General features: G+C 62.5%; 46 protein-coding genes and 9 tRNA genes (1 of these 55 running past the window's edge). 12 read left to right on the top strand and 43 right to left on the bottom strand.

Features of this window, described 5'->3' with window-relative positions; translation table 11 throughout:
• Window positions 1-809, top strand: partial view of an AAA family ATPase gene (locus tag CRP40_RS19325; RefSeq protein WP_027916519.1) — the end only. Its footprint begins 2,836 nt before the window's first position; only the last 809 of its 3,645 coding nucleotides appear in the window; its start codon lies off the left edge, out of view; the stop codon is at window positions 807-809.
• On the top strand, window positions 806-1,399 hold the full coding sequence (locus CRP40_RS19320) for a glutathione S-transferase (protein ID WP_027916518.1): 594 nt from the start codon (window positions 806-808) through the stop codon (window positions 1,397-1,399). The genes CRP40_RS19325 and CRP40_RS19320 overlap by 4 nt, the downstream gene beginning before the upstream one ends.
• 24 nt (window positions 1,400-1,423) lie before the next feature.
• Here the strand turns inward: CRP40_RS19320 and CRP40_RS19315 are convergent, their stop codons facing one another.
• The 10 genes from CRP40_RS19315 to CRP40_RS19270 all read right to left on the bottom strand — a co-directional run bounded on the left by CRP40_RS19315 (window position 1,424) and on the right by CRP40_RS19270 (window position 13,106).
• Window positions 1,424-2,554 (bottom strand): lactonase family protein, encoded by a 1,131-nt coding sequence (locus tag CRP40_RS19315; protein ID WP_027916517.1) that lies wholly within the window; start codon window positions 2,552-2,554, stop codon window positions 1,424-1,426.
• Complete coding sequence (locus CRP40_RS19310; protein ID WP_027916516.1) at window positions 2,520-2,810, bottom strand: DUF5629 family protein; 291 nt, start codon at window positions 2,808-2,810, stop codon at window positions 2,520-2,522. Before CRP40_RS19310 ends, CRP40_RS19315 begins: the two co-directional genes overlap by 35 nt.
• A gap of 76 nt (window positions 2,811-2,886) precedes the next feature.
• Complete coding sequence (locus tag CRP40_RS19305; protein ID WP_027916515.1) at window positions 2,887-5,262, bottom strand: RND family transporter; 2,376 nt, start codon at window positions 5,260-5,262, stop codon at window positions 2,887-2,889.
• A gap of 20 nt (window positions 5,263-5,282) precedes the next feature.
• Window positions 5,283-6,308, bottom strand: a complete 1,026-nt coding sequence (locus CRP40_RS19300; protein WP_027916514.1) for a YCF48-related protein — start codon at window positions 6,306-6,308, stop codon at window positions 5,283-5,285.
• 280 nt (window positions 6,309-6,588) lie between these two features.
• Window positions 6,589-9,246, bottom strand: a complete 2,658-nt coding sequence (pepN, locus tag CRP40_RS19295) for an aminopeptidase N (RefSeq protein ID WP_027916513.1) — start codon at window positions 9,244-9,246, stop codon at window positions 6,589-6,591.
• Between the two features lie 13 nt (window positions 9,247-9,259).
• Window positions 9,260-10,090 (bottom strand): DUF2797 domain-containing protein, encoded by an 831-nt coding sequence (locus CRP40_RS19290; RefSeq protein WP_027916512.1) that lies wholly within the window; start codon window positions 10,088-10,090, stop codon window positions 9,260-9,262.
• Window positions 10,087-10,347, bottom strand: a complete 261-nt coding sequence (locus tag CRP40_RS19285) for a DUF1315 family protein (protein WP_023533690.1) — start codon at window positions 10,345-10,347, stop codon at window positions 10,087-10,089. Before CRP40_RS19285 ends, CRP40_RS19290 begins: the two co-directional genes overlap by 4 nt.
• Before the next feature lie 13 nt (window positions 10,348-10,360).
• Window positions 10,361-11,248: a rhomboid family intramembrane serine protease gene (locus tag CRP40_RS19280; RefSeq protein ID WP_027916511.1), complete on the bottom strand. Its 888-nt coding sequence runs from the start codon at window positions 11,246-11,248 to the stop codon at window positions 10,361-10,363.
• Window positions 11,245-12,216 (bottom strand): metallophosphoesterase, encoded by a 972-nt coding sequence (locus tag CRP40_RS19275; protein ID WP_027916510.1) that lies wholly within the window; start codon window positions 12,214-12,216, stop codon window positions 11,245-11,247. Before CRP40_RS19275 ends, CRP40_RS19280 begins: the two co-directional genes overlap by 4 nt.
• Complete coding sequence (locus CRP40_RS19270) at window positions 12,216-13,106, bottom strand: NAD(+) kinase (protein ID WP_027916509.1); 891 nt, start codon at window positions 13,104-13,106, stop codon at window positions 12,216-12,218. The genes CRP40_RS19275 and CRP40_RS19270 overlap by 1 nt, the downstream gene beginning before the upstream one ends.
• Window positions 13,107-13,193: 87 nt before the next feature.
• On the opposite strand from CRP40_RS19270, the gene CRP40_RS19265 reads away from it, so the two are divergent.
• The gene (locus tag CRP40_RS19265; RefSeq protein ID WP_027916508.1) at window positions 13,194-14,126 is read left to right on the top strand and encodes a DUF1853 family protein; all 933 of its coding nucleotides are present in this window, start codon (window positions 13,194-13,196) and stop codon (window positions 14,124-14,126) included.
• 128 nt (window positions 14,127-14,254) lie between these two features.
• On the top strand, window positions 14,255-14,800 hold the full coding sequence (locus CRP40_RS19260; protein ID WP_027916507.1) for a cytochrome b: 546 nt from the start codon (window positions 14,255-14,257) through the stop codon (window positions 14,798-14,800).
• On the opposite strand, the gene CRP40_RS19255 is transcribed toward CRP40_RS19260, so the two are convergent.
• Window positions 14,791-15,681, bottom strand: a complete 891-nt coding sequence (locus tag CRP40_RS19255) for a pyridoxal-phosphate dependent enzyme (RefSeq protein WP_027916506.1) — start codon at window positions 15,679-15,681, stop codon at window positions 14,791-14,793. The genes CRP40_RS19260 and CRP40_RS19255 overlap by 10 nt on opposite strands.
• A 42-nt stretch (window positions 15,682-15,723) precedes the next feature.
• The gene (locus tag CRP40_RS19250) at window positions 15,724-17,760 is read right to left on the bottom strand and encodes an NADPH-dependent 2,4-dienoyl-CoA reductase (protein WP_027916505.1); all 2,037 of its coding nucleotides are present in this window, start codon (window positions 17,758-17,760) and stop codon (window positions 15,724-15,726) included.
• 186 nt (window positions 17,761-17,946) lie between these two features.
• Between CRP40_RS19250 and CRP40_RS19245 the strand changes: the two genes are divergently transcribed.
• The 4 genes from CRP40_RS19245 to CRP40_RS19230 all read left to right on the top strand — a co-directional run bounded on the left by CRP40_RS19245 (window position 17,947) and on the right by CRP40_RS19230 (window position 21,911).
• Entirely contained in the window at window positions 17,947-19,065 is a 1,119-nt protein-coding gene (locus tag CRP40_RS19245; protein ID WP_027916504.1) for a nitrilase-related carbon-nitrogen hydrolase, read from the top strand.
• A 4-nt stretch (window positions 19,066-19,069) separates the two neighbouring features.
• On the top strand, window positions 19,070-20,110 hold the full coding sequence (locus CRP40_RS19240) for an AraC family transcriptional regulator (RefSeq protein WP_027916503.1): 1,041 nt from the start codon (window positions 19,070-19,072) through the stop codon (window positions 20,108-20,110).
• Window positions 20,111-20,549: 439 nt separating this feature from the next.
• On the top strand, window positions 20,550-21,242 hold the full coding sequence (locus CRP40_RS19235) for a 3-oxoacid CoA-transferase subunit A (RefSeq protein WP_027916502.1): 693 nt from the start codon (window positions 20,550-20,552) through the stop codon (window positions 21,240-21,242).
• A 9-nt stretch (window positions 21,243-21,251) separates the two neighbouring features.
• Window positions 21,252-21,911: a 3-oxoacid CoA-transferase subunit B gene (locus tag CRP40_RS19230; RefSeq protein WP_027916501.1), complete on the top strand. Its 660-nt coding sequence runs from the start codon at window positions 21,252-21,254 to the stop codon at window positions 21,909-21,911.
• 49 nt (window positions 21,912-21,960) lie between these two features.
• Here the strand turns inward: CRP40_RS19230 and CRP40_RS19225 are convergent, their stop codons facing one another.
• The 21 genes from CRP40_RS19225 to leuC form a co-directional block, all read right to left on the bottom strand.
• On the bottom strand, window positions 21,961-22,845 hold the full coding sequence (locus CRP40_RS19225) for a DUF2242 domain-containing protein (RefSeq protein WP_050587375.1): 885 nt from the start codon (window positions 22,843-22,845) through the stop codon (window positions 21,961-21,963).
• Window positions 22,846-23,041: 196 nt separating this feature from the next.
• Window positions 23,042-23,118 (bottom strand) — tRNA-Asp (locus CRP40_RS19220).
• A gap of 132 nt (window positions 23,119-23,250) precedes the next feature.
• A tRNA-Asp gene (locus CRP40_RS19215) sits at window positions 23,251-23,327 on the bottom strand.
• 98 nt (window positions 23,328-23,425) lie between these two features.
• Window positions 23,426-23,502, bottom strand: a tRNA-Asp gene (locus tag CRP40_RS19210).
• Between the two features lie 66 nt (window positions 23,503-23,568).
• A tRNA-Val gene (locus CRP40_RS19205) sits at window positions 23,569-23,644 on the bottom strand.
• Between the two features lie 208 nt (window positions 23,645-23,852).
• Window positions 23,853-24,626, bottom strand: coding sequence for an SDR family oxidoreductase (locus CRP40_RS19200; protein WP_027916500.1), 774 nt, complete (start codon window positions 24,624-24,626; stop codon window positions 23,853-23,855).
• The gene (locus CRP40_RS19195; RefSeq protein WP_027916499.1) at window positions 24,623-25,834 is read right to left on the bottom strand and encodes an O-succinylhomoserine sulfhydrylase; all 1,212 of its coding nucleotides are present in this window, start codon (window positions 25,832-25,834) and stop codon (window positions 24,623-24,625) included. Before CRP40_RS19195 ends, CRP40_RS19200 begins: the two co-directional genes overlap by 4 nt.
• A gap of 17 nt (window positions 25,835-25,851) precedes the next feature.
• Window positions 25,852-27,357, bottom strand: a complete 1,506-nt coding sequence (gene purF / locus CRP40_RS19190) for an amidophosphoribosyltransferase (RefSeq protein WP_023535974.1) — start codon at window positions 27,355-27,357, stop codon at window positions 25,852-25,854.
• Window positions 27,358-27,399: 42 nt separating this feature from the next.
• Window positions 27,400-27,957 (bottom strand): CvpA family protein, encoded by a 558-nt coding sequence (locus CRP40_RS19185; RefSeq protein ID WP_027916498.1) that lies wholly within the window; start codon window positions 27,955-27,957, stop codon window positions 27,400-27,402.
• A gap of 159 nt (window positions 27,958-28,116) precedes the next feature.
• On the bottom strand, window positions 28,117-28,773 hold the full coding sequence (locus CRP40_RS19180; protein WP_027916497.1) for an SPOR domain-containing protein: 657 nt from the start codon (window positions 28,771-28,773) through the stop codon (window positions 28,117-28,119).
• Complete coding sequence (gene folC / locus CRP40_RS19175) at window positions 28,757-30,064, bottom strand: bifunctional tetrahydrofolate synthase/dihydrofolate synthase (RefSeq protein WP_027916496.1); 1,308 nt, start codon at window positions 30,062-30,064, stop codon at window positions 28,757-28,759. The genes CRP40_RS19180 and folC overlap by 17 nt, the downstream gene beginning before the upstream one ends.
• Window positions 30,064-30,957, bottom strand: coding sequence for an acetyl-CoA carboxylase, carboxyltransferase subunit beta (gene accD / locus CRP40_RS19170; protein WP_023535975.1), 894 nt, complete (start codon window positions 30,955-30,957; stop codon window positions 30,064-30,066). The genes folC and accD overlap by 1 nt, the downstream gene beginning before the upstream one ends.
• 221 nt (window positions 30,958-31,178) lie before the next feature.
• Entirely contained in the window at window positions 31,179-31,799 is a 621-nt protein-coding gene (locus CRP40_RS19165; RefSeq protein WP_027916495.1) for a phosphoribosylanthranilate isomerase, read from the bottom strand.
• Between the two features lie 58 nt (window positions 31,800-31,857).
• On the bottom strand, window positions 31,858-32,712 hold the full coding sequence (gene truA / locus CRP40_RS19160; protein WP_027916494.1) for a tRNA pseudouridine(38-40) synthase TruA: 855 nt from the start codon (window positions 32,710-32,712) through the stop codon (window positions 31,858-31,860).
• 111 nt (window positions 32,713-32,823) lie between these two features.
• Window positions 32,824-35,442, bottom strand: a complete 2,619-nt coding sequence (locus CRP40_RS19155) for a FimV/HubP family polar landmark protein (RefSeq protein WP_027916493.1) — start codon at window positions 35,440-35,442, stop codon at window positions 32,824-32,826.
• Between the two features lie 71 nt (window positions 35,443-35,513).
• On the bottom strand, window positions 35,514-36,518 hold the full coding sequence (locus tag CRP40_RS19150; protein ID WP_033695214.1) for an aspartate-semialdehyde dehydrogenase: 1,005 nt from the start codon (window positions 36,516-36,518) through the stop codon (window positions 35,514-35,516).
• Between the two features lie 193 nt (window positions 36,519-36,711).
• Window positions 36,712-37,824: an aspartate-semialdehyde dehydrogenase gene (asd, locus tag CRP40_RS19145; protein WP_027916490.1), complete on the bottom strand. Its 1,113-nt coding sequence runs from the start codon at window positions 37,822-37,824 to the stop codon at window positions 36,712-36,714.
• 62 nt (window positions 37,825-37,886) lie between these two features.
• The gene (gene leuB / locus CRP40_RS19140) at window positions 37,887-38,969 is read right to left on the bottom strand and encodes a 3-isopropylmalate dehydrogenase (protein WP_027916489.1); all 1,083 of its coding nucleotides are present in this window, start codon (window positions 38,967-38,969) and stop codon (window positions 37,887-37,889) included.
• Window positions 38,970-39,023: 54 nt separating this feature from the next.
• The gene (locus tag CRP40_RS19135) at window positions 39,024-39,788 is read right to left on the bottom strand and encodes a class I SAM-dependent methyltransferase (RefSeq protein WP_027916488.1); all 765 of its coding nucleotides are present in this window, start codon (window positions 39,786-39,788) and stop codon (window positions 39,024-39,026) included.
• A gap of 139 nt (window positions 39,789-39,927) precedes the next feature.
• A complete protein-coding gene (gene leuD / locus CRP40_RS19130; protein ID WP_027916487.1) occupies window positions 39,928-40,572 on the bottom strand; it encodes a 3-isopropylmalate dehydratase small subunit in 645 nt (214 codons plus the stop codon).
• The gene (gene leuC / locus CRP40_RS19125) at window positions 40,569-42,002 is read right to left on the bottom strand and encodes a 3-isopropylmalate dehydratase large subunit (protein WP_027916486.1); all 1,434 of its coding nucleotides are present in this window, start codon (window positions 42,000-42,002) and stop codon (window positions 40,569-40,571) included. The genes leuD and leuC overlap by 4 nt, the downstream gene beginning before the upstream one ends.
• 130 nt (window positions 42,003-42,132) lie before the next feature.
• Between leuC and CRP40_RS19120 the strand changes: the two genes are divergently transcribed.
• Complete coding sequence (locus CRP40_RS19120) at window positions 42,133-43,011, top strand: LysR family transcriptional regulator (RefSeq protein ID WP_027916485.1); 879 nt, start codon at window positions 42,133-42,135, stop codon at window positions 43,009-43,011.
• A 56-nt stretch (window positions 43,012-43,067) separates the two neighbouring features.
• Window positions 43,068-46,352 carry a bifunctional diguanylate cyclase/phosphodiesterase gene (locus tag CRP40_RS19115; RefSeq protein WP_027916484.1) on the top strand — a complete coding sequence of 1,095 codons (3,285 nt, stop codon included), beginning with the start codon at window positions 43,068-43,070 and terminating at the stop codon, window positions 46,350-46,352.
• 66 nt (window positions 46,353-46,418) lie between these two features.
• Here the strand turns inward: CRP40_RS19115 and CRP40_RS19110 are convergent, their stop codons facing one another.
• The 9 genes from CRP40_RS19110 to uvrB all read right to left on the bottom strand — a co-directional run bounded on the left by CRP40_RS19110 (window position 46,419) and on the right by uvrB (window position 53,039).
• Window positions 46,419-46,862 (bottom strand): Hsp20 family protein, encoded by a 444-nt coding sequence (locus CRP40_RS19110; RefSeq protein ID WP_027916483.1) that lies wholly within the window; start codon window positions 46,860-46,862, stop codon window positions 46,419-46,421.
• Between the two features lie 132 nt (window positions 46,863-46,994).
• On the bottom strand, window positions 46,995-47,966 hold the full coding sequence (locus CRP40_RS19105) for a tRNA-dihydrouridine synthase (RefSeq protein ID WP_027916482.1): 972 nt from the start codon (window positions 47,964-47,966) through the stop codon (window positions 46,995-46,997).
• Window positions 47,967-48,016: 50 nt separating this feature from the next.
• Window positions 48,017-48,451 carry a thioesterase family protein gene (locus tag CRP40_RS19100; protein ID WP_027916481.1) on the bottom strand — a complete coding sequence of 145 codons (435 nt, stop codon included), beginning with the start codon at window positions 48,449-48,451 and terminating at the stop codon, window positions 48,017-48,019.
• A gap of 160 nt (window positions 48,452-48,611) precedes the next feature.
• Window positions 48,612-48,687: transfer RNA gene (locus CRP40_RS19095), tRNA-Glu, on the bottom strand.
• Between the two features lie 42 nt (window positions 48,688-48,729).
• Window positions 48,730-48,805 (bottom strand) — tRNA-Ala (locus CRP40_RS19090).
• 51 nt (window positions 48,806-48,856) lie between these two features.
• Window positions 48,857-48,932 (bottom strand) — tRNA-Glu (locus tag CRP40_RS19085).
• Between the two features lie 73 nt (window positions 48,933-49,005).
• Window positions 49,006-49,081 (bottom strand) — tRNA-Ala (locus tag CRP40_RS19080).
• A 273-nt stretch (window positions 49,082-49,354) separates the two neighbouring features.
• Entirely contained in the window at window positions 49,355-50,836 is a 1,482-nt protein-coding gene (gene gltX, locus CRP40_RS19075) for a glutamate--tRNA ligase (RefSeq protein WP_027916480.1), read from the bottom strand.
• A 187-nt stretch (window positions 50,837-51,023) separates the two neighbouring features.
• A complete protein-coding gene (uvrB, locus tag CRP40_RS19070; protein WP_023535858.1) occupies window positions 51,024-53,039 on the bottom strand; it encodes an excinuclease ABC subunit UvrB in 2,016 nt (671 codons plus the stop codon).
• Between the two features lie 283 nt (window positions 53,040-53,322).
• Here uvrB and CRP40_RS19065 point away from each other — a divergent pair, with 283 nt between their 5' ends.
• A complete protein-coding gene (locus CRP40_RS19065) occupies window positions 53,323-54,519 on the top strand; it encodes an amino acid aminotransferase (RefSeq protein WP_027916479.1) in 1,197 nt (398 codons plus the stop codon).
• Window positions 54,520-54,580: 61 nt separating this feature from the next.
• Window positions 54,581-54,656 (top strand) — tRNA-Asn (locus CRP40_RS19060).
• Between the two features lie 219 nt (window positions 54,657-54,875).
• Here the strand turns inward: CRP40_RS19060 and CRP40_RS19055 are convergent.
• The coding region (locus CRP40_RS19055; RefSeq protein WP_097223525.1) for a membrane-targeted effector domain-containing toxin at window positions 54,876-57,671 on the bottom strand (2,796 nt) is incomplete at its 5' end.

Here is a 57,671-nt window from a genome sequence, read left to right as displayed (position 1 = left end):
GCCTGCTGGCCATGGACGACACTCAGGTCGGTGAACTGCGCCAGCGCCTGCAGGGCGCTGAAAAAACCCTCGAGCAGAGCCGTGTGCTGCTTCAGGAACGCGAGCAGCGCCTGCACCAGCACGCGGCGCTGATCACGCTGGACACTTCGGTCCAGGCTGTGGACCAGGCGCTGCTCGAACTGCGTGAGCGTCTGGTCGTTCACGAGCAGACGTGCGCCGAGCTGCGGGCCCAACAGGCGGATGACCAGCGGCGACAGCACGCCTCGCAGGCCCTGGCCGAGCAGATGGAGCAAGCCCGACAGCAGTGGCAGCGCTGGGCGCGGCTCAGTGGTCTAATCGGCTCGGCTTCGGGGGACGTGTTCCGCAAGATCGCCCAGGGCTACAACCTCGATCTGCTGCTGCACCATGCCAACGCTCAGCTGCGTCAACTGGCGCGGCGCTATCGGCTCAAGCGCGGCGGCAGTGCGCTGGGGTTACTGGTACTGGACACCGAAATGGGCGATGAACTGCGCTCGGTGCACTCGCTGTCAGGCGGTGAGACCTTCCTGGTTTCCCTGGCCCTGGCCCTGGGGCTTGCCTCGATGGCATCGAGCACCTTGCGCATCGAGTCGCTGTTCATCGACGAAGGCTTCGGCAGCCTCGATCCCGAGTCCTTGCAACTGGCCATGGATGCGTTGGACGGCTTGCAGGCCCAAGGTCGCAAAGTGGCTGTGATTTCCCACGTGCAGGAAATGCATGAACGCATACCGGTGCAGATTCAAGTCCGGCGCCTGGGCAACGGCTTGAGTGACGTTGAGGTGTGCGGTTGATCCTCTATTCGTTTCGCCGCTGCCCTTGGGCCATGCGTGCCCGGCTTGCGTTGCGCTATGCCGGCTGCGAGGTGACCGTGCAGGAGGTGGCCATGAAGCACAAACCCGCCGCCCTGCTGGCACTGTCACCCAAGGGCACCGTCCCGGTGCTGGACACCGGAGATCAGGTAATCGATGAAAGCCTGGATATCATGCGCTGGGCACTGGCGCAGAACGACCCGCAAGACTGGCACCTGTCGAGCTCGCCCGAAGCGGCGCAGCAAGCCGATGCACTGATCGCCGTGAACGACACCACCTTCAAGGCCCAGGTGAACCTGTACAAGTATGCCGAGCGGTATCCCCAGCAGTCACAGCACGTCTACCGCGACGCTACGCACCCCTGGCTGGAGCATCTGGAGCACCTGCTGCAAAACCGCCCCTACCTGTTGGCCGATCACCCGAGCATCGCTGATGCCGCCCTGTTGCCGCTGATCCGGCAGTTTGCCGCGGTCCAGCCCGACTGGTTTGCCACAGCCCCCTATCCGAGGGTCCGTGGTTGGCTGCAAGGCTGGTTGGCCTCGGACGTGTTCAAGGCCATTATGGCCAAGTGATTCAAGCGCCGTACCGCTTGAACGTCATCGTATGAACTTCAGGTCCGACGGTGCCGGCTGATCGAAGGTCTGTACCGTTTCCCCCAGCTTGCCCGTGAGCAGATCGCGGCGCATGACCTTGATCTGGTTGCTCTTCTGATTGGCAACCAGCAGGAACTTGTCAGTGGGGTCCAGCGCGAATTCACGGGGGTGGTCACCTTCGACCGAGCGACGTTGCACCAACGCCAACCGTCCATCCTGCTTGCCCACGCTGAACACGACGATCTCATTGGCCGTGCCGCGGTTGCTGACGTACAGAAAGCGGCCGTCCGCCGACAGGTGCAGGCCCGCGCCTGCCTTGGCAGCCGCCTCCTGGCGTTCGGTCAATGGCAGACGCTGGCGTTCGATCAGGTTGCCCTCCTGGACATCGAACACCACCACTTCGGCATGCATTTCCAAGGTCAGGTAGGCATGTTTGCCGCTGGCGTCGAACAGCAAATGCCGTGGCCCACTGCCCGCAGGCAACGACACCGAGGCAGGCTGGGACGGGGTCAGTGGCTTTTTCGTGCTCGCCCCGTCGTAGCGGTAGACGAACACCTTGTCTGCACCCAGGTCGCTGGCATAGACATGCTGGCCGTCTGGAGACGGCACCACCGAATGGACATGGGCACTGGCCTGCCGCTCGGGGTTGACCCCACTGGCTTGATGACGCACCTGCTGGACCACCGACTGCAAGGCGCCTTGCCTGTCGACTGGCAACACCGAAAGGCCGCCGCCTGGGTCGGGGTCGACCGCGTAGTTGGCCACGAACAGATAACGCTGGTCCTGGCTGAGGCTGGCGTGGGTCGGCTCGTCGCCCTGGCTGGGCTTTTGATCGAGCAGGCGTACACTCCCATCGCTGGCAATGTTGAATGCGCTGACGTGACCGTCTGCGGTTTCATTGACGGCAAACAGCAGGCGCTTGTCTTCGGAAAGCACCAGCCACGAGGGGCTGACGCTCTCTACCACCTGCAGCGGTTCGGGGCGGATTGTGCCGGCTTCGCTGTCGAAGGCGTAGCGGTAGATGCCTTGGCTGGCACCGTCTGTGTAGGTGCCAACCAGCAGAGTGGCAGCCTGGGCAGTGTAGGTCAGGGTCATGCAGCTAGCGGTCAGCAGAGTCTTCCAGGTCCGGTTCATGGTCTTCTTCTTCCGGTGCGCGAAATGCATCCAGACAGATCAGTCGGTGCTCACCTTCGGCAGTGCAGATGCGCCAGTCGTTCACTTCTTTACTGGCCGCATCGACCTGCGCGGCGGTGAATACCCAACGCCGCAGTTGGCGGCCGTCCATGCATTCGATGGCAAGGCCCTGCTCGTCGCAGGTGAAATCGAACGCGTGAAGGCCGTCTATCAGAAGCATGTCGCAGTGTTGCAAGGCGCTGGCAAGTGGTGACATGGGGGTACCTGTACGGGACATTGCATGTGGAAAAGCCCTGCATTATACCCCCATGGCCGCGCAACGCCCGGTCGTTTCAATGGGCGAAAATCGAGCCCCCCGCCTTGCCTGCCATCTTCTCGGGCTTGATCAGGAACCGCGCCAGCGCCGGCAGTAGCCACAGCGCACCGAACATGTTCCACAACAGCATGAAGGTCAGCATCAGGCCCATGTCCGCCTGGAACTTGATCGCCGAGAAGATCCAGGTACATACCCCGATGGCCAGGCACAGGCCGGTGAACAGCACCGCCTTGCCGGTGGAGCGCAGCGTCTGGTAATAGGCTTCTTGCAGCGGCAACCCGGCGCGCAGGAAGCTCTCCAGACGGCTGTAGATGTAGATGCCGTAGTCCACGCCAATGCCTACCCCCAGCGCAACCACCGGCAGCGTCGCCACCTTGACGCCGATGCCCATGTACGCCATCAGCGCGTTGCCCAGCACGGAGGTCAACACCAAGGGCAGCACGATGCACAGGGTCGCGGCGAAGGAACGGAAGGTGATCAGGCACATGACCGCCACGCACAGGTACACCAGGATCAGGATGGTCAATTCGGCCGACTTGATCACCTCGTTGGTGGCCGCTTCGATACCGGCGTTGCCGGCAGCCAGCAGGAACTGCAAGCCTTCTCTGTCGTGGCTGTCGGCAAACGCCTTGGCAGCGGCCGTCACCCGCTCGAGGGTCTCGGCCTTGTGGTCATTGAGAAACACCAGCACCGGGGCCAGCGAGCAATCGCCGTTGTACAGGCCATCGGCCCGTGCGATGGAGTTGTTCAGGACATCGGGGTTGCGCGAGAGGGTTTCCCACTTGAGGCTACCCTCGTTCATGCCCTTGATCACCTGTTTGGACACGCTGACCAGGGAAATGGCCGACTGCACACCCGGCGTGTTTTCCATGGTCCACATCAGCTCGTCGATCGGCGCCAGGGTCGAATGCACCGAACACTGCTCGGCGGCCGTCTTGACCATGATCACCAGCACATCGGAACTGGTGGAATAGTTGCTGATGATGAAGTTGTTGTCCTGGTTGTAGCGCGAGTCGGGCCGCAGCTCCGGTGCGCCCTGGTCGAGGTCGCCGATCTTCAGGTTCTGGCTGTACCACAGCCCCCCGGCGAAGGCGACCAGGGCCAGGGCGATGGAAACCGGCGCCACCCTGGGGCTGGCAAAGCGCGACAGCATCCGCCAGAACGGGTGCTCGCGGGTGGCGTCGCGCTTGCTGCGCTCGATGGCCTTCTTGCTGATACCCACATAGGAAATGGCCACCGGCAGCAGAATCAGGTTGGTGAAGACGATCACCGCGACGCCGATGGATGCACCGATGGCCAGTTCGCGGATCACGCCGATGTCGATGATCAACAGGGTGATGAAGCCCACGGCATCGGCGAGAATGGCGATCATGCCTGGCAGGAACAGTTGCCGGAACGTGCGCCTGGCCGCCGTCAGGGCGTTGTCTGCATCGCTCGATTGCAGGGCAATGCCGTTGATTTTCTGCACACCGTGGGAAATGCCGATGGCAAAGATCAGGAACGGCACCAGCATCGAATACGGATCCAGGCCGAAGCCGACCGCATGCATCAGCCCCAGTTGCCACACCACCGCCACCAATGTGGTAATGAGCACCGCGATGGTGCTGCGGATGCACCAGGTGAACCAGTACAGCAGCACCCAGGTGATCAGCAGGGCGATGCCGAAGAACATCACCACCATGACCAGCCCGTCGATGAGGTCACCGACCTTCTTCGCGAACCCGACGATATGCACCTTCACATTGGGGTTCTGAGCCTGAAACTTGTCGCGAATCTTTTCTTCGAGCAAGTGGGAGAACTGCTGGTAGTCGAGCTTGACCACCCGCCCTGGGTCCTGTGGGTCGGGGTAACTTTCCAGCAGTGGCACGTCGATGATGCTGGATTTGAAGTTGTTGCCCACCAGCCGCCCTATCTGCCCGGACCGCAGCACGTTGTCGCGCAGGGTATCGAGGCTGGCCTGCGAGCCGTCGTAGGTGTTGGGAATCACCTCGCCACCGGAGAACCCCTCCTCGGTGACTTCGCTCCAGCGCACGCTCGGGCTCCACAGCGACTTGAGCCCGGCCCGATCGACGCCTGGGATGTAGAACACCTCGTCGTGGATCTGGCGCAGGGTCTCCATGTAGTTTTTGTCGAAGATGTCGCCATTGACCGCCTCGACCGAGATGCGCACGGTGTTGCCCAGGTTGGCCAAGTCGTTGCGGTGCTCCATCATCTGTTCGATGAACGGATGCTGCAACGGGATCATTTTCTCGAAGCTGGTGGAGGGGCGAATTTGCGTGGCCTGCCAGAACAGGAAGAGGCTGACCAACACACAGAGGATGATGACCGCCGGCCGATTGTTGAAGATCAGGCGTTCGAGCAGTGTGGCTTTGTCCTGATGATGCGGCTGCATGGGAATGTGCTCCTGGCTGCTCATGGCTGTGCCTCACTGCCGGCGGCATCGAGCCCCTTGGCATTGGCGATGTGGGCGCCGCCCTGCCCTACCAGCAGTAGCTCGCCGTTGGGCAGGCCGCTGACGCCGGACAGGGCGATGCGGTCCGGGCGGTTGTGGACGCTGAAGGTCTGGCCGGCATCGGTGCTGCGCAACACGCTGCCGCCGTTGCCGACCACCACGACGGTGCCGTCATCGAGCAAGGTGGCACCGGCCAGGCCGAATTCGAGCTCGCCTCGCGCAGCCTGCAAGGGGATCGATTGCCAGGTGTCGCCGAAGTCGGTGGAGCGCAGCAGGTTGCCGCGCAAGCCGAACGCCAGCAGGGTACGCGCCTGGGCAGTGCCGATCACGCCGAACAGCGACCCCTGGTAAGGCCCTTCCACTTTCTGCCAGTGCTGCCCGTTGTCCTCGGAGCGGTACATGCTGCCCTGCTCCCCGACGATGAACAAACCAGCGTCACGCACCTGGGTGATGGCATTGAGGTGCAACTGGTCGGGGTTGTCGAGGCGCTCGGCCACGTCCTGCCAATGCTGGCCCCCGTCCGTGGTTTCGAGCAAGGCGCCGTAGGCGCCGACGGCCAGGCCGTGCTGGGCATCGAGGAACACAATGTCGAGCAAGGGCGCTTCGCGCGACACGTCTTCGAACTGCTTGCTCCAGGTCGCCCCGCCGTCGCCGGTGGCGAGGATCTGCGCATCGTGGCCCACGGCCCAACCGCGCTTGTCATCAAGGAAAAAGACAGCCGTCAGCAACTGGCGGGTTGGCACGCGGGCCTGAGTCCAGGTGCTGCCCTGGTCATCGGAGAACAGGATATGGCCACGGTCGCCGACCACGACCACGCGCGTGCCCGCATGGGCAGCGTCGATCAACAGCCTTTGACTGGCTTTGGCCGATTCGGTGGAGTATTCATCGGCTGACGCAGCCTGCGCGCCTTGCCATCCACTCAGTGCAAGGGTGAGCACTGCTGCGGCCGCCATCGGCCATCCAGCGCGCCTGCTCCAATTCCTCATGACTGCCCCCGATTGTATTTTTGTTGGGTGGGTCAATACCTTGCAGAAACGCACAAATGCCTGCAATAGAGGCCTGCAAGGGCGTGCGGTGATCGTAACGGGAGGATTTGGAGGAGCACAACGGGCGGGGTGTTATGTTTTGTTATCAGCGCAAGGCGCGTGGTTCATGCGCAGAAGATGCAGCGCCTGCAGGCGAACAGGATTCCCCGGCAGGCGCTGCGTGTGCAGCGTAACAACGTTGGCAGTCGAAATCGGGGGGCCATCAGGCGCCCCCCGGGCGTCATGCCAGGCTTTTACTCACGACTTCGTAAACGTCACTGGAGAGTTCACCAGCGGCCAGAATCCGCTCCAGCTCACCCTTCATCAGGGCCTGCCGGGCGGCGTCATACTTGCGCCAGCGGGTCAGCGGCGCCAATTGCCGGGAGGCGATCTGCGGGTTGAGCGCATTGAGCTCGATCACCAGATCCGCCAGGAAGCGGTAGCCGGAGCCATCGGCAGCATGGAAGTTGACTAGGTTCTGGCCGGCAAAGGCGCCGACCACCGCGCGCACCTTGTTCGGGTTCTTCAGGGTGAAGGCCGGGTGTTGCATCAACGCCTTCACCCGTGCCAAGCCACCTGGCAAGGTACTGGCCGCCTGCACGCTGAACCACTGGTCCATGACCAGGGGGTTGTCCTTGAAGTGTTCAGCAAAGCTTTCCAGGGCCTTGGCGCGCTCGGCCTCGAAGGGCGAGTTGACCAGCACCGCCAGGGCCGTGAGGCGCTCGGTCATGTTGTCGCACTGCTCGAACTGCTCCAGAGTCGCTTCCAGCACCTGCGGTTTGACGCTGAGCATCAGGTACGACAGGGCGATGTTCTGCAGGCTGCGGCGAGCAAAGTGCTCGGCAGAGGCAACGTACGCGGTGTTACGCGAGACCGCGCGGTTGGCCTGGTAACGCGTCCAGAGCGGCTCGAACAAGTGCTCGGCAATTTGCCGGCGAGCGAACTCGCGGGCTGCGTGGATGGCGTCCACATCGGCCACCTGGCTGATCTCGGTCAGGTAGCCCTCCCCTGGCAGCGAGAGCATTTCGGCCACCATGGCAGCATCGAGCGAGGTGTCGCCCAGCACCGTATCCAACGCCTTGAGCAGACGCGGGTCCAGTTGCAGCGCCTGACCAAGCTGGTGCTGGCCGATCAGCTCCTGCAACACCTGAACGGCCAGTTGCTGACCGGCTTCCCAACGGTTGAAGCCGTCGCTGTCGTGCTGCATCAGGAACATCAACTGGTCGCGGTCGTATGGGAAGCTCAGCTTGACCGGGGCACTGAAACCGCGCAGCAGCGACGGCAGCGGCCGCGCTTCAATACCCTGGAAGACGAAGGTCTGCTCGGCCTCGGTCACCGACAGCACCCGGGTGCTGCCCACTGCCGAGGACTCGCCCGCCAATTGCAGCGGCAGGTCGTTGCCCTGGGCATCGAGCAGGCCCAATTCGACCGGAATCACGAAGGGCAGCTTCTCGGCCTTGTCTGGGGTGGGTGGGCAGCTCTGGCGGAACGTCAGGCTATAGGTGCGCGCCGCTTCATCGTAGGCATCGCTCACCTCCAGGCGCGGCGTACCGGCCTGGCTGTACCAGCGCTTGAACTGAGTCAGGTCGACGCCGTTGGCATCTTCCATCGCCTTGATGAAGTCGTCGGTGGTCACCGCTTGCCCATCGTGACGCTCGAAGTACAGGTCGCTGCCCTGGCGGAAGCCCTCGGCCCCCAGCAGCGTGCGCACCATGCGTACCACTTCCGAGCCTTTTTCGTACACGGTCAGGGTGTAGAAGTTGGAAATCTCGATGAAGCTGTCAGGGCGCACCGGGTGGGCCATGGGGCCCGCATCCTCGGCGAACTGATGGGTGCGCAGGTAGGCAACGTCCTCGATGCGCTTGACGGTGCGTGAATTCATGTCGGCGCTGAACTCGGCATCGCGGAACACCGTGAAGCCTTCCTTGAGCGACAGTTGGAACCAGTCGCGGCAGGTGACGCGGTTGCCCGACCAGTTGTGGAAGTACTCATGGGCCACCACCGCTTCGACCCGCTGATGCGCGGCATCGGTGGCCGTTTCGGCGCGCGCCAGCACGCAGCTGGAGTTGAAGATGTTAAGGCCTTTGTTTTCCATGGCCCCCATGTTGAAGTCGTTGACCGCGACGATCATGAAGATGTCCAGGTCGTACTCGCGGCCATACACCTCTTCGTCCCAACGCATGGACTTCTTCAGGCTGACCATGGCGTGGTTGCACTTGTCGATGTTCTCCGGCTCGACATAGATGCGCAGGGTCACATCACGGCCCGACTGGCGGGTGAAGGTGTCTTCCACGCACCACAGGTCGCCTGCGACCAGGGCGAACAGGTACGCCGGCTTCATGAACGGGTCTTCCCAGGTCGCCCAGTGACGGCCATCCTCGGCAGGGCCGCTGCCTACCGGGTTGCCGTTGGAGAGCAGCACCGGGTAGCGATGCTGTTCGGCGATCACCGTGGTGGTGAAGATGCTCATGACATCGGGGCGATCGAGGTAGTAGGTGATCTTGCGGAAACCCTCGGCTTCGCACTGGGTGCAGAACATCTTGCCGGACTTGTACAGCCCCTCGAGCGCTGTGTTGGTTTCTGGATGGATCTTGACGGTGGTGTCGAGGGTGAATTGCGCTGCCCGTGGCTGGACGGTCAGGCTGCCTGCGTCGATCTGGTAGTCGCCGGCCTGCAAGGGTTCATCGTCGAGGGCGGCGCGCACCAGTTCGAGTTGCTGGCCGTCGAGCACCAGCGCAGGCAGGCCGCCCCCATGCACCGGGTTGCGGCGCATGATCAGTTGCGCGTGGACCAGGGTGTGGTCTTCGAACAGCTCGAAGGTCAGGTGCGTTTCGTCGATCAGGTACTCAGGCGCCTTGTAGTCCTTGAGATGGATCACTTGCGGTTGTTCGGTACGCATCTGCAGGTCCCTTTTACTGGAGCACGGCCAACTGGTAGGCCGTGTACTTGCGAATATTGATCACACCGGTGTCGAAGATCAGGTACTGGCCCTTGATGCCCAGCAGCGTGCCCTCCACGATCGGGGTCTTGTCCAGGTTGAAGCTGACCACCTTGGTGGGGTAAGCCTGGACCGGGTACGTCATGTGCACGACCTCGGCGTCGGTCAGGGGCTGAATCGCCTGCAGGCCGAAGCGCGCCTGCAGCTGGCCAAGCCCTTCGGCACACGCCTCCAGCACCTGATCGCGCAAGGCCGGCAGATCAAGCAGCGCGGCGTCACCCTTGAGCAGGGCGCGCCAATTGGTGCGGTCTGGCACCTGACTGCGCAGCAGGTCTTCAACCAGCCCGGACTGCTGCCGGGTGGCCACCCTGAGGATAGGCAAGGCCTGGCTGGCACCCTGGTCGAGCCAGCGGGTGGGCAACTGGGTGGCGCGGGTGATACCGACCTTGATACCGGAGGAGTTGGCCAGGTAGACCACGTGGTCGGTCATGCAGAACTGCTCGCCCCAGGACGGATCGCGGCAGGTGCCTGCGTCGTAGTGGCAGCGCTCCGGGGCCATGATGCACATGTCGCACTGGGCCAGCTTGGTCATGCAGGGGTAGCAGTAACCCTGGCTGTAGCTGCTCTTGGTGCGCTTGCCGCAGTGGCTGCAGTGGATGGCGCCCAGGTAGTGCAGGCGCAGCGGCTTGCCGATCAGCGGGTTGACTGGCACCAGGGTATCGCCTAGGCGAAAGCTGTATTGCACCACGGGGGCCGCCAGGCTGACGGCCATTTTGCTCAACGAGCCACGAGCGAGTTCGATCAATGTACCGAGTCCGACTTGAACAGGATGTTGGGAACGGGGGCGGACTTGGACGCACATTCCTGCGGGCCCATGTAACCGGTGCGCTGGTCCTCGGGCAGGTTTTTCATCTCCCAGGCGATGACCGCTTGCAGGGACAGCTCTTTCTGCTCGGCAGTCAGCTTGCGGCCGTCCGACCATTTGCCGATTTCCACGGCCAGTTTCAGGCTCTCGTAGATTTCCGGGGTGATGTTTTCGATCATTTGCGCGAAAGTGGACATGTTGTCTCCTGATTCAAGCCGACAGTTTACGCCGGGCGAGCGCCCCACCCAAGAGCCCGGTCAGGCATCCGATGAGCAACCCGCCGACGTGCGCGGCGTTGGCGATCTGGCCCAGGCCCAGGGTGCCGACGACGCCGGTCAGGCACACCACCAGCCAGAGGAGCATCATCACCAGCACGCCCTTGGGCAGGTTGAAGTGCGGGTTTGGCGCCCGCCATTGATACAGCCAGATGTGCCCGAGCAGGCCATAAAGCACGCCTGAAAGCCCACCGAACAGGCCAGGCCCCGTGGTGTAGTGTTGGGCCAGGTTCGATACCAGGCTGAACAGCAGGGTGAGCCCCAGCAACGTCCACGGGCCCTGGCGCAGTTCGATGCGCTTGCCCAGCTCCCAGAACCACAGGCTGTTCATGGCCAGGTGCAGCGCGCCGAAATGCAGCAGCATGGGCGAGACCAGCCGCCACCATTGCCCGTGCGCCAGGCCCTCGGCCAGGGGCGCGAAGTACAGGTAATCGCCCTGCACGTGAAAATCGAGAAACGTGAACCAGCTGATGGTGGTGAAGTTGTCGCCCAAGCCCGTGAGCCCAGCGACCATGAAGGTCAGCAGCAGCGTCAGGGCAGTGACCTTGCAAGCCTTTGCCTGGGCCAGCAGCGACGGCTGTGGCACCTCTTGCACCTGCTGGTCGGGCAACGCGGGGTCAGGCTCGGCCTGCAGGTCGGCGTTGCCATCGGGGTAGCGCTGGTAGAGGTGCAACACCTCGTCGGCCAGGGTTTCAGGCGCCCAGAGTACCTGGTCCTCGCCCTCCTCGCTGACCCGGTGCGGTACCTGCAAGCGTTGCAGCATCTGCACGAAACCGCTGAGGTCCACCGTCAGCGGCAGGCGCATCACTTGGATAATGTTCATTGGCTAGCCTGTGGTCGGTCGACATCCACCCAGACGAACTTGCGGGGGTCGATACGGGTTTCATCGTCCAGCCTGTAGGCGACCAGCTTGCCGTACAACACGGCGCTGTAGTCCAGGCAGGCCAGGTTGCTGCGAATCGGGGCGGGCCGGCCGCTGCGCCAGTAATGGCCAACGAACAGCATGGGCTCGTCCTCGGCGTAGCGCAGCAACGCGCTCTTCTGGCTGTGGCTCAGCGGTGTGTTGGCCACCTCCGCTGGCAGCGCATCGGGCTGGAAGACGATATCGCCGTAGGTCTGCGGGTCGTCTTCCCAGAACTTGGTGCGGAAGAAGGCGCGGGTCAGGCCATCGCCACCGGTCAGGGTGAGGCCATCGGGCAAGCGCATGTCGGTGCCGCGCAGCAGGCGGTTGCAGACGTTGGCGGCAAAGCTGCCGCTCACCGCCGACGCCTGGACGAAGTGGCGGTCGACGCGCCCGTCGGGGTACTGGCGACGCAGAGGCTCGATCAGGCGTGCATCCCAGCAGGCGTGTACGAGGCGAAAGCGACCGGCATCGATGAACAGGGGTAGCGTCTGGAACCAGTCGAGAAACGCCTGCCAGTCCGCAGGGTGATGGGCGAACTGGGTGAGGGTTTCGTCGATGAGCCTGGCGTGGCGAGGGGTGTGTTCGCGCACGAAGGCCTTGCCGCTGCCCGGCAGTGCTGGCGTCACCCACCCTAGGGCGCTGTATTCGTGATTGCCCATGATGCAGTGCGCCTGCCCGGCGGCGACCATGTCGTGAACGATGTGCAGGGCTTCGCGGATACGCGGGCCGCGGTCCACGATATCGCCCAAAAACAGCGCCTGGCGCCGAGGGTGGCGCCAGACGCCGGCAATGCGCTGGTAACCGAGGGCGTCGAGCAAACGCTCGAGGGTCAAGGCACAGCCGTGAACGTCACCGATGATGTCGAAACTGCGCGCCGGATCCAGCATCAGTCGTCCCTGCCCCCCAGGCGGCTGCCCCAGCCAAGCTTCGTGCGGCAGACTTCGTAGTAGTTGTGGTCCAGCGGGTGGATCAGGCGCAGCTTCTGGGGCTTCTTGCTCACCGTGATGGTGTCACCGGGTGCACAGGTGAAGTGGTTCTGACCGTCACACGACACCTGCGGGTAGATCTGCAGGTCCTTGGCCACCACGATCTTCAGTTCGCTGTTGCCATCGACGACGATCGGCCGCCCTGACAAGGTATGCGGGTACATGGGCACGATGACGATCGCATCGAGCTTGGGGTGCATGATCGGGCCACCGGCGGACAATGCGTAGGCGGTGGAGCCGGTCGGGGTGGCGACGATCAGGCCGTCGGCCTTCTGGCTGCAGACGAACTGGCCGTCGATGTAGATCTCGAATTCGATCATGCGGGTGGACTTGCCGGGGTGCAGGACCACGTCGTTGAGCGCATCACCCTGGCCGATCGCCTCCTGATGACGGCGCACTTCGGCTTGCAGCAGGAAACGGTTCTCGACTAGGTAGTGACCCTCGAGCACCTCGGAGACTTTCTCTTCCAGTTCATCCGGACGGATGTCGGTGAGAAAGCCCAGGTTGCCCCGATTGATGCCCAGTACCGGGATATTGTGACGCGCCAGGGCACGCGCAGCGCCCAGCAGGCTGCCGTCGCCGCCGACCACGATGACCAGGTCACAGACCTCGCCCAGCAGCTTGCGGGTGGAAGTCTGCAGCCCGTGGCCGGGCAGGACTTCACCGATGGTGTCTTCGAGGATCACATGCAAGTGGCGCTCGAGGAGGAATTTTTTCAGTCGGCGGATGGTGTCCAGCACCTGCGAGCTGCCGAGACGACCGATGATACCGATATTGCGAAATTGCTCCATGGGGCTCCTGCAAGGCTCTGCGACGGGTGACGATGCAGCGATTATGGGCGAACCACGAAGCAGCGGCAAACCGGCTATGCTCGCAGGATGATGCCATTTCCTTCGCTCGTGCACCTGCCCCGGCTGTTCCAGCGCCCCGCGGTGCGTGACCTTGCCTGGACCCTGCTCTCGCCGCCGCTGCTGGAGAACGCAGGCTGCCCCCAGCGCCACCCGCTGGCAGGTAGCCTCTGGGTGGAGCGGCCGCAGGCGTTACAGGCCTGGCTGCACGGGCTGGACGCCGATGACACGCCCTTGCAGCACTGGCTCAAGGGCCTTGGCAGCCGCCGCCTCGGGCTGTATTACGAACGCCTGTGGCAGTTTGCCTTGCAACAGGCGCCCGGCGTCGAACTGTTGGCGGCCAACCTGGCTATCCGCGAAGACGGCCGGACCTTGGGCGAGCTGGATGTGGTGCTGCGTGATCGCGATGGGGTGCATCACCTGGAACTGGCCATCAAGCTGTACCTGGGCCCTGAGCGCTTCGGTACCGACCCTGGGGGCTGGCTGGGGCCTGGCTGCCACGATCGCCTGCAAGCCAAGCTGGAACACACCCGCCACCACCAGTTGCCCATGTCGGCCAGCACCCAGGGCCGTACCGCCCTCGAGCGGCTCGACCTGCCTACGGTGCAGGCCAGCATGTGGATGGGGGGCTACCTGTTCTACCCGACGCTGGCCGCGAGCCAGGCGCCGCAGGGCGTCCACCCCCAGCACTTGCGTGGCCGGTGGTTGCATCGCAAGGACTGGATCAGCGCACCAGACGGGCATTGGCAACCGCTGGCGCGCAGCGCCTGGCTGGCCCCCGCACGGTGTGCGGCCTGCGAGGTCTGGAGCGCTGCTCAGTTCGCCGCGTGGCTGCACCTGCTGGCGCCCGATGCGCCTGCGCAGTTGCTGGTCAACGTGCAACGGCAGCAGGACGGCAGCTGGCAAGAGGTAGAGCGGGTGTTCCTGGTTGCCGATCAGTGGCCAGGCGCGCTGGCTCTCTGACCGCAGATCCTCCCATAGGCGGCAACATATTTTTCACCGACCTGGAGCAATGATGCAGCCCGGGTAACCCGTACACTGGACCTGAGCGCCACCAAGAGCGCTACCCCACCGACCGATGAGGATCAACCATGGTTTCGAGCACCCCAGCGCCCCATTACGCGCGCGTGTCCATTGTCCTGCACTGGCTGATGCTGGTGCTGCTGGCCGCCGTTTATGCCTGTATCGAGTTTCGCGGGATCTTCCCGCGCGACAGCGCAGAGCGCAACCTGATGAAAGACCTGCATTTCATGTTGGGCCTGAGCGTGTTCGTGCTGGTATGGCTGCGCCTGGCCATGCGCGTACTCCATCGCGCGCCTCCCATCTCACCCAAACCCCCTGCCTGGCAAACCGGCCTGGCCCATCTGGTTCACCTGCTGCTGTACCTGCTGATGATCGGCATGCCGCTGGCCGGCTGGCTGATCCTCAGCGCCGCCGACAAACCGATACCGTTCTATGGCCTTGAGCTGCCGCACCTGATCGGCCCTGACGTAGACCTGGCCAAGTTCATCAAGGGCTGGCATGAGCGTGTGGGTACCTGGGGCTACTGGCTGATCGGCCTGCATGCGCTGGCCGGCCTTTATCATCACTATGTCAAACGCGACAATACGTTGCTGCGCATGCTGCCTTACAAGTAACCCCGACGGCCCTGCAAACCGCCGGTATGGACGAACACCAAGCGAGTGCCGGGCGCGAACAATCCGGCTTCGACCTGAGCCTTGAGCGCGAGCAATGCCTTGCCGGTATAGAGCGCCTCGAAAGGGATCCCGGCCTGCTGCTCGCAGTCGGCAATGAAGGCCAGCAGTTGTTCGTCGAACTTGCCGAAGCCGCCCCGGCTGGCACTGTGCAGGCGGTAACCCTGGGTGCCGGCAAGTGCCGCCACGGTCTCGGCCACGCCATAGTGGTCGGGTACGGCCAACGCCCCATGCACGGCATGGGCCCCTGACTCGGCCAGCACCAGGCCTGCAAGCGTGGTGCCGGTGCCCGCGGCCAGCCACCAGGCGTCATAGTCCGGCCAGCCCAGTGTCGCAAGCTGCGCGTGCAAGTGGGTCACGATCGACGCGCACCCCTGGGCGCCGGCCTGCCCGCCTCCGCCTTCGGGGATGCAGTGCCAGCCGGGATAGCGCGCGTGCCAGGGCGTCCAGAACCCCACCTCGTTACGTTGTCGGTAGCCCTCGTAACCCAGCCAGTGCAGTTGCATGCCCATTGCCTGCAAGTCCTGCACGGTGGGTGTTTGGCACGGGTGCCCCCGCAGCAGGCCGGCCGTGGCCAGGCCCAACCGCTTGCCGGCAGCGGCCAGAGCATGAAGGTGGTTGGAATGGTTGCCGCCCAGGCTCACCAGGCCAGGGGCCTTGGCATCGAGCGCCTGCTCAAGGTGATGGCGCAGCTTGAACCACTTGTTGCCGCTGATCAGAGGGTCGATCAGGTCAAGGCGCAGGATGGCGGTCTCGACCTGCCCCCTCGCCAGCCAGGGCAATGTCAGGCGTTGCAGAGGGGCCAGGGGGAGTTCGACAGGCATGGGCGCCAGTCTATCAGCACAGCCACTGGTATGGACCGTGAATCAAAGCTGCGCCGCCAACCTCGATCCCTGATCGATCGCCCGCTTGGCATCGAGCTCTGCCGCCACGTCAGCACCGCCGATCAAGTGTACCGACTGCCGCGCAGCCACCAGACCGTCCTGCAATTCGCGCAGCGGGTCCTGGCCTGCGCAGATCACCACGTTGTCCACCGCCAGCACCTGCGGCTCGCCGCCGCCAATGCGCACATGCAGGCCCGCGTCATCAATGGCCAGGTACTCGACGCCATTGAGCATCTTCACCTGCTTGTTCTTCAACCCGGTGCGGTGGATCCAGCCAGTGGTCTTGCCCAAGCCATCCCCTACCTTGGAGGTCTTGCGCTGCATCAAGTACACCTGCCGGGCGGGTGCGTGGGGGTGTGGCGTGATACCGGCCACACCACCGCGCGCTTGGAGGTGGGTATCGATACCCCACTCCTTCCAGAATGCTTCGCGGTCCAGGCTGGTGGATACGCCCTGATGCACCAGGTATTCGGATACATCGAAACCGATGCCCCCGGCGCCGATCACAGCCACTGTCTTGCCCACAGGCTTACGCTCGAGCAGCACATCCAGGTAGCTGAGCACCTTGGGGTGCCCAATCCCCGGGATCGCCGGCGCGCGGGGCAGAATGCCAGTCGCGAGGATGATTTCGTCATAGCCGCCGGCCACCAGCGCTGGCACGTCGACGCGCGTGTTCAAGCGTACGTCAACGCCCGTGGTGCGTAGCTTGTTGCGAAAATACCGCAGGGTCTCGTTGAATTCCTCCTTGCCTGGCACGCGCTTGGCAACATTGAACTGGCCGCCAATTTCGCTGGCCGATTCGAACAAGGTCACCACATGGCCACGTTCAGCGGCCACTGTTGCAGCGGCAAGGCCTGCTGGGCCGGCACCCACGACGGCAATGCGCTTGGCCATGCGCACGGGCAGGTAGTTGAGTTCGGTTTCATGGCAGGCCCTTGGGTTTACCAGGCAGCTGGTCAGCTTGCCGCCGAACGTATGGTCCAGGCACGCTTGGTTGCAGCCGATGCAGGTATTGATTTCATCAGCACGCCCGGCGGCAGCCTTGTTGACGAAGGCAGGATCGGCCAGAAACGGCCGGGCCATGGACACCATGTCCGCATCCCCTTCGGCCAGCACCGCCTCGGCCACTTCTGGGGTATTGATACGGTTGGTGGTGATCAAAGGAATACCCACTACTCCACGCAACTTGGCGGTGACCTTGCTGAAGGCTGCCCGCGGCACCTTGGTGGCGATGGTGGGAATGCGCGCCTCGTGCCAGCCAATACCCGTGTTGATCAACGTGGCCCCCGCCCGCTCGATGGCCTTGGCCAGGGTCTCGATCTCGTCCCAGGAGCTGCCGCCCTCGACCAGGTCGAGCATCGAAAGGCGGAAGATGATGATGAAATTCGGGCCCACCGCGCCGCGCACCCGGCTGACGATTTCCACCGCCAGGCGCATGCGATTTTCGTAGCTGCCACCCCAACGGTCGGTGCGGTGGTTGGTGTGGGCGGCGAGGAACTGGTTGATGAAATAGCCTTCCGAGCCCATGACCTCGACGCCGTCGTAACCTGCCTTTTGCGCAAGCAGCGCGCAGTGGGCGAAGTCGGCAATCTGTTTTTCGATTCCCGCCTCGTCCAGTTCCCGGGGCTTGAACGGGTTGATCGGCGCTTGAATGGCGCTTGGCGCCACTTGATGCGGGCTGTAGGCATAGCGCCCGGCATGCAGGATCTGCAGGCAAATCTTGCCACCTGCGGCGTGCACTGCTTCGGTGACGATGCGGTGCTGCTCGGCTTCGGCATCGGTGCTGAGTTTGGCGGCGCCTGCGTACACACCGCCCTCGTCATTGGGTGCAATGCCGCCTGTGACCATCAGCCCTACGCCGCCCTGCGCCCGTTCGGCAAAATAGGCAGCCATGCGCTCGAACCCGCCAGGACGTTCCTCAAGACCCGTGTGCATGGAGCCCATCAGGGTACGGTTACGCAACGTGGTGAAGCCCAGGTCCAGCGGGGCCAGCAGGTGCGGGTAAGGGGTGTCTGTCATGGTTCGGATTCCCAAGGTGATCACGGTAAACGGGCATCTGGCCTAAAGGCGGCCTTGTCGTTATATGAAGCAGACAGTAAACAGCCGTTTGAACCGGCTCAATGACCGGAACTGACAAGTTATTGATCATCACGAACAGCGCGTCTACCCTAGGGCTCCCTCATGCCCATTGCCTTCTACTGTTTCATGAAAAAACTCCTGACAACTGCCCTGCTGCTGGTGGTGATCGCCGCCTTGTGTGGTTATGCCTTCTGGACCCAACAGCGCCCGCAGGGGCACTACCTGTCCGACCTGCGCATCGAGCTGGCAGTCAACCACGGGCAACCCGGTGAACACGGCAACCTGCTGGGCGTCGAGCCGCTGCTGTACCCAGGGGACTACCAGGACCTGCAACGTCTGCACCGCAAGCTTGCCGCCTACCTCGAGCAGGCGCGCACGCTGGGCCTGATCACGCCTCGCACCGTGGTGGTATTGCCTGAGCACATCGGTACCTGGCTGTGGGCACGCGGCGAGAAGAACGCGTTGTACCAGGTGACCCACCAGCGTGAGGCCCTGCAATGGTTCGAACTGAGCAATCCGCTTCGCTATGGCTGGGCCATGCTCGCGGCCGAGGGCGATGACCGACGGGCCGATGCTCACCTGCGCATGAAGGCCGATCAGATGGCCGCCGATTACCAGCAGGTGTTCGGCGGCTTGGCCAAGGAATTCGGCGTAACCCTGGTAGCCGGCTCGATCGTGCTGCCGCAACCCTACGTCAGCGAGGGTGCATTGCACCCCGGGCGCGGCCCGTTGTTCAACAGCAGCGTGGTGTTCGCCGGCGACGGCACCATCCTGGGCCAACCCCAGCCCCAGCACTATCCGGACAGCGAGAACAGGCGGTTCATACACCCGGGTGTGGACCAGCCTCTGCAGGTGCTGCAGACGCCTGCGGGGCGGCTTGGCGTATTGGTGGGAAGCGACAGCTGGTATCCGGAGAATCACCACCAGTTGCTGGCCCAGTCGGTCGAACTGGTGGCCATCCCTGCCTTCCTGAGCGGCAGGCACAGCTGGCTGGAGCCCTGGCGGGGAAATCGCCATCAGCCTGTCAGCACGCGTTTGGCCGTCAAGCGTGGCGAAGTCAGCGAGCAGGACGCCTGGCACCGGCTGACCGCGCCTATCGGTCACCAGGTGAGCAGTGTGAGCGTCTTCATGCGCGGCCAGTTCTGGGAGCACGGCGCCGATGGCCAGGGTTTCGTCTGGCAAGCCGGCGACCTGTTGGCTGGGCCACCCAGCCCAGGTGCCCGCTTGCTGAACATATGGCTCTAGCACCATGAGCCGCCCGCAGGTAAGGCTGGGCGACCTGTCGGTAGGCTTTGTGCAACCCTTGGCGGAGGCGATTCGACGGCTGGGTCACGACCCTGCACCCTTGCTCGAACGCTATGGCCTGGACGCGGCGCGGCTGGCCCAGGCCAATGCGCGCCTGTCGATACCGCGCTACATGCACCTGGGCCACGCCGCCATCGCATTGTGCGCCGAGCCTGCACTGGGTTTGCAGATTGGCCAGTTGAGCCGGCTGGCCCATACCGGGCTGGCCGGGGTCACGGCAGGGCAAGCGCCGACCCTGGGCGAGGCGGCGCGCACCCTGCTACGCTTAGAGCCGCTGTACGCGTCCAACTATCGAGGCCATTGCACTTACTGCGAAGATGGCGAAGGCGCTTGGCTGCGTTTTTACTCCATCAGCCCCTACAACGCCTACAACCGCTTTGTGGTCGACTCGCTGCTCGTCGGCTGGCTGGCCCAGCTGGGCGACCTGGTCGGTACGCCAGTGGTGGCCGAGCGGATGGACATCGAGTTCGCAGCCCCAGGCTACGCCGCCCTCTATCAGCCCCTGTGCAGCGCGCCGGTCCGCTTTGCCGCCGAGTGCAACCAGTTGCGCCTGAGCCGCGCCACGCTGCAATTGCCAAACCCCAGGCATTGCCCCAGCACCTGGCACCAACTGCTGGCCCTGAGCGAGGCGCACATGGATCAGCTGACCCGCGTGCGCAGCCTAGGCGAGCGTATAACCCATTTGCTAGGGCCGCTGCTAAACGGTGGACGTGAACCGGAGCTCGACGAAATTGCCCTGCAGCTCCAACTTCCGCCCTGGACGCTGCGTCGCAGGCTGGCAGAAGAAGGCACGCGTTTTCGTGACCTGTTGAACGGCACCCGACGCGACCTGGCCGAGACCTATATCCGCGACACCCAGTTGAGCTTCGGCGAAATCGCCTACCTGCTGGGGTTCGCTTCGGCAGAGGCTTTCCAGCGCGCGTTCAAGCGCTGGACTGGGCTCACGCCTGGCGGTTACCGCCGCACGCAGCGACGCGGGGACTAAAGTTCGGTAGCGTCTTCGGCCGGTTCAGGCGTGTCCATCTCGTGGGCCTGAAATTCCAGCAGCTCTTCCTGGTAGTCGTCCATCTTCCTGCGTCCTTATCCGAATACGGTTTGCTGAGTTCATCGGCACCCTAGCGCGATGACGTGACAGGAGGGTGACGTGACGATGCTTTTCGCGCAGCGCGCCCTCGCGTGTCAGGATCATGGACCTGTGGACCGGCTCGTTCGTTTAATCCAATTCGCCCCTCACACAGGCCGACGCGACGCGCGCGCGCAACAACGGTTCGGTAATCGCCCAGATATTGCCTCGGCGCCTGCGCCCATGGCCCGGCTTGCGGCAAGCTAGCTTCACGTTCATTCCCCATCAAGCGCCAGTCAGTGCTCGAAGCATGGTGCACTGCACAGGTGGCGTTTTTACAAGCATCGACGGGAGCTACGCCTTGATCGACAAGACCCACGCAACCATTGCCAGCGCCGTGGCGGGCATCACCGATGGCTCGACCCTGCTGATTGGCGGTTTCGGTACGGCCGGCATGCCCTCTGAACTCATCGACGGGTTGATCGCCACCGGTGCACGCGACCTGACCATCATCAGCAACAATGCTGGCAACGGCGACACTGGCCTTGCTGCATTGCTCAAGGCCGAACGTGTGCGCAAGATCATCTGTTCGTTCCCGCGCCAATCGGACTCGTACGTTTTCGACGCCCTGTATCGGGCTGGCAAGATCGAGCTGGAGGTCGTACCGCAAGGCAACCTGGCCGAGCGCATTCGCGCAGCAGGCTCTGGCATCGGCGCCTTCTTTTCACCCACCGGCTATGGCACCTTGCTCGCCGAAGGCAAGGAAACCCGGGAAATCGACGGCCGCCAGTACGTACTGGAGATGCCGTTGCACGCCGATTTCGCCTTGATCAAGGCCCATAAGGGTGATCGCTGGGGCAACCTGATCTACCGCAAGGCCGCCCGCAACTTCGGGCCGATCATGGCCATGGCTGCCAAGACCACCATCGTCCAGGTCGACCAGATCGTCGCGCTGGGTGAGCTGGACCCGGAGCATATCGTCACGCCGGGCATCTTCGTGCAACGCGTGGTAGCGGCCCCCGCCGCCGCTCATCAGACCACCCACCCATTCTGAGGCCTGGCCATGACCATCAACCAACGACTCTCGCGTACCGCCATGGCCCAGCGTGTTGCAGCCGACATTGAGGAAGGTGCCTACGTCAACCTGGGCATCGGCGCCCCCACACTCGTCGCCAACTACCTGGGCGACAAGGAAGTGTTCCTGCACAGTGAAAATGGAGTGCTGGGCATGGGACCCAGCCCTGCGCCAGGCGAGGAAGACGACGACTTGATCAATGCTGGCAAGCAGCACGTGACCCTGCTGACCGGTGGTTCCTATTTCCACCACGCCGATTCATTTTCGATGATGCGCGGTGGGCATCTGGACATCGCTGTGCTCGGTGCTTTTCAGGTTTCGGTGAACGGCGACCTGGCTAACTGGCACACCGGCGCCGAGGGGTCGATCCCCGCGGTGGGCGGCGCGATGGACCTGGCCACCGGCGCCCGGCAAGTGTTCGTGATGATGGACCACCTGACCAAAACCGGAGAAAGCAAATTGGTGAGCGAATGCACCTACCCTCTGACGGGCATCGGGTGCGTGAGCCGCATCTACACGGACCTCGCGGTACTGGACGTAACGCCGGCAGGGCTCGAAGTGGTCGAGATTTGCGCGGCCATCACCTTCCAAACGCTGCAGGCGCTCAGTGGCGTACCGCTGATCGACCGGTCTGTCAAACCTCGCTAGCGCCTGGCCGATTTGACGCCCGAAGCGTGGCGGCGCCGGCTTTACGGCCTCATGGGGTAGAGGGCTGGCCCTGTGTAGCCGTTTGATCCTGCGGGGCTGGCACGGCCGGCTCAGCCGGCTGCACCTCGATGGGCGCCGCATCGGCCGGGGGCGCAACGGGCTGCGAGCTCAATTCATCCCCACTGTCAGGTGCCTGGAGAGCCTGCTGGCTAGGCGCGACGGCCGCGGGCGATGCACCGTCCTTGGGCGCAGTGTCTGGCTCAGCCGGTGCAGGTGCAGCCTCGACCGGGACTGGCGCTGGGTTTGCCGCAGCCTGCTCCGGCAAGCCCAGTTCCACCGCAGGCTTCTCAGCCTTGGGCGCGGGTTGTTCAGCTTTGGGCTGGCTCAAGGATTGGGCCTTGGGCTTGGTCTTGGGCAGGTAACTTTCCACCAACGCGAAGTAGCGGTCGTAAAACTGCGCGGCGGTGACTGTCTCACTGGCCACTTTCACCATGGAGTCATCGCTCGAGCCAATCGGCATCGACACCGACCCCAGCACCCCTACTCCCAGGCTTGCCGATGTATTGGACTTCTTCAGGGCATAGCGGTCCTGCAAGGCGTTGGCGAACATGGTCGAGTGCTGCTCGTCGCTCGCATCGGGCGCACACGTGACATTGAAGCTGATCTGCAGGTGGTTATCGCTGTTTTGCTGGAAACTCTTGTTGCCGACCACCTGGTTAGGGCCGCTGCTGGTGATGATATAGCCCTGGCTGAGCAGCGCACGGCGTGCGGCTTCGCAGGAGTTGGCATCCCCTACGGGAAAGCTGCGCGAGAACGTGCCTGAGTCGTCGAAGTTCTCATGCTCGTACACCGCAGGTTTCTTGGACGCACAACCGCTCGACACGGCCAACAGGGCGGCCAGCACGAGCGCACCAGAAACGGAAGATCTTGTCATCGAGGGTTCCGGGTATTTCAAGAAGGTGCCTATTGTGCAACACAGCAGCCAGGTACAGGAACCGCTGGTCGGTGAAGTACCCGCAAGGTTTCATGCAGGCGGCAAGGTCAATACGGCAAACGCCAAAAACGCAAAAAGCGACCCGAAGGTCGCTTTCGCGTAGCGCCAAGGTGTTCAAAGGCCCTTGGTGCGAAGATGGCGCAGCGGACGGGACTCGAACCCGCGACCCCCGGCGTGACAGGCCGGTATTCTAACCGACTGAACTACCGCTGCGTATCATTCAGGCTTGCGCCCGATTGAAACTTGGGTCTACCCACCAGACAGCCTGGGGGAAGGCATGAAAAACGGCTCAATGACCATTCGTCATGGTTGCCTCAAGGTGTTCTAGGGACCTTGATGCGAAGATGGCGCAGCGGACGGGACTCGAACCCGCGACCCCCGGCGTGACAGGCCGGTATTCTAACCGACTGAACTACCGCTGCGTATCGTTCAGGCTCGCGCCCGATTGAAACTGGGTCAGCCCAAGGCGCTCGACCTTGTGGCTTCAGACCGGTGACAAGCACCCATCTGTTAATCAAAATGGCGCAGCGGACGGGACTCGAACCCGCGACCCCCGGCGTGACAGGCCGGTATTCTAACCGACTGAACTACCGCTGCGCAGTGCATTCCTCTCTAGCTGTCAGCTTCTTGCAAAGCCTTGAGCGTCAGGAACATCTCAGGAAGTGGTGGGTGATGACGGGATCGAACCGCCGACCCTCTGCTTGTAAGGCAGATGCTCTCCCGGCTGAGCTAATCACCCTCGCGATGTTGCTTGTTGCGTTTGCTTCGCTGAGGCCGCGAAATTTACGCAGGTGACGACGCTAAGTCAATAGCCCTGTTGAGTTTTTTTCCAAGTCGCCGGTGCCCAGTGCAAAGCCGAGCACATCCTGATTCAGACCCAAGCCAAGCCTGGACATGAAAAAGGGACCTTGCGGTCCCCTCCTCTGCCTACCTGCCCACAAGGGCCTTCAGGTGTAGATCATCTTGCGGGTCATACCGCCGTCGACCACGAACTCCTGACCGGTCACGAACGCTGCCTGCCGGGACAGCAGCCAGGCGACCATGGCTGCAACGTCCTCGACGGTGCCCACGCGACCGGTGGGGTGCTGGGCGTGGTCGGCATCGCTCAAGGGCTCGGCACGGCGCTGGGAGGGATCTCGGGCATCAATCCACCCCGGGCTCACGGCGTTGACACGAATCTCCGGGCCCAGGCTGATGGCCAGCGCATGGGTCAGTGCCACCAGGCCCCCTTTGCTGGCGGCATAAGCTTCAGTGTCAGGCTCGGACTGCCGCGCCCGCGTGGACGTCAGGTTGACGATGGCGCCATTGTGCGCGCGCAGGTAAGGCGCACAGTGCTTGGCCAGCAGCATCGGGCCATTGAGATTGACTGCCAGCACACGATTCCATTGAGCCAGGCTCAGGCTTTCAAGCGTCTGGCTGTGGGGGTTGGCAATCGCAGCATTGCACACCAGCGCGTCAAGCCTGCCGAATTGCCCGAGCACCTCGGACACCCCGGCACTGACTTGGGACTCGTCTGCTACATCCATGGTGATGAACCAGGCATTGTCCCCCAGTGCCTTGGCCGCTTTCGCCCCCCGCTGGCGGTCGAGGTCACTGAGCACCACCTGCCAACCTTCGCAGATCAGCCAGGCGGCAATACCAAGTCCAATACCGCGCGCGGCACCGGTGACCAAAGCGACCCGGCCGTTATGGCCGGGCGTATTGAGGCCAATTTCGATCACAATGCCGCCAGTCCACGCGCCAGATCAGCCTGTAGATCCGCCACGTCTTCCAAGCCCACAGCCACACGAATCAGGCTGTCGCGGATGCCGGCAGCCGCACGCTCCTGCGGCGTCAAGCGGCCATGGGAGGTGGTGGCCGGGTGAGCGATGGTGGTCTTGCTGTCACCCAGGTTGGTGGTGATCGAGACGACCCGGGTAGCATCGATGAAGCGCCAGGCCCCTTCCTTGCCGCCCTTGACCTCAAAGCTCACTACAGCGCCGAAGCCACTCATCTGGCGCTTGGCCAATTCGTGCTGCGGATGGCTCGGCAGGCCGGCGTAATGCACTTTTTCGATGCCGTCCTGCTGCTCCAGCCACTGCGCCAGTGCCTGAGCACTCTCGCAGTGTGCGCGCATACGCAGGCGCAGCGTCTCCAGGCCCTTGGTGAATACCCAGGCGTTGAAGGGGCTGAGCGTCGGGCCCGCCGTGCGCAGGAAACCGACCACTTCCTTCATCTGTTCGGCGCGGCCCGCCACTGCACCGCCCATGCAACGGCCTTGGCCATCGATGAACTTGGTTGCGGAGTGGAAGACGATGTCGGCACCGAGCTTGAGCGGTTGCTGCAAGGCCGGTGTGCTGAAGCAGTTGTCCACCACCAGCATGGCCCCACGGGCATGGGCGATTTCGCTGAGCGCAGCAATATCGACCAATTCGGCCAGTGGGTTGGAAGGCGACTCGACGATCAGCAGCTTGGTATTGGCCTGGATGGCCTGCTCCCAGCCAGCAAGATCGACCAACGGCACGTAGTCCACCTGCAAGCCGAAGCGCTTGAAGTACTTCTCGAACAGGCTGATGGTCGACCCGAACACGCTCTGAGACACCAGTACATGATCGCCTGCACTGCACAGCGACATGACCACGGCCAGAATCGACGCCATGCCAGTGGAGGTGGCCACGGCCTGCTCGGCACCTTCCATTGCCGCCAGGCGCTCTTCGAATGCCCGTACGGTCGGGTTGGTATAGCGCGAATAGACATTGCCTGGGGTTTCACCGGCAAAGCGCGCAGCCGCATCGGCAGCCGTACGGAATACGTAGCTGGAGGTCAGGAACAGCGCTTCGCTGTGCTCGGCCTCCGGTGAACGGCACTGACCGGCGCGCACTGCCAGGGTGTCGAAGCCGACACCCTCCAGGTCGCTGTCCAGTCGCCCGGCATCCCATTGATCGGTCATGCCATCGCTCCCTGAAATCAGTTGTTGTAGAGGTCGATGATTGCGCTGACTGCCTGGGTCTTGACCTTGGCCAGGTCATTGCGGGCCTGCTCGATGCGGTCAAGGTAGGCTTCATCGATATCGCCAGTGACATACTCACCGTTGAATACCGCGCAATCGAAATGCTCGATCTTGATCTTGCCGCCACCGACCGAATCGATCAGGTCAGGCAGGTCCTGATAGACCAGCCAGTCGGCGCCGATCAACTCGGCCACCTGCTCGGTGGTACGGTTGTGGGCGATCAGTTCGTGAGCGCTCGGCATGTCGATGCCGTAGACGTTGGGGTAGCGCACTGCAGGTGCTGCGGAGCAGAAATAGACATTCTTGGCGCCGGCCTCGCGCGCCATCTGGATGATCTGCTTGCAGGTGGTGCCGCGCACGATCGAATCGTCAACCAGCATGACGTTCTTGCCACGGAACTCAAGCTCGATGGCGTTGAGTTTCTGGCGCACGGACTTCTTGCGGGCAGCCTGGCCCGGCATGATGAAGGTGCGGCCGATGTAGCGGTTCTTGACGAAGCCTTCGCGGAATTTCACGCCCAGGTGGTTAGCCAACTCAAGCGCGGCAGTGCGGCTGGTGTCCGGGATAGGGATGACCACGTCGATGCCATGATCCGGGCGCTCGCGCTGAATCTTGTCGGCGAGCTTCTCGCCCATGCGCAGACGCGCCTTGTACACCGAGACACCGTCCATGATCGAGTCCGGGCGGGCCAGGTAGACGTGTTCGAAAATGCAGGGTTGCAGTTTCGGGGCCTGGGCACACTGCTTGGTGTACAGCTGGCCTTCTTCGGTGATGTACACCGCTTCACCTGGCGCCAGGTCGCGAATCAGGGTGAAGCCAAGCACGTCGAGCGCAACGCTTTCCGACGCGATCATGTACTCCACACCTTCGTCGGTGTGGCGCTGACCGAAGACGACCGGACGGATACCGTTGGGGTCGCGGAAACCGACGATGCCGTAGCCCGTGATCATGGCAACGACGGCGTAACCGCCGACGCAGCGGCTGTGCACATGGGAGACCGCGGCGAACACGTCCTCCTCGGTAGGCTGCAGCTTGCCGCGCACGGCCAGCTCATGGGCGAATACGTTGAGCAGCACCTCGGAATCGGAGTTGGTATTGACGTGACGCAGGTCCGACTCGTAGATCTCCTTGGCCAACTGCTCGACGTTGGTGAGGTTGCCGTTGTGAGCCAGGGTGATGCCGTATGGCGAGTTGACGTAGAATGGCTGGGCCTCGGCGGAGGTCGAGCTGCCGGCTGTAGGGTAGCGCACATGGCCGATGCCGATGCTCCCCACCAGGCGTTGCATGTGGCGCTGCTGGAACACATCGCGCACCAGGCCATTATCCTTGCGCAGGAACAACCGGCCGTCATGGCTGGTCACGATACCGGCAGCGTCCTGGCCGCGGTGCTGGAGGACCGTAAGCGCGTCATACAGCGCCTGATTGACGTTCGACTTACCGACGATACCGACGATGCCACACATGCGACGCAACCCCTACTTTGATGAAACTTGAGTGAATAGCGCTCAAGGCCGGGTCGGCCCGAGCAGCTGCTCCTTGAACGGAAGATCGGCCGGTGTGCTGATCGCTCCGTTGGACATCCATTGGCTGGTGAAGCCCACGACCAGGTTTTTGGACCAGTCGGCTACCAGTAGAAACCGTGGGATCAGGCGAGACTCCTGCCACCACGCGTCTTGTTGAACCGGCCCCAGGCTCAGCAGCCCGAGTGCCACCACCACCAGCAGGCCGCCCCTGGCGGCGCCGAAGACCATGCCCAGAAAACGATCGGTGCCCGATAGGCCGGTAACACGGATCAGTTCGCCGATGAGAAAGTTGAGCATCGCCCCCACCAGCAATGTGGCGACAAACAAGATACCGCAGCCGGCGATCACACGCATGGAGGGCGTCTGAATATAACTCTCCAGGTACACCGAGAGCGAGCCACCGAACATCCACGCCACCGCACCGGCAATGATCCAGATGAGCAAGGACAGGGCTTCCTTGACGAAGCCGCGTTTGAGACTGATCAGTGTGGAGATGGCGATGATCGCGATGATCGCCCAATCAACCAGGGTAAATGCCACGGTGCTGCCTGCAGATCGTTGAGGCGGCGGATTTTACCAGAGCGACGAGGGCTTGGGTAAGCGGAATGTCAGTGGATCGCCCAGCCAGGACAGCAAGCCTGCTGGGCACCGCCAATATGCTCGCTGACTGGGACGGGACGGCAATGCCGCCCCTCTCCTTCAGCTGCGTTCCGGCTGGAAGCGCACGACGAAGCCTTTGAGGCTGTTTTGGCGGTTGATGGCATCGCGGGTGCGCTCGGCGTCGGCACGCTCGATCAGCGGGCCGACATACACCCGATTCATGCCACCGGCTGCGCGGATATAGGCGTTGTAGCCCTGGCTACGCAGGGTCTGCTGCAGCTTCTCGGCGCCTGCCCGGTTGGACAGGCTCGCCAATTGAATCGACCAACTGACCGGCAGGCCGTTGGCGTCCAGTTTGGACGGCGCGCCGGCCTTGGTCGACGTTGCTGCTGGCGCAGAAGCGGCCGACGCCTTGGGCTCTACCTTGGCCACGGCCGGCGGAGCAGGTTGGGCCTGCTGGGCCTGCGGCGACGGCGTGATGGGCTGGCTGGGCGCACGCGCTGGCGCGGACGACTCGTCTACCACCACCGGCGCCGGATCCGCTTGCTCTGGCAAGGCCTGGGGTTCGGGCACGGCAACAGGGTCGACCTTTACCTCAGGCACCGACGGTGCAACAGGCGCCTGAGGGGCATCGACGTGCACCTCACGCATTTCATCCTGCCGCGAAAACAGCATTGGCAGGAAAATCACCGCCAGCGCGACCAGCACCAGCGCACCGATCATGCGCTGCTTCATTCCTTTATCCAGCACTGCCATCTATCCCACCCTCCTGGGGATGCCGCTGCAACCATTCCAGCGCCTGAGCGACACAGAAAAACGAACCGAACAGCAGGATCTGATCATCTGCCGTGGCGTTCGCGCACTGCCCCTCCAGGGCAGCGTCGACGCTGGCATAAGACTTCACCGTGGCGCCGAGGTTCGTCAGGGCCTGTGCCAATTCAGCAGCAGGCCGACTACGCGGAGTGGCAAGCGGTGTGACGGCCCACTCATTGACCAGGGCCTGCAAGGGCGCGATCACACCCTCGAGGTCCTTGTCGCACAGCAAGCCGAACACGGCCAGACGCCGGCCAGCCAGTGGCCTGGATGCCAGACGCCGGGCCAGGTACTGAGCTGCATGTGGGTTGTGCCCGACATCCAGCAGCAGCTCAACCGCAGCGCCACGCCAGTGGATCACGCGCCGATCGAGGCGACCCGTGATGCGCGTATCGACCAGTGCCTGGCGCAGCTGCGCAGGACGCCAGGGCAAGCCGCTCAGCAGGTAGGCCTGCAGGGCCAAGGCGGCGTTTTCCATGGGCAGATCCAGCAGGGGCAGGTCCATCAAGACGACTTTTTCACCTTCGCCGGATGTGCCGTGCCAGCTCCAGCCACGCTCGGCCACCTGAAGGTTGAAGTCGCGGCCCCGCAACCGCAGCGGAGCTGCCAGTTCGCTGGCCTTGTCGAGCAACGGCTGGGGCGGATCGAGGTCTCCACAGAGCGCGGGCTTGCCGGCACGGAAGATACCTGCCTTCTCGAAAGCCACCTGCTCGCGGGTATCGCCCAGGTAATCGATGTGATCGACCCCGATGCTGGTCACGAGCGCGATGTCGGCGTCCACGACATTCACCGTGTCCAGCCGCCCACCCAGCCCGACTTCCAGCACCACCGCATCGAGCTGCGAACGCTCGAACAGCCAGAACGCCGCCAGGGTACCCATCTCGAAATAGGTCAGGGAGATTTCGCCGCGCGCCGCCTCGACCGCTGCGAACGCCTCGCACAACTGCGCATCGCTGGCTTCAACGCCGTCGATGAGCACGCGCTCGTTGTAGCGCAGCAGGTGCGGCGAACTGTACACGCCGACCCTCAGCCCCTGTGTGCGCAGCAGCGAAGCGAGGAACGCGCAAGTCGAACCCTTGCCGTTGGTGCCCGTTACTGTCACCACACGCGGGGCAAGCTTGCCCAGTGCCAGGCGCGCCAGCACCGCTTGCGAACGCTCCAACCCCATGTCGATGGCAGAGGGGTGCAGCTGCTCGAGATAGGCGAGCCACTCGCCAAGGGTCCGTTGGGTCATCACGCGACAGCAGCCGCCTCAAGGGCCTCGACCGGGGTCTGCTGGCCGGTCATCTGGGCCAGCAGGCGCGCCAGCCGTGGACGCAGGTCGCCCCGGGAGATGATCAGGTCGATGGCACCGTGCTCCAGCAAGAATTCGCTACGCTGGAAGCCTTCAGGCAACTTCTCGCGTACGGTCTGCTCGATGACGCGTGGGCCGGCAAAGCCGATCAGGGCCTTGGGTTCGCCAACGATGACGTCGCCCAGCATCGCCAGGCTGGCGGACACGCCGCCGTAGACGGGGTCGGTCAGTACCGAGATGAACGGGATGCCTTCTTCACGCAGACGCGCCAGCACCGCAGAGGTCTTGGCCATCTGCATCAGCGAGATCAGCGCTTCCTGCATGCGGGCACCCCCGGAAGCCGAGAAACACACCATCGGGCAGCGATGTTCCAGGGCATAGTTGGCTGCGCGCACGAAACGCTCGCCGACGATGGCACCCATGGAGCCGCCCATGAAGGAAAATTCAAACGCGCTGACCACGATCGGCATGCCCATCAGGGTGCCGCTCATGGAGATCAGGGCGTCTTTTTCACCGGTCTGCTTCTGCGCGCCGGTCAGACGGTCCTTGTACTTCTTGCCGTCGCGGAACTTCAGCCGGTCGACCGGCTCCAGGTCGGCGCCCAGCTCGGCACGGCCCTCGGCATCCAGGAAGATATCGATGCGTGCACGTGCGCCGATGCGCATGTGGTGGTTGCACTTGGGGCATACGTCCAGGGTCTTTTCCAGCTCCGGACGGTACAGCACGGCCTCACAGGACGGGCATTTGTGCCACAGGCCTTCAGGTACCGAGCTCTTCTTCACCTCGGAACGCATGATGGAAGGGATCAGTTTGTCGACTAACCAGTTGCTCATGCTTTCTTTCTCCAGTATCGGCGGGAGGGGACCAGCGTAGCCGGCCTGCCCTGCCCTTTTGAGCTCAAATGCTTATGAAACGTAGGTGATGCGGCAACCCGGGTTCATCACCCCTGCCGCACCACCCTGAACAATTCGGTTGACCGCCCCACGCAGGGCCGGCTGGCCCATGGGGCTGAGATAGCTATGGACGATGGCGCGCTGCCTGCCGTCACATCTGCTCAAGCCTGTTTCACCGCGCGTACGAATGCTTCGATCCTGGCCGCGTCCTTGATGCCCTTGGCCTGCTCGACACCGCCGCTGACATCGACCGCGTACGGGCGCACCTGGGCGATCGCCTGCCCGACGTTGTCCGCCGACAGACCACCGGCCAGAATGATCGGCTTGCCCAGGCCGGCAGGCACCAGTGACCAGTCGAACGCTTCGCCCGTGCCTCCAGGGATACCCGGCACGAAGGTGTCCAACAGGATGCCGGATGCGTCGGCATATTGCCGGCACGCAAGCTTCAGGTCGTCACCCGGACGTACCCGCAAGGCCTTGATCCACGGCCGGTGATGGCCTGCGCAATCGTGCGGGGTTTCATCACCATGGAACTGCAAGAGGTCCAGTGGCACCGCTTCGAGTATTTCACTCAGCTCGCAACGCGTGGCATTGACGAACAACCCGACCGTGGTCACGAAGGGCGGCAGCTCGGCAATGATGGCGCGTGCCTGCTGTACGGTCACGGCACGCGGGCTCTTGGCATAGAAGACCAGCCCGATGGCATCGGCGCCAGCCTCGGCAGCCGCCAGTGCGTCTTCGATGCGGGTGATCCCGCAGATTTTACTGCGAACGATGCTCATGGACAGCAACCTGTTTGCGCGGTCAAAGGCGGAATCTTAGCAAATGGCGCTTCGTGCGTCAGTCAGCCAATGCGTCGTAGCCCGTCAGAAAGTGCGGGCCAATGTAACGCTCGGGCAGCGCAAAGGCCTCCGGGTACTCCACCTGGACCAGATAAAGCCCATAGGGGTGGGCCGTGACGCCACCTTCGCGGCGGTCCCGCCCCTCGAGCACCTGACGCGCCCACTCCACCGGCCGTTCGCCCGCGCCGATAGCCATCAGCACGCCGGCGATGTTGCGTACCATGTGATGCAGGAACGCGGTAGCCCGGATATCCAGCACGATCATCTGCCCGTGACGGGTAACCCGCAGGTGATAGATGTGCTTGATCGGCGACTTGGCCTGGCATTGGCTAGCGCGGAACGCGCTGAAATCATGGGTGCCAAGCAGGCTCGAAGCGGCCTGCGCCATGCGCTCGATGTCCAGCGGACGATGATTCCAGGTCACCTCCTCGGCCAGGTGAGCAGGCCGAATCGGATCGTTGTAGATCACGTAGCGATAGCGCCTGGCACAGGCCTTGAAGCGCGCATGGAAATCGGCTGGCATGGGCTTGGACCATACGACGCTGATGTCATGGGGCAGGTTGAAATTAGTGCCCATGGTCCAGGCGCGTTCGTCACGCACCGCATGGGTGTCGAAATGCACGACCTGCCCACAGCCATGTACGCCTGCATCGGTACGGCCGGCGCAGACGACTGAAATGGGCTCGTTGGCCACTTTGGAAAGTGCCTGTTCCAAGGCTTGCTGAACACTGGGCACGCCGCTGGCCTGGCGTTGCCAGCCGCGGTAGCGGGCGCCCTTGTATTCCACACCCAAGGCGATACGCGTGCAGCCTTCGGCAGCGGATTCGGCCGAGGCGGTGTCGATGATGTCCAAGAATCTGCAACCTGTTGGTGTACGAAATGCCGGGGATTATAACGACAATGGCAGCCGTACAGGGCTGCCATCGGGTTCACGGGTTACGACCAAAGGGCTCCACGCGAAGGCCTAGACCAGACGCGAAAGCATATCCTCTGCTTCTTCGCGCTGACGTTCATCGCCATCCTTGACCACTTCGTCGAGGATGTCGCGGGCGCCTTGGTGATCGCCCATGTCGATGTAGGCGCGGGCCAGATCGAGCTTGGTGGCCACCTCGTCGGCGCCCGAAAAGAAGTCGAAATCCAGGTCGTCGATCGGTTCGAGTTCAGGTTGCGCGGCGGCATCCTCTTCAGTGAAGTGCGGCTCCAGGGAGGGCGACTCCAGACTTTGCGAGAGTTTGTCCAGCTCGGCGTTGACGTCATCGAGTTCGGAGGCGAACTGTTGCGCGCCTGGCGAATCGTCCTGCAGGGAGAGGTCAAAATCGGCCGGCAGATCGAAATCGGTGGCCGGATCAAAGGCCGGTACCGGATCGATTGCACTGGGCGCTGCGTCATCCCGACCACCCGTCCCCTCGGGTTCACCGATGTCCAGGTCGAAATCGGACAGATCCTGGGCTGGCGTGGCTTCAGCGCTGGCTTGCGCCAGCAAGGTTTCGAAGTCTGCATCGGCCGGGTCTTGCATTTGGGCCTCTGAAGCGAGCGCATCAGTGGTCGGGCTGGCAGCCGATGTCGCGGGCTCGGGAGAAGGCTCGTCCAGGCTCAAGTCGAAATCGTCATCCAGCGCCGGATCATCCAGCTGCGCAGTATCGAGCGTCGGAATATCCCCGAAGGCGTCCGAATCGGCAGCGGCCTGAGCCTGCGGCTCCGCTGCCACTGCAGGTGATGAAACCGGCTGATCATCGAGCAGCCCTTGCACATACTGCTCGTCCAGCTTGGCAGCCAAGGCAGCAGCGCCCACACCGGCCGCCGCCAAGGCAAGCATCGCCGGGTAACGCTCGCGAAGGCCGGCCACTTCTGCGGTGTTCACCGCCGTCGCCGGCAACTGGCGCTCCTGCTCGGCGAAGGCGCTTTGATCACCTTGGCGAGCGTAGACCTCCATCAATTTCAAGCGCAGGTCATCGCGCCTGGGCGCGCTGGCAACTGCAGGCTCCAGCAGCTCCGTGGCACGGTTCAGGCGACCCTCGGCAATGCACACCTCGGCCTGCGCCAACAAGGGCCCATAAGGGTCTGCCGCAGGCTCACGCACAGGTTGTGCAACGGGTTTTTCAGAGGCCGCTGCCGCTGCCGCCGAGGCGGCGACCGCCGCTGGCGAGAGCGTAACGGTCGGGGACACGACTTCGACGCCATCCAGGCTGTCATCCTCTGGATCGAAACCCTCGATCTGCTCCTCTTCCAGAGCGCGCGCCATGCGCAAATGCTTCTCGGCTTCCTGTTGGGCCCTGCGCTTACGCGCCAGCAGCCAGAGCAGCAGCGCCAGGACCAGGACGGTAGAACCGGCGATCAGCCATAGCAACCAGCGGCTTGCCAGTACGTCGTCGAGGCTGCTGTCCGCCTGGGTGTCTGCGGCCGCGGGTTGGGCGTCTGGCGCAGCCGAGGGCGCTGGCGCGATCACGGGTTGATCGGGAACGGCCGGCTGGCTCGCCGTCGGGACCGGGTCGGTCACAGGCACAGCCGCCTGCGCAGGCGCCAGGGCCTGTTGACCGGGTTCGCCAGGGACCGCTGCTGCTGGCGCAGGGGTAGCCGCACCTTGAGCTTCCAGCCGGGCCAATTGATCGTTCTTGAGCTCGATCAGGCGCTGCAGCTTGTCCAGCTGGCTCTGCAGGTCGGACATGCGGCTTTTGAGTTCTTCGTTGTCACGGCGGCTGGTGTCCAGGCTTTCCTGCGCCACTGCCAGCTTGTCGTTCAGCGCCTTGGCCTGACCGGTACCCGGCTGGTTGCCGGGGCTAACCAGGCGCAGGTTGTCGCCTTGGGCGATGGCAGCGGGTGCGGCGTCTGCTGCACCACGGCGGGTGGCGTCGAGCTGGCGGGCACGTGGCCCCAGGCGTCTACCCTCGCGCCAGGCCGCGTACTGCTCGGCGACCTCGCGATTGGCTTCACCTTGGGCGATGCTCTGGATCTGTTGCTGATCGGGCAGGCGCAATACCTGGCCTACCTTGAGCTGGTTGATGTTGTTGCCGATGAACGCATCCGGGTTCAGCGCCTGGATCGCGATCATGGTTTGCTGGATCGACCCGCCCTGGGCGTTGCGCGCCGCGATCTGCCACAGGGTATCGCGGCGCTGGGTCGTATAGCTGCCAGGGCCGGTGGTCGCAGCGGCGACAGTGCCCGTTGCGGCCTGCGGGCCCTGGGCCTTGGCCTGATCCAACAGGACGCTGTAGTCACGCAACAGGCGGCCCTGAGGCCACATCACCTGTACCAGGAACTTGACCACCGGCCCCGGCATGGGCTGGCTGGAGGTCACGCGAAGCACGCTTCGGCCATTGGGGTTGATCACAGGCGTAAAGCGCAAGTCCTGCAAGGCGCTGGAGAAGTTCACGCCTGCCTTGGCGAACTCTTCAGGCGGGGCCAGGCTTGGTGCCAGCTGCGCCGCGGTCAGGTCACGCACATCGAGCAGTTCGATTTCGGCCTCCAGTGGCTGGTTCTGCGCCGACTTCAGGGTCAGCTCTCCCAAGCCCAGAGCGTTGGCCATGCCCGAGGACAGCGCCGAGGCTGCTGCCATGGCCAGAACCAGTTTGCGGATTCGAAGCATGAACTCTTCCCTTGTATGGATCGTCCCGAAACGTGCAGGCAGAGCAGGACAAAAGTGCCTGCCAGTATCTTTTACAGACCGTGTTTAATCAACAATTGTGCCACCTGCACAGCGTTGAGCGCCGCGCCCTTGCGCACATTGTCGGTGGTCAACCAGAGGTTGAGCTGCCGGGTTTGATCAACGCCATGGCGTACACGTCCAACATAGACCACGTCCTGCCCCACTGCGTCGCCAACCGGTGTTGGATAGTCGTCCGGATCTACCCGGTCGATGCCTGCCGCCACGTCCAAGGCCTGGTTGACGGCCGACAAATCCACGGCGTGGCGGCACTGCACCGCCACATTGAAGCTATCGCCGAAAAACACCGGGACTTGAATGCAGCTTGCTGAAATACTCAGTTCAGGCTGGCCCAGCAGCTCGCGCAGCTCCTGCACCATCCGCCGCTCTACGGCGGTATGACCCTGTTCGTCGACCTTGCCGACCTGGGCCAGCACGTTGAAGGCGACCTGGCGGTCGAAGAAACGCGGTTCCAACGGACGGGCATTGAGCAACTCGGCCGTTTGCCGCGCAAGCTCGTTGACTGCCTCACGGCCTTGAGCCGATACCGCCAAAGACGCCACCACCTGAACATGCTCGATGTCCAGCAAATGCTTGATCGGGGCCAGGGTGGCGGCGACGGCCACGGCTCCTGAACAGGGGCTTGTGATCAGCGCGGGCCGCTTGAGCCCCGCCACTTGCTCGGCGTTGGCTTCTGGAACGACAACCAGGGCGTTGTCCAGGGCACCGGACAGGTCGATGACGGTGCAGCCCGCTTGCACAGCTCGGGCGGCGAAGCTGCGGCTGACCGCGGCACCGGCTGCAAAGAACGCCAGCTTGACCTGCCCGAAATCGAACCCCTCGACTTCACGTACCTTGAGCTTCTTCCCGGCGAACATCACGCTGCTGCCCGCCGACTCGATGCTGGCGAGCAGATGCAGGGTGGCGACCGGGAAATCCAGCTCTTCGAGAATCTGGACCAACGCCTCACCGACGCTGCCGGTGGCACCGACGACGGCGATATCGAATGAAGGTTTCATATTGCAGGCTGCCTCTGGCGAAACGGGAGCGGCACTTTACCCGCATTACACAAGCGAGGCCAACGCCGACCCGTCGCAGGTAGTCGCCACCTGCCTGTACGCAGCCTCGTATCCCCTGCCACCTTCACCGCGCGCCTCAAAATAAAAAACCCGCGCTGGGAGCAGCGCGGGTTCGGGTACAGATGGGGCCGTATCAACGCTCCAGCAGGATCCGCAGCATACGACGCAGCGGTTCGGCAGCGCCCCACAGCAGTTGGTCACCTACCGTGAACGCCCCCAGGTACTGGGAACCCATGTTCAGCTTGCGCAGACGACCAACCGGAATGTTCAACGTGCCGGTCACCTTGGTGGGGGTCAGTTCCTGCATGCTGATTTCGCGCTGGTTGGGTACCAGCTTCACCCAAGGATTATGCTGGCTGATCATGCCTTCGATGTCGGCGATCGGCACGTCCTTGTTCAGCTTGATGGTCAGCGCCTGGCTGTGGCAACGCATTGCACCGATGCGCACGCAGATGCCATCCACCGGAATCGGGTTCTTGAAGCGACCCAGAATCTTGTTGGTTTCGGCCTGCGCCTTCCATTCTTCGCGGCTCTGGCCGTTGGGCAACTCCTTGTCGATCCAGGGGATCAAGCTGCCGGCCAATGGGACGCCGAAGTTTTCAGCCGGGTAGGCATCGCTGCGCATGGCTTCGGCCACTTTACGGTCGATGTCGAGGATGGCGCTGGCCGGGTTGGCCAGGTCCTCGGCGACCGCCGCATGGGTGGCACCCATCTGCTTGATCAGCTCGCGCATGTTCTGCGCCCCTGCACCGGACGCTGCCTGGTAGGTCATGGCGCTCATCCAGTCCACCAGACCGGCCTCGAACAACCCGCCAAGGCCCATCAGCATCAGGCTGACCGTGCAATTGCCGCCGATGAAGTTGCGGGTACCGGCATCAAGCTGGTGGTCGATGACCTTGCGGTTGACCGGGTCGAGCACGATGACCGCATCATCCTGCATCCGCAGGGACGAGGCCGCATCGATCCAGTAGCCCTGCCAGCCTGCTTCGCGCAGCTTGGGGAACACTTCATTGGTGTAGTCGCCGCCCTGGCAAGTCAGGATCACGTCGAGGGTCTTGAGCTCTTCGATGGAATACGCGTCCTTGAGCGGCGCGGTATCCTTGCCCACGTTCGGGCCCTGGCCACCAATATTGGAGGTGGTGAAGAACACGGGCTCGATAAGGTCGAAATCCTGCTCCTCCAGCATTCGCTGCATGAGCACGGAACCAACCATGCCGCGCCAACCGATCAGACCTACACGTTTCATCGCAACTACACCTTTGCTAAAAGTGGGCCGCCATCGGGATTGGGGATGGCGGGCCAGAGAGATTACAGATTCCGCAGCGCTGCGACTACTGCGTCGCCCATTTCCTGCGTGCCGACCTTGCGGCAGCCCTCGGAGAAAATGTCGCCAGTGCGCAAGCCCTGGTCGAGCACCAGGCTGACAGCCTGCTCGATGGCCTCGGCAGCAGCCGACTGGTCGAAGCTGTAGCGCAGCATCATCGACACGGACAGGATGGTGGCCAACGGGTTGGCGATGCCTGCTCCGGCGATATCCGGCGCCGAGCCGTGGCAGGGCTCGTACATGCCCTTGTTGTTGGCATCCAGCGACGCCGATGGCAGCATGCCGATGGAACCGGTCAGCATGGAAGCTTCATCCGACAGGATGTCGCCGAACATGTTGTCGGTCAACATGACGTCGAACTGCTTCGGTGCGCGCACCAGCTGCATCGCCGCGTTGTCGACGTACATGTGGCTCAGTTCCACATCCGGGTAATCCTGTGCCACGCTCTCGACCACTTCCCGCCACAGCTGACTGGAAGCCAGAACGTTGGCCTTGTCCACCGAGCACAGTTTCTTGCCACGCACCCGGGCCATGTCGAAACCGACGCGGGCGATACGCCGCACTTCGCTTTCGCTGTAGGGCAAGGTGTCATAGGCCTGGCGCTCGCCACCTTCAAGCTCGCGCTGACCACGTGGGGCACCGAAGTAGATGCCGCCGGTCAGCTCGCGAACGATGAGGATGTCCAGGCCAGAGACGATTTCCGGCTTGAGCGAGGACGCATCGGCCAGCTGCGGATAGAGAATGGCCGGGCGCAGGTTGGCAAACAGCCCCAGTTGCGAGCGGATCTTCAGCAGGCCGCGCTCAGGACGAATGTCACGCTCGATCTTGTCCCACTTGGGACCGCCTACGGCGCCGAGCAGCACGGCATCGGCCTGGCGTGCACGCTCCAGGGTTTCATCGGCCAGCGGCACCCCGTGCTTGTCGATGGCTGCGCCACCGATCACGTCATGGGTCAGGCTGAGGTCGAGCTGGTACTTGTCATTGGCCAACTCCAGCACCTTGACGGCTTCGGCCATGATTTCAGGACCGATGCCATCACCCGGAAGAATCAAAATCTGCTTGCTCATGCTTTCCTCTATGCATTCACGCAGCGCGGCGAATCGGGCCGCGCCGAAAAAGGCTTAACGTTCTGCCCACAGCACCAGCACATCCGTGCTGAACGAGCCATCGGCCTCGATCTCGTAATACTGCCGTACTTCTTCGCCCATGGCTTGCTGCAGTTCGCGGATGGCCAGGCGCATCGGCTCAGGGGTGCGCATGCGCTCGACCCAACTGCCGAATTCCAGGCGCAGTGACTGCCGGGCATGACTGCGAACACGCAGGCCAGCCTCGCTGACCTGGCGCTGCCACTGGGCAGCAGAGTAATTGCGAACATGACTGGTGTCGCGCAGCACTTCTACCGCTTGCAGGTACGTGTCCAGCAGCGGGCTACCAGGCGACATGACGTCGATGAATGCCGCCACGCCGCCCGGCTTGAGCACGCGGCGCACCTCGCGCAGCGCCAGGCCCAGGTCGCTCCAGTGATGGGCTGAGTAGCGGCTGAACACATAGTCGAACGACGCATCGGCAAATGGCAGCGATTCTGCCGCGCCACGCTCGGTCATGATATTGGTCAGCGCGCGATCGGCGGCAGCGTTGGCGACGACGTCCAGCATGGACTGGGAAAGGTCGTACGCGACCACCTGCGCCACCAGCGGCGCAACCTGGAAGCTGACGTGACCTGCCCCGCAGCCCAGGTCCAGCACGCGTGCATCGCCCTGCCCCTGCAACTCGGCCTGCAACAGCGCGAACTCGCTGCCTTGAGCATGCACGGCGCTGCTGAGGTAGGCACCCGCCTGATCGCCAAATTGGCGCTGAACCACATCGGTATGCTGTGTACGAATCATTGGGATGTCCTGGTGATGGAGGAGTTGCCGATACGGGATCGACCATGGCGGCAGTGGTACAGGCTGTCGCCAGAGAGCGTGGGCGATCCAGCTTGCACCGACCTGCTGGCAAGCAGGCCGGTGAGCGCGTTCGCTTCAGTCAGGCGTCACGGAACAGCCAGGGTTGCGCAGCACGGTGCTTGCCCTCGAACGCCTTGATCGCATCGCTGTCCTGCAGGGTCAGGCCAATGTCGTCCAGGCCATTGAGCAGGCAATGCTTGCGGAATGCGTCGATCTCGAAGTGCAGCACCTTGCCGTCCGGACGTGTCACCGCCTGGGCCTGCAGGTCGATGGTCAGCTGGTAACCTGGCGCGGCTTCTACCTGCTTGAACAGCTCATCGACTTCTTCATCGCTGAGGATGATCGGCAGCAAGCCGTTCTTGAAGCTGTTGTTGAAGAAGATATCGGCAAAGCTTGGCGCGATGATGCTCCGAAAGCCGTACTCGTCCAGGGCCCAGGGGGCATGCTCACGGCTGGACCCGCAACCGAAGTTCTCGCGCGCCAACAACACGCTGGCGCCTTGATAGCGCGGATGATTGAGCACGAATTCTTCGTTTACCGGGCGCTTGCTGTTGTCCTGATAGGGCTGGCCTACGTCCAGGTAACGCCACTCGTCGAACAGGTTGGGGCCAAAGCCTGTGCGCTTGATCGACTTCAAGAACTGCTTGGGGATGATCTGGTCGGTATCGACGTTGGCACGGTCCAACGGCGCAACCAGGCCTATGTGCTGAGTGAAAGCTTTCATGCTGCGCTCCCTTGGATCAACTCGCGGACATCGATGAAGTGGCCGGTGACGGCGGCCGCGGCGGCCATGGCCGGGCTCACCAGGTGCGTGCGGCCACCTGCGCCCTGACGACCTTCGAAGTTACGGTTGGAGGTGGATGCACAGTGCTCGCCGCTTTCCAGCCGATCCGGGTTCATGGCCAGGCACATCGAGCAGCCTGGCTCGCGCCATTCGAAGCCGGCTTCGACGAATATCTTGTCCAGGCCTTCACGCTCGGCCTGAGCCTTCACCAGGCCCGAGCCGGGAACGACGATGGCTTGCTTGACGCTGCTCGCCACCTTGCGGCCCTTGGCGATCTGCGCTGCCGCGCGCAGGTCTTCGATGCGCGAATTGGTGCACGAGCCGATGAACACGCGATCCAGGTGGATATCGGTGATCGCCTGGTTGGCCTTCAGGCCCATGTACTTCAGGGCGCGCTCAATGGAGCCACGCTTGACCAGGTCGGCTTCGGCAGCCGGGTCCGGCACCCGCTGGTCGACGGCAAGCACCATTTCTGGCGAGGTACCCCAGCTGACCTGCGGCTTGATCTGCGTGGCATCGAGTTCGACCACGGTATCGAAAACGGCATCCTCATCGGACACCAGGTCTTTCCACGCCTGGACAGCACGCGTCCACTGCTCGCCCTTGGGCGAGTAAGGGCGGCCTTCGACATAAGCGATGGTGGTGGCGTCGGTGGCCACCAAGCCAACACGGGCACCGGCTTCGATGGACATGTTGCAGATGGTCATGCGGCCTTCCATCGACAGCTCGCGAATGGCACTGCCCGCAAACTCCATCGCGTGACCGTTGCCACCGGCAGTGCCGATCTTGCCGATCACCGCCAGGACGATGTCCTTGGCCGTGACACCCGGCGGCAGCTGGCCTTCGACGCGCACCAGCATGTTCTTCATCTTCTTGGCCACCAGGCACTGGGTAGCCAGTACGTGTTCGACCTCGGAGGTGCCGATGCCGTGGGCCAGCGCACCGAAGGCGCCGTGGGTGGAGGTGTGTGAGTCGCCGCAGACCACGGTCATGCCTGGCAAGGTAGCGCCTTGTTCGGGGCTGATGACGTGGACGATGCCCTGGCGCTCGTCGTTCATCTTGAATTCGACGATGCCGTATTCATCACAGTTCTCGTCGAGGGTCTGCACCTGCAGGCGCGACACCTGGTCGACAATGGCTTCGATCCCGCCCTTGCGCTCCGGGGTGGTCGGCACGTTGTGGTCGGGCGTGGCGATGTTGGCATCGATACGCCATGGCTTGCGCTTGGCCAGGCGCAGCCCTTCGAAAGCCTGCGGCGAGGTCACTTCATGGATGATGTGACGGTCGATGTAGATCAAGGACGAGCCGTCATCACGGCGCTTGACCTCGTGGGCTTCCCAGAGTTTGTCGTAGAGCGTTTTGCCAGCCATCAGACTGTTCCTCATCAGCGTCTTTCTATGCCAAAGACCCCTTGGCTTGTATGGGCGATGCTAGGGGGTTAGAGTGAATAACTCAAATTCATAATTTTTATCCTTTGGATAACCGAAAGGAATTCTCCCAATGGACTTGGCCAATCTCAGTGCATTTATCGCCATTGCGGAAACCGGCAGCTTTTCCAGTGCAGCCGAGCGTCTGTACCTGACCCAGCCTGCCGTCAGCAAGCGCATTGCTGGCCTGGAGCAGCAGTTGAGCACACGGTTGTTCGACCGCCTGGGCCGCGAGGTGACATTGACCGAAGCCGGGCGTGCACTGCTTCCCAGGGCCTACCAAATTCTCAACGTGCTTGAGGATACCCGACGGGCGCTGACCAATTTGTCAGGGGAAGTGGGGGGGCGGTTGACCCTGGCCACAAGCCACCACATCGGCCTGCACCGCCTTCCCCCATTATTGCGGGCTTTCACCCGCCAATACCCGGCAGTGGCGTTGGATATTCAGTTTCTGGATTCGGAACAGGCCTACGATGAGATTCTGCATGGTCGTGCCGAACTGGCGGTCATTACCCTCGCACCTGAGCCCCACCCCCTGATCAACGCGGTACCGGTATGGCAGGACGCGCTGGATTTCGTAGCCGCCCCCGAGCACCCATTGGCCAACAACGACGCCGTTACCCTTGCCGATGTGTCTTGCCACCCTGCGGTGTTTCCAGGAGGCAATACGTTCACCCACCACATTGTCCAGCGTCTGTTCGAAAGCCAAGGCCTGACACCGAACATCGCCATGAGCACCAACTACCTGGAAACCATCAAGATGATGGTATCGATCGGTCTGGCCTGGAGCGTGCTGCCGCGCACGATGCTTGACGACCAGGTGGCACCCATCGCCTTGCCCGGCATTGGGTTGTCCCGCCAGCTAGGCTACATTCTGCACACCGAGCGGACCCTGTCCAACGCCGCCAAGGCGTTCATGGCCCTGCTCGATGGCCATGCCGCAAGCGTCTGAACAGCCGTCTGCCCGGCCCCTTCAAGGATGTGCCCCATGCCAAAGGTCTGGTAACCATGCCCAAATCAGCAAACCGCTTCATGCGCCTGCCGCGAATCCATGCGGCAGACCCCGAGGCGTCGGAGCAGGCCTGGCAGAGTGCGCCGCAGCTGTTGGCCGCCTTGAATGGTGCGCGCCTGGGTGCGTGGCTTTGGGATATTGAAAGCGGCCGGGTAAGCTGGTCCCGGGGCACCCAGGCCCTGTTCGGTTTCGACCCGCTGCGCGCCCTGCCCGGAGACATCGATTACCTGGACCTGCTTGCCGAAGAGGACCGCGCGCGAACACGCAAGGCGTTCCAGGCGGTGTTCGATGGCGAACCGGTAGGGCGGGCCATGCGCCACCGCATTCGCTGGCCAGACGGCAGCCTGCATTGGCTGGAGATCAATGGCAGCCTGACCTGCGACCCGCACGGCAGGCCGCAGATGATTGGGGTGGTACGCGAGATCACGCGCCAGCGCGAGCGGGAAACTGCGCTGATGAGCTCTGAAAAGCGCCTTGCCACCCTCTTCCACCTGAGCCCCAATGCCATCTTGTTGACCCGACGTCACGACGGCATGATCTTCGAAGTCAATCGGCACTTCGAGGATACATTCGCCTGGCCCGCCAGCCAGGTCATCGGCCGTACCAGCGTGGCGTTGGGGTTGTGGGCCGACGCCGCGCAACGCCAGCACATGCTCGATTCTTCGCGCCTTAACGGCGGCCCGCTGACCATGGAGGTGCAGTTTCGCGGCAGCGACGGCAAGGTCCACGACGGCATCCTTTGCACCCAGGGCATCGAGCTTGAAGGCACCACCTATCAGCTCAGTACTTTCGTCGACACCACCGAGCGAAAGCGCGCGGATCTTGCCCTCAAGGACAGCCAGGAGCGCCTTGACCTTGCGCTGGATTCGGCGCAGCTAGGCACGTGGGACTGGCACATTCCCAGCGGCATGCTCTATGGCTCAGCCCGGGCTGCACAGCTGCACGGGCTGCCGCCAGTAGCCTTTCACGAGTCCTTCGATGCGTTTTTCGAAGGCGTTCCGGAACAGGAACGCCTCTCCATGCGCAAGGCCTACAGCAGCCTGCGCGAAGGGCCGGCTGGCAATTATCAGTTCACCTACCGGGTACAGTTGGAGAATGGCGTTTCGCGGTATATCGAAAGCCGTGCGCGCTTGTACCGCGACGAGCACGGCAACCCTCTGCGCATGGCCGGCACCTTGCTCGACATCACCGACCAGGTTGAGCGCGAGCTTCGCCTGAGTGCCTCGGAGGAAAAGTTCGCCGGCCTGTTTCAAGTCAGCCCCGACCCTATCTGCGTCACGCGCCAGGACACGGGACAGTTCATCGAGATCAACCCCGCCTTCACCCATACCTTCGGTTGGACGACCGAGCAGTTGATCGGCCGCACGGCCCAAGAAATAGGCTTGTGGGCCGAATCGGCCCTGCGTGCGCACCGCATCGAACGGGTCATCCGCGAGCAGGCCCTGAGCAATGTTGCGTTGGTCGTCCATCACCGCAGTGGCGACGCCTTGACCTGCCTGATCTCCAGCCGCCTGATCACAGTGGACGGCCAACCCTGCAGCGTCACCACGCTGCGCGACATCACCCAACAACAGCGGGCAGAGGCAGCGCTCAAATCCAGCGAAGAGAAATTCGCCAAGGCGTTTCACTCAAGCCCGGACGCCATCACCATCACTGAATGCGCAACCGGGCGTTACCTGGAAATCAACGACGGTTTCTGCCGTTTGACCGGATACTCGGCGGGCGAGGTCGTCGGGCGCACCGTTTTCGACATCGGCATCTGGACCGATGCGCAACAGCGAACCACCCTGCTGGCCGAACTGCGCGAGCATGGCCGGGTACACCACCGAGAAATGCTGGGGCGCAACAAGCGCGGCGATCTCCTGACGGTAGAGGTGTCCGTGGAGCAGATCCTGCTCAACGACGTGCAGTGCCTGCTGATGACCGCGCGGGACGTCAGCCAACTGAAACACGCCCAGGCACAGATCCGTCACCTTGCCTACCACGACCCGCTGACCAATCTTCCGAACCGTGCTCTGCTGATGGAGCGGCTGGGTCAGCAGATCGCCTTGCTCAAGCAGCGCAATCTGCGCGGCGCCCTGCTTTTCCTCGATCTGGACCATTTCAAGCACATCAACGACTCGCTGGGCCATCCGGTCGGTGATGCAGTGCTCAAGATCATCACGGCCAGACTAGAGGCCAGTGTACGTGTAGAGGATACCGTGGCACGGCTGGGCGGTGACGAGTTCGTGGTACTGCTCAGCGGCCTGGAAGGCGATCGTGATGAGGTCGAGGATACGGTTCGCCAGTTGGCTGACACCCTACGCGCGCTGCTGGCCCAGCCCATGTCACTCGACGGCCAACGCCTGCAGGTGACCCCCAGCATTGGCGTGGCCTTGATCCCGGACCACGGCACAACGCCTGCCGACCTGCTCAAACGCGCCGACATCGCGCTTTACCGCGCCAAGGACTCCGGGCGCAATACGACTCAACTGTTTCATGCCAGCATGCAGAAGGCGGCCAGCGAACGCCTGCGCATGGAGAGTGATCTACGCCTGGCGCTGGCCCGTGGCGAAATGGCCTTGCATTACCAACCGCAGGTCGACGCCCGCGACAACCGGATCGTCGGTGCCGAGGTGCTGCTGCGCTGGCACCACCCTCAACTCGGCCAGCAGTCGCCGGGCCAGTTCATTCAGGTCCTTGAGGAAAGCGGGTTGATTCTGGAGGTGGGCAATTGGGTACTCGATGAGGCTTGCGTTGCCTGCGCCCACCTGCTGGCCGACGGCTTGATAGATGCCGACGATTTCAGCCTGTGCGTCAACATCAGCCCGCGGCAATTTCGCCAGAAAGATTTTGTTGGCCGCGTCCTGCGCAGCCTCGACGACAGTCAGTTGTCCAGGAAACTGCTCAAGCTCGAGATCACCGAAGGTATCGTCATTCAGAACCTGGAAGACACCATTGCCAAGATGCGGGAGTTGCAAAGCCACGGGGTAACGTTTGCCATGGACGACTTTGGCACGGGGTATTCCTCGCTGACCTACCTCAAACGCCTGCCCGTCGATGCACTGAAGATTGACCAGACATTCGTCCGTGACGTAACGATAGACCCCAACGATGCTGAAATCGTCCGCGCCATCGTCGCCATGGCGCTTAGCCTTGGGCTTGCGGTAATCGCCGAGGGCGTAGAGCTGACCGAACAGCTGGCGTTTCTGGAAAAACTGGGGTGTCACCTGTACCAGGGCTACCTGCACAGCCGGCCTTTGCCGCTACAGGCGTTCCGGCGACTGTTGCAAGCGCCCTGAAGTGACCGCGCGCCTGCACAACGCAAGAAGGGCACCCTGGGGTGCCCTTCTTGGTGATGCGCTGGATCAGTTCAGCGCGGGTTGCTCGCCGTTGATTGGGATGCGCTTGGCCTTGGCTTCTTCAGGCACGATACGCAGCAGATCGATGCTAAGCAGACCGTTGGCCAAGCCCGCTGCCTTGACCTCGATGTGGTCAGCCAGGCGGAAGGAGAGCTTGAAGGCGCGCTGGGCAATGCCCTGGTGCAGGTATGTCACTTCTGCCGAGCCATTGTCACGCTTGCCACCGGTCACGGTGAGCACGCCTTTTTCGACCTGAAGGTCGAGATCCTCTTCCTGGAAACCAGCCGCGGCAACCACGATGCGGTACTGGTCATCACCGTGCTTTTCCACATTGTAGGGCGGGTAGCTGCTACCAGCCTCATTACGTGCCGCGGATTCGAACAGGTCATTGAAGCGGTCGAAACCAACGGAGTGGCGGAACAGTGGTGCAAGAGAGAAAGCGGTAGTCATGGTCATAACTCCTGAGATATCAGCAAGTAAGTCATTACGCGACCCGAATTCGGCATCGCGTACTCAAGAGATAAGGTCCATCAAGGCGCTTTCAAGGGCCGTGCAAAAAAAAATTTCGCCTGTGCCAGGTGGTCACGCCACCTGCGCTTGATCTGCCGTCGACGCCACGCCAAGCAAGCGCCCGATGCGCGCGCAGTCATCTTCGCGGCGCAGCTCGGCGAACAGCAGCACGGCCTCAGGGTAGCTGCGCGTCAACATGGCGACCCATTGCTTCATTCGTCCCGGGGCGTATCGGGGTGATAGTTTGGCCTGGGCTTGAAGCCAGAACGCCTGAAGTAGCGGCAGCAATTGCTCCCAACCCATGGCCTGGTAGGGCGTTCCGGCATTGGCTGCGGCAATCTGCACACCCAGGTCAGGGCGAGAAACCAGGCCACGCCCCAGCATGATGTGCTCAGCGCCGCTGACTTCCCGGCAGCGACGCCAGTCGTCGACCGTCCATATCTCGCCATTGGCGAACACCGGCACCTTGACCACGTCCTGCACGCGCGCCACCCACTCCCAGTGCGCGGGCGGCTTGTAGCCTTCAACCTTGGTCCGGGCATGTACCACCAAATGGGCCGCCCCGCCCTCAGCCAGGGCCACGCCACAGTCCAGCGCCCCATCCGGGGTGTCGAAACCCAGGCGCATCTTGGCGGTGACGGGGATCGCGGCAGGCACCGCGCGCCGGACCTCGCGGACAATGGCGTGGAGCAACTCAGGCTCCTTGAGCAGCACCGCCCCACCCCGGGACTTGTTCACCGTCTTGGCGGGGCAGCCAAAGTTGAGGTCGATGACCGGGGCGCCCAGCTCGCAGGCCAATGCAGCGTTATCGGCAAGGCACGCTGGGTCGGACCCCAGCAGTTGCACGCGCATGGGCACGCCTGCCGCCGTATGCGCGCCGTTGCTCAGCTCGGGGGCCAATTTATGGAACGAGGAGGCTGGCAGCAGGCGATCACAGACGCGGATGAATTCACTGACGCACCAATCGACGCCGCCTACGCGGGTCAGTACGTCTCGCAGAATGTTGTCGACCAGCCCCTCCATGGGGGCCAGGGCAATTTGCATGGAATGATCTCGGCGCAAAAGGCGGCAGTCTAGCAAAATTTAGGCGTGCTTCAGGCGGGCATCAGCGCTGGCCCGTAGCCGTCCAGAAATTCGGCAGGCATGCGCTTGGGTTTGCCAGTCGACAGCTCGATACACGCAAAGGTGGTCCGGGCGCGAAGCAAGGTCATCCCATCACGCGCACGACGCAGCTGAAACCGTCGGGTCATGCGCAGACGCTGATCCCAGTCGACGATCCAGGTGGCTAACTCCAATTCGTCACCTTCGTAAGCGGCGGCGAGGTAATCGATTTCGTGACGGACCACCGCCATGGCGCGATCAAGCAGGCGATACGCCGCAAGGTCCAACCCCAGGCGTTGGGAATGTCGCCAGGCGCAACGTTCTAGCCAAGTGACGTAGACGGCATTGTTGGCATGCCCCAGTCCATCGATGTCTTCGCTGCCGACAAGCACGTCGATTATGAAAGGTGTGGGCAGGTCCCAGCTCATGTTCATGTCCCATGGGGCAAAAAGGGAATTTAGCAGTGAGCGGACCAGAAATGTCCACCCCAGAAGGGATAGCGGCGTTAGGGATTTTTTAGTAGAAAAAACAAAAGGCCCATTCAATATGCGAATGAGCCTTTAAAGTCCCGCAAAACGCGGGTAAACGTGGCGTCCCCTAGGGGACTCGAACCCCTGTTACCGCCGTGAAAGGGCGGTGTCCTAGGCCACTAGACGAAGGGGACGTAACCTTCGCAAAAGTCTGCAATGCAAACCCTGGCAGTAATTGGTGGAGCTAAGCGGGATCGAACCGCTGACCTCCTGCATGCCATGCAGGCGCTCTCCCAGCTGAGCTATAGCCCCAGATTTCTAGCCTCGCGGCCCAGCCATGCCGAAACATCGCTTGTGTGAAACTGGCGTCCCCTAGGGGACTCGAACCCCTGTTACCGCCGTGAAAGGGCGGTGTCCTAGGCCACTAGACGAAGGGGACGAACCTTCTTACCTTCAAGAACGTGCTGCTAGTGCCCGTTCTACGTGTCAGCCATTGGCTGACAACAGGAATTTGGTGGAGCTAAGCGGGATCGAACCGCTGACCTCCTGCATGCCATGCAGGCGCTCTCCCAGCTGAGCTATAGCCCCACAGAGTCACGCTGAACCGATACGCTGGCTGGGTGCCTGGCGTTTCGTTTATGTTCATCGCTGTGGACGGGGCGCATATTAAGATCCAGGTGCAGGCCTGTCAAACTAAATCTTCAAAAAAACCAAAAGTTTTTTCACAGATAACAATCACTTACCGCCCTGCCCCGCAATATCGGTTTATCGGGCGGGCCAGACCAGCCTGCAACGCTGGATCCATTGCACACGGCAGCGGCCGACCGTCGTGGGAACGACGGCCTGCCCGCCTGCCTCATCTCAAGCGATGGTAGCCAGCTGCTTTTCCCATTCCTTGTTTTCTTTCTTGGAAACACCGCCCAGCAAATCCAAGGCCTGACGCAGACGATAGCGGGTCAGGTCAGGGCCGAGGATTTCCATGGCATCGAGCACCGACACCGAGCTTGCCTGCCCGGTGATGGCGGCGAACATCAAGGGCATGGCGTCACGCAGCTTCAGTTCCAATGCATCGACCACGCTCTGAATGCAACCGGTGATGCGCTCTTTTTCCCACTGACGCAGGCTCTCAAGCTTCCACAGGATCAACTGCAGGACCTGGCGCACCTGATCGGCCGACAATTTCTTGCTTTCGAACAGCTTGGTGTCAAGCTTCAGTGCGCCTTCGAAGAAGAACCCGCCCAAAGGCACCACCTGGCTGAACGTTTCAACCCGGCCCTGCACATGCGGCGCGATTTTCATCATGTAGTCGCTGTTGAACGCCCATTTCTGCAGGCGCTGGGCAAAGGCTTCCACAGGGAGCTCACGCAGCCATTGGCCGTTGAGCCAGGAGAGCTTCTCGATGTCGAAGATCGGCCCGCCCAGCGAAACGCGGGACAGGTCGAAGTGCTCGACCATTTCGGCCAGCGAGAACTTCTCGCGCTCATCTGGCATGGACCAGCCCATCCGGCCCAGGTAGTTGAGCATGGCTTCGGGCATGAAGCCCATGCGCTCGTAGAACGTCACCGACGTCGGGTTCTTGCGTTTGGAAAGCTTGGACTTGTCCGGGTTGCGCAGCAGGGGCATGTAGCACAGCTTGGGTTGTTCCCAACCGAAGTACTCGTACAACTTGATCAACTTGGGCGCCGACGGCAACCACTCTTCACCGCGCAGTACGTGGGTGATGCCCATCAGGTGATCGTCGACCACGTTGGCCAGGAAGTACGTGGGCAGGCCATCGTTTTTCATCAACACCTGCATGTCCATGCGATCCCACGGGATCTCCACGTCACCGCGCAACATGTCCGGCACCACGCACACGCCCTCGGCGGGCACTTTCATGCGGATTACATGGGGCTCGCCTGCGTCCAGCCGGCGTTGCACTTCGTCGGCGCTCAGCAGCAACGCTCGCCCATCGTAACGAGGCGTCTCGCCGCGGGCCTGCTGTTCGGCGCGCATCTGCTCCAGCTCCTCGGCGGTGCAGAAGCAATAGAACGCATGGCCGGCGTCGACCAGCTGCTTGGCGTACTGGGCATAGATTTCACCGCGCTCACTCTGCCGATACGGACCATGTGGGCCACCCACGTCCGGGCCCTCGTTCCATTCGATGCCCAGCCAACGCAACGCATCGAAGATCTGCTGCTCGGACTCGCGCGTGGAGCGCAGCTGATCGGTGTCCTCGATGCGCAGGATGAACTCGCCGCCGTGCTGTTTGGCGAAGCAGTAGTTGAACAGGGCGATGTAGGCGGTGCCGACATGGGGGTCGCCGGTAGGCGATGGCGCGATACGCGTGCGTACGGTGGTCATGGGAGTCTCGAACGAAAGATGAAACAAAGCCTCGATGTTAGCAGGTGGCAGGCACCGGGCTCCAGCGATGCGGTGAACCTGAGCTGGCCCCCCATGATGCCGAGCCCACGGTAGGCCATACCGTGGGTGGCTTGGATGCAGCGCGGTCTCGCCTGATCGATGCGCGGTGAATGCCGACCGCCAGGCATCAACTTGCGATCAGGCGATCTCGCAACTGGGTGATCTCGTCACGCAACTGGGCGGCGGCTTCGAATTCCAGGTCACGGGCGTATTGCATCATCTTGTCTTCGAGCTGCTTGATGCGCTTGGTGATTTCGCCTGGGGTGCGCAACTCGGCCTCGTAACGCGCGCTCTCCTCTGCCGCCTTGGCCATCCCCTTGCGTTTCTTGCTGCGAGCGCCCGGGACGGTCGCACCTTCAAGGATATCGGTGATGTCCTTGACCACGCTTTTGGGCACGATACCGTGCGCTTCGTTGAAGGCGATCTGCTTTTCTCGACGTCGCTCGGTCTCGTCAATGGCCCGCTGCATCGAACCGGTTATGGCGTCGGCATATAGAATCGCCCGACCATTGAGGTTACGCGCAGCCCGGCCAATCGTCTGGATCAGCGAACGCTCGGAGCGCAGGAAGCCTTCCTTGTCCGCATCGAGGATGGCGACCAGCGAAACCTCGGGCATGTCCAGGCCTTCGCGCAACAGGTTGATGCCGACCAGGACATCGAACGTGCCCAGGCGCAAGTCGCGGATGATCTCGACCCGCTCCACGGTGTCGATGTCAGAGTGCAGGTATCGCACCCGTACATCATGGTCTGCCAGGTAATCGGTCAAGTCCTCGGACATGCGCTTGGTCAAGGTGGTGGCCAGCACCCGCTCGCCCAGGGCCACGCGCTTGCGGATCTCCGAGAGCAGGTCATCTACCTGGGTCAGCGCAGGGCGTATTTCGATCTGCGGGTCGACCAGGCCAGTGGGACGCACCACCTGCTCGACGACGCGCCCAGCATGCGCCTCTTCATAAGGGCCGGGCGTGGCGGACACGAAGATGGTCTGCGGGCTGACGCTCTCCCATTCGTCGAAGCGCATGGGGCGGTTGTCCAGCGCCGACGGTAGACGAAACCCGTACTCCACCAGCGTTTCCTTGCGTGAGCGGTCCCCTTTGTACATGGCGCCCACCTGGGGAACGCTGACGTGCGACTCATCGATGACCAGCAGTGCGTCGGCGGGCAGATAGTCATACAGCGTAGGTGGGGGCGCACCGGCAGGACGACCGGACAAGTAGCGAGAGTAGTTTTCGATACCGTTGCAGTAACCCAGCTCCATGATCATTTCCAGGTCAAAGCGGGTACGCTGCTCAAGACGCTGAGCCTCCACGAGCTTGTTGGCCTTGTGCAGGTACTCAAGCCGGTCGGCCAACTCTTCCTTGATACCCTCAACCGCCTGAAGCAGCGTTTCTCGCGGCGTCACGTAGTGGCTCTTGGGGTAGAACGTGAACCTTGGCAACTTGCGCAGGATTTCGCCTGTCAGCGGATCGAACGCGGCAATGTTTTCCACCTCGTCGTCGAACAGCTCGACGCGTATGGCTTCGAGGTCCGATTCGGCCGGGTAGATGTCGATGACATCCCCACGCACTCGGAAGGTGGCACGGGCGAAATCCATTTCATTGCGGGTGTACTGCAAGTCGGCCAGTCGGCGTAGCAACGCGCGCTGGTCGAGCTTGTCGCCACGGTCGATGTGCAACACCATCTTGAGGTAGGTTTCAGGACTGCCCAGGCCATAGATGCAGGACACGGTGGTGACGATGATCGCATCGCGCCGCTCGAGCAGCGCCTTGGTCGCCGAAAGGCGCATCTGCTCGATATGGTCGTTGATCGAGGCATCCTTCTCGATGAAGGTGTCCGATGAGGGCACATAGGCTTCGGGTTGATAGTAGTCGTAGTAGGAAACGAAGTACTCCACCGCATTGTTGGGGAAGAATGCCTTGAACTCGCCGTACAACTGCGCCGCCAGCGTCTTGTTCGGTGCCAGGACCAACGTGGGGCGCTGCACCTGCTGGATGACGTTGGCGATGCTGAAGGTCTTGCCAGAGCCGGTCACCCCCAGCAGAGTCTGGTGCGCCAACCCCGCCTCGATGCCCTCGACCATTTGCCGAATGGCCTCTGGTTGATCGCCTGCTGGCTGGAACCGGGTAACGAGCTGGAACTCGGACATGTCGAACCTCGCGGTGCTGCACTGTAAATTTAGCCAGTAGTCTATACCCAAATGGGCACGCCGGGGGACGCTTTGAAGGCCCAACGGTGACCCCGTGTTACGGTGGACAGGGCAAAGGCCGCAAGGGTCGAAAATTTTTTGCGCAAATAGTCGTAAAAGCGGCGTCGCAGTGTCGCCGTGACCGTACCGGATCACTATACTGACTCCCCGTTTGTGCCCCGCTTCAGTGCATTCGGCTGGAGCGGATACCTCCCCTTACACTCCTATCCGAGCCAAGGTAACAATGAGCCTGTTTTCCGCTGTCGAGCTGGCACCCCGCGACCCCATCCTGGGCCTCAACGAAGCATTCAATGCCGACCCACGCACCGACAAGGTGAACCTGGGGGTGGGCGTCTACTGCAATGAGGAAGGCCGCATTCCGCTGCTGCGGGCGGTGATCGAAGCCGAGACCCAGCGTGCCGCCCAGCATGCCTCGCGTGGCTACCTGCCGATCGACGGCATCGCGACCTATGACCAAGCGGTGCAGAAACTGCTGTTCGGTGCCCAGTCCCCGTTGCTGTCCGATGGCCGGGTTGTGACTGTCCAGGCAGTGGGCGGTACGGGCGCACTGAAGATCGGCGCCGACTTCCTCAAGCGTGTATCCCCCGAGGCCGTGGTAGCCATCAGCGACCCGAGCTGGGAAAACCACCGTGCGTTGTTCGAATCAGCGGGCTTCCCGGTTCATACCTATCGGTACTATGACGCCCCGACCAACGGCGTCAATCGGGCAGGCATGCTCGAAGACCTCGAGGCGTTGCCCGCAGGCTCCATCGTCGTGTTGCATGCCTGCTGCCATAACCCGACCGGGGTGGACCTGGACCTGGAAGACTGGAAGAACGTCCTGCAAGTGGTCAAGACCAAAGGTCATGTGCCCTTCCTGGACATGGCCTACCAGGGCTTTGGAGACGGCATCGACGAGGACGCCTTTGCCGTACGCCTGTTTGCCGAGTCGGACCTTGAGTTCTTCGTCTCCAGCTCGTTCTCCAAATCGTTCTCCTTGTACGGTGAGCGCGTGGGCGCCCTGTCGATCGTGACGGCCTCCAAAGACGAAAGCACGCGCGTGCTGTCCCAGGTCAAGCGGGTTATTCGTACCACCTACTCCAACCCCCCCACCCATGGCGCCACCATCGTGGCGACGGTACTCAACAGCGCAGAGCTGCGGCAGATGTGGGAAACCGAGCTGGCAGAAATGCGCGAGCGCATTCATGGCATGCGCAAGCAGATGGTCGAGTTGCTGGCTCATTACGGTGCCAAGCGCGACTTCAGCTTCGTGGGTCGCCAGGTCGGCATGTTCTCCTACTCGGGCCTGACCGTGGAGCAAGTGGCTCGGCTGAAGAACGAGTTCGGTATCTACGCGCTGGACACTGGCCGCATAGCCGTGGCTGCGCTGAACCAGAACAATATCCACGTCGTGACCAAAGCCATCGTTGAAGTGCTGTAACTGATTGATTTCGCAGGGGTGACTTGACTTACCCCTGCTGTTGAGTAAGATACGTGCACATTCCGCGATAGCTCAGTCGGTAGAGCAAATGACTGTTAATCATTGGGTCCCTGGTTCGAGTCCAGGTCGCGGAGCCAGATAATCAAGATCCTTCACAGGGTTTTGAAAATAATCCAAAAACGCCGCTTTGAGGGATGTTGTCAAACAGACATACCCAAAGCGGCTTTTTTGTGCCCGCTGTGGATATGCCCGTGTCTTTTGCCCAGGTCAGTGCTCATCGCATGATCCGCATGGCATGGGTGCCGTTCAGGCGCTCCATGAGGCGTAGGCCAAATGCACGCCTCCCGCGCATCGACTCATCTCGTCAGCACATACTGCAACCCATGATGCTCCAGCAGGGTACGTATCTCTCGCAGGCTTGCTAGCCGTCGCTCACTGACCCATGGCCACTCGGGCCGCTGGATATAAAAACGTTCACCTTCCTGGACGATGGGCGTGTACACCAACCCACCCGTGCGGCTGCGATGCACCAACTGCAACTGGCCATCGGTGCTCTCGAACGTGAATGCACCGTTATGCTTGAGCATGGCCGCCACTTCCTCACCGACCGGCTTCGCCGCTTTAATCGGTACTTGCAGGCGAAGATCGCTTTTGACCCGGCGTACCTCCATGACGTAATCAATGGCCGCCAGCCCAGGGTCGGCACCGATACCGCCGGGCATACCTACCTCAATGTCCTCGACGCGCAAACTGATTGCGCCCTGAAGTTCGCTTACGCCGCGCACGCCTTCAAAGTCGCTGGCGTGGCTATTTCCCACCAGCGCAACCCACCGGCTTGGGCCTCGGACCGCTTGGTCCGCCTCGATGATTTCATGGGCGTAGAAGTTCATCATTTGCTGCCTGATCACCGCCGATGGCGGGTTGTCCCAGGCCTGGCGGTAGCTGGCCATGCAGTCGATGGACTGGATACGGATGCCGGACTTCTGCGCCGCAATCAGCACGTTGCGAAACGAGTAGCGGCCTGCCAGATCGACCCCATGACCTTCATCCAGATTATTCACATAGGTGCTCAACCGGGCGGGCATCTTGCCCGAGCGTTTGAACACATCGAGGTCGGCCTGATGAAAGTCGGTCATGAAATGCTCCAGGTAGAGCACCTTGATCTTTTCGCGCTTGAGCAGAGGCATGTTGTCTATCAGAAACTGCTTGCTGCCCAGCCCTGAATGGCTTTCACCGATGACCAGCCCTTCACTGTTCTGGTAGAGGCTGCGGATGATCAGCTTGGCACTGGCGTCACGAGGCATAGCCGTTATTGCGGGCCGCGCGGGCGGTATGACATTTTCAAGATAGGCAACGGCGTCGGTGGCAAGTGCGTCGCGGCTGGCACGGAATGCCTGGTAGCTCGCTTCTACCTGAGCATCGAAGCTGCTCATGATTCCACTTAGCGCGCGTTCATCTACCGGGGCATTGGCGGCATGCTCAAGCAGAGGACGGGTTTCACGCGGAATCTCGTAGGGCATTTCAGGCAGGGCCTGCACAGCAGCTGCGTTGCTTGGCCGCCCCCAGGCCCCAAGCAACTTGCGTGGCAATCCGCCACCCTGCAAGCCTGAGCGCTGTAGAGGTTGCCACTGGCCGTCCGCTGTCATATGGATGGGCAGGTTGCGATAGAACGAGTACGGATTCTGCGGGTCGATGACCACCCAGCTGCCCATCTGCTGCACATAACGGACCTCGAAGGGTTGCTGGTCAATCAGCGTATAGAACTTGCCATCCTGCAGATAGATACCCTCCTGCCCGCCACTCCCAGACTGGGCGCTGAGGATGATGTTGGTTTCAAAAGGTGCCAGCAGGTCTTCATGGCCAACCGGGCGGAACGGCTCAGGGACCCAGGCTTCAATTTCGGCGGGTGTCGCCGGGGCCGCCTCCTCTTGCTCAACGGCCAGGGTGCTGCCCTCAGGCACCTGTGGATCAATCAGCGTTTCCTCGGCGCCTGCACCTACGGCACCGGCCAGCATGGCGGCGTTGAACAAGGTGTCGATGGCCGCCAAGATCGCGCCGGTCACACCGGCCTGCCGCTCGCTCGTGGTATGACCGTTGACAGCCTGGTCGATGTTCAGCCCCATATCGGCAAGCCCTGCGCCGACCACAGCCAGTGCGATCGGCCAGTCGACAGCTGCCATGGGCCCTGCTACTTGGCCGAACGCCTTGAGATAGCCGATCCACAGCTGTTTGCGCAGGTCCGCGTTGCTGCGCAGGGCGAACTGTGCGTCGTCGGTCATGCGCTGGCGCGCGGCGTCGCGCAGGTGACTGAACGCATCGCCCGGCAGGGTGGCATCGAGCTGATTGAGGCACTCGTGATCATCACCGCCCCAATTGAAGAACAGTAGATCGATCAGGTGATTGAGGCCAAGGCGATCATCTTTTTGGGCACGGCTGGACAACGGAAAGTGCGCTACGAAGCGCGCCCGGTTTTCGGCTTCGTTGGTATTGTTCAACACCCACCAGTAGAGGTCCTTGCGCGTTGGGAAAAGATGCAGTGCGTCCGTTTCACCTGGGGTGTACAGCAGTTGCGAACCATCCTCCAGCACAATGCGCAGAAAGTCGCTCGCAATGTGCCCGCCAATGTCGAAGGTACACACGCGATAACCCGCGGCCGGCAGTACAACCGCCTGAAGTTGCTCCAATGTGGGTGATGCAATATCAAGACCTGTCAGCGCAGTGGCGACGCGGCGAACATGCTGGGCCAGCGCCGTGCTGCTGTCGGCCGCGCAAATTTCGATCACCTTGGCGAGGAAGTTGACTTTCGCCAGTACACGATAGTGCTCAGCATGTTCTTGCCAAAACGCCTGAAGCCGATGGTGAAATTGGGTACTGAAATCGATTTGCCAGAAATCCTCGAGCACAGCCTGGGGCTCCAGACGGATCTCATTGTGCTCGTCATAAAAACCGGGGCCAGGGCCATTACTGTAAAAGCCGGTCAGGTAACTGAGCAGGTCGCTGTTATCCTGGTCATGGACGTCGAAACGGTGCATGACCAACTGCGGCAGTGTGAAGGATTGGACAGGCGGGTCCAGGTGCTGCCACCCACTGAAGGTGCGAGGACTGCTCTGGGCGGTTTCGAAACGGTTGAGGTAGACCTGGTCAGGGTCAAG

Source organism: Pseudomonas sp. URMO17WK12:I9 (assembly GCF_900230165.1).
Taxonomy (GTDB): Bacteria; Pseudomonadota; Gammaproteobacteria; order Pseudomonadales; family Pseudomonadaceae; genus Aquipseudomonas; species Aquipseudomonas fulva.
This window is presented reverse-complemented; position numbering and strand designations above follow the sequence as displayed.

Bases quoted from the DNA above. Each gene is read 5' to 3' on its own strand.
- CRP40_RS19315 (WP_027916517.1), bottom strand. From the start codon at position 2,554: ATGAACCGGACCTGGAAGACTCTGCTGACCGCTAGCTGCATGACCCTG.
- CRP40_RS19310 (WP_027916516.1), bottom strand. From the start codon at position 2,810: ATGTCACCACTTGCCAGCGCCTTGCAACACTGCGACATGCTTCTGATA.
- CRP40_RS19305 (WP_027916515.1), bottom strand. From the start codon at position 5,262: ATGCAGCCGCATCATCAGGACAAAGCCACACTGCTCGAACGCCTGATC.
- CRP40_RS19300 (WP_027916514.1), bottom strand. From the start codon at position 6,308: ATGAGGAATTGGAGCAGGCGCGCTGGATGGCCGATGGCGGCCGCAGCA.
- pepN (WP_027916513.1), bottom strand. From the start codon at position 9,246: ATGCGTACCGAACAACCGCAAGTGATCCATCTCAAGGACTACAAGGCG.
- CRP40_RS19285 (WP_023533690.1), bottom strand. From the start codon at position 10,347: ATGTCCACTTTCGCGCAAATGATCGAAAACATCACCCCGGAAATCTAC.
- CRP40_RS19280 (WP_027916511.1), bottom strand. From the start codon at position 11,248: ATGAACATTATCCAAGTGATGCGCCTGCCGCTGACGGTGGACCTCAGC.
- CRP40_RS19275 (WP_027916510.1), bottom strand. From the start codon at position 12,216: ATGCTGGATCCGGCGCGCAGTTTCGACATCATCGGTGACGTTCACGGC.
- CRP40_RS19270 (WP_027916509.1), bottom strand. From the start codon at position 13,106: ATGGAGCAATTTCGCAATATCGGTATCATCGGTCGTCTCGGCAGCTCG.
- CRP40_RS19265 (WP_027916508.1), top strand. From the start codon at position 13,194: ATGATGCCATTTCCTTCGCTCGTGCACCTGCCCCGGCTGTTCCAGCGC.
- CRP40_RS19260 (WP_027916507.1), top strand. From the start codon at position 14,255: ATGGTTTCGAGCACCCCAGCGCCCCATTACGCGCGCGTGTCCATTGTC.
- CRP40_RS19255 (WP_027916506.1), bottom strand. From the start codon at position 15,681: ATGCCTGTCGAACTCCCCCTGGCCCCTCTGCAACGCCTGACATTGCCC.
- CRP40_RS19250 (WP_027916505.1), bottom strand. From the start codon at position 17,760: ATGACAGACACCCCTTACCCGCACCTGCTGGCCCCGCTGGACCTGGGC.
- CRP40_RS19245 (WP_027916504.1), top strand. From the start codon at position 17,947: ATGAAAAAACTCCTGACAACTGCCCTGCTGCTGGTGGTGATCGCCGCC.
- CRP40_RS19240 (WP_027916503.1), top strand. From the start codon at position 19,070: ATGAGCCGCCCGCAGGTAAGGCTGGGCGACCTGTCGGTAGGCTTTGTG.
- CRP40_RS19230 (WP_027916501.1), top strand. From the start codon at position 21,252: ATGACCATCAACCAACGACTCTCGCGTACCGCCATGGCCCAGCGTGTT.
- CRP40_RS19225 (WP_050587375.1), bottom strand. From the start codon at position 22,845: ATGACAAGATCTTCCGTTTCTGGTGCGCTCGTGCTGGCCGCCCTGTTG.
- CRP40_RS19195 (WP_027916499.1), bottom strand. From the start codon at position 25,834: ATGACCGATCAATGGGATGCCGGGCGACTGGACAGCGACCTGGAGGGT.
- purF (WP_023535974.1), bottom strand. From the start codon at position 27,357: ATGTGTGGCATCGTCGGTATCGTCGGTAAGTCGAACGTCAATCAGGCG.
- CRP40_RS19180 (WP_027916497.1), bottom strand. From the start codon at position 28,773: ATGGCAGTGCTGGATAAAGGAATGAAGCAGCGCATGATCGGTGCGCTG.
- folC (WP_027916496.1), bottom strand. From the start codon at position 30,064: ATGACCCAACGGACCCTTGGCGAGTGGCTCGCCTATCTCGAGCAGCTG.
- accD (WP_023535975.1), bottom strand. From the start codon at position 30,957: ATGAGCAACTGGTTAGTCGACAAACTGATCCCTTCCATCATGCGTTCC.
- CRP40_RS19165 (WP_027916495.1), bottom strand. From the start codon at position 31,799: ATGAGCATCGTTCGCAGTAAAATCTGCGGGATCACCCGCATCGAAGAC.
- CRP40_RS19155 (WP_027916493.1), bottom strand. From the start codon at position 35,442: ATGCTTCGAATCCGCAAACTGGTTCTGGCCATGGCAGCAGCCTCGGCG.
- CRP40_RS19150 (WP_033695214.1), bottom strand. From the start codon at position 36,518: ATGAAACCTTCATTCGATATCGCCGTCGTCGGTGCCACCGGCAGCGTC.
- asd (WP_027916490.1), bottom strand. From the start codon at position 37,824: ATGAAACGTGTAGGTCTGATCGGTTGGCGCGGCATGGTTGGTTCCGTG.
- leuB (WP_027916489.1), bottom strand. From the start codon at position 38,969: ATGAGCAAGCAGATTTTGATTCTTCCGGGTGATGGCATCGGTCCTGAA.
- CRP40_RS19135 (WP_027916488.1), bottom strand. From the start codon at position 39,788: ATGATTCGTACACAGCATACCGATGTGGTTCAGCGCCAATTTGGCGAT.
- leuD (WP_027916487.1), bottom strand. From the start codon at position 40,572: ATGAAAGCTTTCACTCAGCACATAGGCCTGGTTGCGCCGTTGGACCGT.
- leuC (WP_027916486.1), bottom strand. From the start codon at position 42,002: ATGGCTGGCAAAACGCTCTACGACAAACTCTGGGAAGCCCACGAGGTC.
- CRP40_RS19120 (WP_027916485.1), top strand. From the start codon at position 42,133: ATGGACTTGGCCAATCTCAGTGCATTTATCGCCATTGCGGAAACCGGC.
- CRP40_RS19115 (WP_027916484.1), top strand. From the start codon at position 43,068: ATGCCCAAATCAGCAAACCGCTTCATGCGCCTGCCGCGAATCCATGCG.
- CRP40_RS19110 (WP_027916483.1), bottom strand. From the start codon at position 46,862: ATGACTACCGCTTTCTCTCTTGCACCACTGTTCCGCCACTCCGTTGGT.
- CRP40_RS19105 (WP_027916482.1), bottom strand. From the start codon at position 47,966: ATGCAAATTGCCCTGGCCCCCATGGAGGGGCTGGTCGACAACATTCTG.
- CRP40_RS19100 (WP_027916481.1), bottom strand. From the start codon at position 48,451: ATGAGCTGGGACCTGCCCACACCTTTCATAATCGACGTGCTTGTCGGC.
- gltX (WP_027916480.1), bottom strand. From the start codon at position 50,836: ATGACCACCGTACGCACGCGTATCGCGCCATCGCCTACCGGCGACCCC.
- uvrB (WP_023535858.1), bottom strand. From the start codon at position 53,039: ATGTCCGAGTTCCAGCTCGTTACCCGGTTCCAGCCAGCAGGCGATCAA.
- CRP40_RS19065 (WP_027916479.1), top strand. From the start codon at position 53,323: ATGAGCCTGTTTTCCGCTGTCGAGCTGGCACCCCGCGACCCCATCCTG.